51 protein-coding genes and 2 pseudogenes (1 of these 53 running past the window's edge) are annotated in these 56,846 nt (G+C 62.7%); 24 read left to right on the plus strand and 29 right to left on the minus strand.

The window, feature by feature from the left end:
- From CK226_RS03820 to CK226_RS03855, 9 genes and pseudogenes are all read right to left on the minus strand, one after another.
- Positions 1-365: pseudogene (locus tag CK226_RS03820) on the minus strand (transposase); the annotation flags it as partial.
- A 36-nt stretch (positions 366-401) separates the two neighbouring features.
- Positions 402-533, minus strand: a complete 132-nt coding sequence (locus tag CK226_RS35990) for a hypothetical protein (protein ID WP_280951465.1) — start codon at positions 531-533, stop codon at positions 402-404.
- Between the two features lie 70 nt (positions 534-603).
- Positions 604-1,041 (minus strand): ankyrin repeat domain-containing protein, encoded by a 438-nt coding sequence (locus CK226_RS03825; RefSeq protein WP_095791089.1) that lies wholly within the window; start codon positions 1,039-1,041, stop codon positions 604-606.
- Positions 1,038-3,119 (minus strand): RHS repeat-associated core domain-containing protein, encoded by a 2,082-nt coding sequence (locus CK226_RS03830; protein WP_095791090.1) that lies wholly within the window; start codon positions 3,117-3,119, stop codon positions 1,038-1,040. Before CK226_RS03830 ends, CK226_RS03825 begins: the two co-directional genes overlap by 4 nt.
- Positions 3,120-3,191: 72 nt before the next feature.
- Positions 3,192-3,659 (minus strand): Imm26 family immunity protein, encoded by a 468-nt coding sequence (locus CK226_RS03835; protein ID WP_095791091.1) that lies wholly within the window; start codon positions 3,657-3,659, stop codon positions 3,192-3,194.
- A gap of 80 nt (positions 3,660-3,739) precedes the next feature.
- Positions 3,740-4,339 carry a transposase gene (locus CK226_RS03840; protein ID WP_245437649.1) on the minus strand — a complete coding sequence of 200 codons (600 nt, stop codon included), beginning with the start codon at positions 4,337-4,339 and terminating at the stop codon, positions 3,740-3,742.
- A gap of 133 nt (positions 4,340-4,472) precedes the next feature.
- Positions 4,473-5,015 carry a hypothetical protein gene (locus CK226_RS34305; RefSeq protein ID WP_179300964.1) on the minus strand — a complete coding sequence of 181 codons (543 nt, stop codon included), beginning with the start codon at positions 5,013-5,015 and terminating at the stop codon, positions 4,473-4,475.
- Positions 5,016-5,020: 5 nt separating this feature from the next.
- Positions 5,021-11,248: an RHS repeat-associated core domain-containing protein gene (locus tag CK226_RS03850; protein WP_095791093.1), complete on the minus strand. Its 6,228-nt coding sequence runs from the start codon at positions 11,246-11,248 to the stop codon at positions 5,021-5,023.
- Positions 11,249-11,593: 345 nt separating this feature from the next.
- A complete protein-coding gene (locus tag CK226_RS03855; protein ID WP_095791094.1) occupies positions 11,594-12,232 on the minus strand; it encodes a MarR family winged helix-turn-helix transcriptional regulator in 639 nt (212 codons plus the stop codon).
- Positions 12,233-12,350: 118 nt separating this feature from the next.
- Between CK226_RS03855 and CK226_RS03860 the strand changes: the two genes are divergently transcribed.
- Together CK226_RS03860 and CK226_RS03865 are read left to right on the plus strand one after the other, a co-directional pair.
- Positions 12,351-13,880: an MDR family MFS transporter gene (locus CK226_RS03860; protein ID WP_095791095.1), complete on the plus strand. Its 1,530-nt coding sequence runs from the start codon at positions 12,351-12,353 to the stop codon at positions 13,878-13,880.
- Between the two features lie 171 nt (positions 13,881-14,051).
- Positions 14,052-15,071: an NADP-dependent oxidoreductase gene (locus CK226_RS03865; protein ID WP_095791096.1), complete on the plus strand. Its 1,020-nt coding sequence runs from the start codon at positions 14,052-14,054 to the stop codon at positions 15,069-15,071.
- 184 nt (positions 15,072-15,255) lie between these two features.
- Here CK226_RS03865 and CK226_RS03870 read toward each other — a convergent pair whose 3' ends face one another.
- Positions 15,256-16,578 (minus strand): MFS transporter, encoded by a 1,323-nt coding sequence (locus CK226_RS03870; RefSeq protein WP_095790588.1) that lies wholly within the window; start codon positions 16,576-16,578, stop codon positions 15,256-15,258.
- A gap of 215 nt (positions 16,579-16,793) precedes the next feature.
- On the opposite strand from CK226_RS03870, the gene cyoA reads away from it, so the two are divergent.
- The 9 genes from cyoA to CK226_RS03915 all read left to right on the plus strand — a co-directional run bounded on the left by cyoA (position 16,794) and on the right by CK226_RS03915 (position 25,972).
- Positions 16,794-17,975 carry a ubiquinol oxidase subunit II gene (cyoA, locus tag CK226_RS03875; RefSeq protein ID WP_095791097.1) on the plus strand — a complete coding sequence of 394 codons (1,182 nt, stop codon included), beginning with the start codon at positions 16,794-16,796 and terminating at the stop codon, positions 17,973-17,975.
- A 10-nt stretch (positions 17,976-17,985) separates the two neighbouring features.
- Positions 17,986-19,983 carry a cytochrome o ubiquinol oxidase subunit I gene (gene cyoB, locus CK226_RS03880; RefSeq protein WP_095791098.1) on the plus strand — a complete coding sequence of 666 codons (1,998 nt, stop codon included), beginning with the start codon at positions 17,986-17,988 and terminating at the stop codon, positions 19,981-19,983.
- Positions 19,984-19,992: 9 nt separating this feature from the next.
- Positions 19,993-20,619, plus strand: a complete 627-nt coding sequence (cyoC, locus tag CK226_RS03885) for a cytochrome o ubiquinol oxidase subunit III (protein ID WP_095791099.1) — start codon at positions 19,993-19,995, stop codon at positions 20,617-20,619.
- Positions 20,616-20,993 carry a cytochrome o ubiquinol oxidase subunit IV gene (gene cyoD / locus CK226_RS03890; protein WP_095791100.1) on the plus strand — a complete coding sequence of 126 codons (378 nt, stop codon included), beginning with the start codon at positions 20,616-20,618 and terminating at the stop codon, positions 20,991-20,993. Before cyoC ends, cyoD begins: the two co-directional genes overlap by 4 nt.
- Positions 20,990-21,805, plus strand: coding sequence for an SURF1 family protein (locus CK226_RS03895; RefSeq protein WP_245437651.1), 816 nt, complete (start codon positions 20,990-20,992; stop codon positions 21,803-21,805). The genes cyoD and CK226_RS03895 overlap by 4 nt, the downstream gene beginning before the upstream one ends.
- Positions 21,802-23,154 (plus strand): ATP-binding protein, encoded by a 1,353-nt coding sequence (locus CK226_RS03900; RefSeq protein WP_095791101.1) that lies wholly within the window; start codon positions 21,802-21,804, stop codon positions 23,152-23,154. Before CK226_RS03895 ends, CK226_RS03900 begins: the two co-directional genes overlap by 4 nt.
- Positions 23,144-23,680 (plus strand): response regulator transcription factor, encoded by a 537-nt coding sequence (locus CK226_RS03905; protein ID WP_179296128.1) that lies wholly within the window; start codon positions 23,144-23,146, stop codon positions 23,678-23,680. The genes CK226_RS03900 and CK226_RS03905 overlap by 11 nt, the downstream gene beginning before the upstream one ends.
- Positions 23,681-23,998: 318 nt before the next feature.
- Complete coding sequence (locus tag CK226_RS03910; protein WP_027047187.1) at positions 23,999-24,607, plus strand: isochorismatase family cysteine hydrolase; 609 nt, start codon at positions 23,999-24,001, stop codon at positions 24,605-24,607.
- Between the two features lie 102 nt (positions 24,608-24,709).
- Entirely contained in the window at positions 24,710-25,972 is a 1,263-nt protein-coding gene (locus tag CK226_RS03915; protein ID WP_095771369.1) for a DUF763 domain-containing protein, read from the plus strand.
- Between the two features lie 35 nt (positions 25,973-26,007).
- On the opposite strand, the pseudogene CK226_RS03920 reads toward CK226_RS03915, so the two are convergent.
- From CK226_RS03920 to CK226_RS03940, 5 genes and pseudogenes are all read right to left on the minus strand, one after another.
- Positions 26,008-26,452: pseudogene (locus CK226_RS03920) on the minus strand (PPC domain-containing DNA-binding protein).
- A gap of 56 nt (positions 26,453-26,508) precedes the next feature.
- On the minus strand, positions 26,509-26,826 hold the full coding sequence (locus tag CK226_RS03925; RefSeq protein ID WP_095771368.1) for a plasmid stabilization protein: 318 nt from the start codon (positions 26,824-26,826) through the stop codon (positions 26,509-26,511).
- 102 nt (positions 26,827-26,928) lie between these two features.
- Complete coding sequence (locus CK226_RS03930) at positions 26,929-28,641, minus strand: HAD family hydrolase (RefSeq protein ID WP_095791102.1); 1,713 nt, start codon at positions 28,639-28,641, stop codon at positions 26,929-26,931.
- A 10-nt stretch (positions 28,642-28,651) separates the two neighbouring features.
- On the minus strand, positions 28,652-29,617 hold the full coding sequence (locus CK226_RS03935) for an SDR family oxidoreductase (RefSeq protein ID WP_095771469.1): 966 nt from the start codon (positions 29,615-29,617) through the stop codon (positions 28,652-28,654).
- A gap of 81 nt (positions 29,618-29,698) precedes the next feature.
- Positions 29,699-29,899, minus strand: coding sequence for a KTSC domain-containing protein (locus tag CK226_RS03940; RefSeq protein WP_095771366.1), 201 nt, complete (start codon positions 29,897-29,899; stop codon positions 29,699-29,701).
- A 138-nt stretch (positions 29,900-30,037) separates the two neighbouring features.
- Here CK226_RS03940 and CK226_RS03945 point away from each other — a divergent pair, with 138 nt between their 5' ends.
- Positions 30,038-30,652: an alpha-ketoglutarate-dependent dioxygenase AlkB gene (locus tag CK226_RS03945; protein ID WP_095791103.1), complete on the plus strand. Its 615-nt coding sequence runs from the start codon at positions 30,038-30,040 to the stop codon at positions 30,650-30,652.
- A gap of 22 nt (positions 30,653-30,674) precedes the next feature.
- On the opposite strand, the gene CK226_RS03950 is transcribed toward CK226_RS03945, so the two are convergent.
- Complete coding sequence (locus tag CK226_RS03950) at positions 30,675-31,460, minus strand: SDR family oxidoreductase (protein ID WP_095791104.1); 786 nt, start codon at positions 31,458-31,460, stop codon at positions 30,675-30,677.
- Between the two features lie 101 nt (positions 31,461-31,561).
- On the opposite strand from CK226_RS03950, the gene uxuA reads away from it, so the two are divergent.
- Positions 31,562-32,746 (plus strand): mannonate dehydratase, encoded by a 1,185-nt coding sequence (gene uxuA, locus CK226_RS03955; RefSeq protein WP_095791105.1) that lies wholly within the window; start codon positions 31,562-31,564, stop codon positions 32,744-32,746.
- A gap of 13 nt (positions 32,747-32,759) precedes the next feature.
- Here uxuA and CK226_RS03960 read toward each other — a convergent pair whose 3' ends face one another.
- Together CK226_RS03960 and CK226_RS03965 are read right to left on the minus strand one after the other, a co-directional pair.
- The gene (locus CK226_RS03960; RefSeq protein ID WP_095791106.1) at positions 32,760-33,620 is read right to left on the minus strand and encodes a sigma-70 family RNA polymerase sigma factor; all 861 of its coding nucleotides are present in this window, start codon (positions 33,618-33,620) and stop codon (positions 32,760-32,762) included.
- Positions 33,620-34,096, minus strand: coding sequence for a carboxymuconolactone decarboxylase family protein (locus CK226_RS03965; RefSeq protein WP_095771468.1), 477 nt, complete (start codon positions 34,094-34,096; stop codon positions 33,620-33,622). Before CK226_RS03965 ends, CK226_RS03960 begins: the two co-directional genes overlap by 1 nt.
- A gap of 273 nt (positions 34,097-34,369) precedes the next feature.
- Between CK226_RS03965 and CK226_RS03970 the strand changes: the two genes are divergently transcribed.
- On the plus strand, positions 34,370-35,809 hold the full coding sequence (locus CK226_RS03970) for an FAD-binding oxidoreductase (RefSeq protein WP_095771361.1): 1,440 nt from the start codon (positions 34,370-34,372) through the stop codon (positions 35,807-35,809).
- Positions 35,810-35,933: 124 nt separating this feature from the next.
- Here CK226_RS03970 and CK226_RS03975 read toward each other — a convergent pair whose 3' ends face one another.
- On the minus strand, positions 35,934-36,137 hold the full coding sequence (locus CK226_RS03975) for a hypothetical protein (protein WP_245318050.1): 204 nt from the start codon (positions 36,135-36,137) through the stop codon (positions 35,934-35,936).
- Between the two features lie 522 nt (positions 36,138-36,659).
- On the opposite strand from CK226_RS03975, the gene CK226_RS03980 reads away from it, so the two are divergent.
- From CK226_RS03980 to CK226_RS03990, 3 genes are all read left to right on the plus strand, one after another.
- Positions 36,660-37,679 (plus strand): isopenicillin N synthase family oxygenase, encoded by a 1,020-nt coding sequence (locus tag CK226_RS03980; RefSeq protein ID WP_095791107.1) that lies wholly within the window; start codon positions 36,660-36,662, stop codon positions 37,677-37,679.
- A 298-nt stretch (positions 37,680-37,977) separates the two neighbouring features.
- Positions 37,978-38,667, plus strand: a complete 690-nt coding sequence (locus tag CK226_RS03985) for an SDR family NAD(P)-dependent oxidoreductase (protein WP_095791108.1) — start codon at positions 37,978-37,980, stop codon at positions 38,665-38,667.
- Positions 38,668-39,057: 390 nt separating this feature from the next.
- Positions 39,058-39,309, plus strand: coding sequence for a DUF768 domain-containing protein (locus CK226_RS03990; RefSeq protein WP_095791109.1), 252 nt, complete (start codon positions 39,058-39,060; stop codon positions 39,307-39,309).
- 59 nt (positions 39,310-39,368) lie between these two features.
- Here CK226_RS03990 and CK226_RS03995 read toward each other — a convergent pair whose 3' ends face one another.
- Genes CK226_RS03995 through CK226_RS04005 form a run of 3 tightly spaced genes read right to left on the minus strand, consistent with a single transcriptional unit; the run spans position 39,369 to position 43,081 of the window.
- The gene (locus CK226_RS03995; RefSeq protein ID WP_095791110.1) at positions 39,369-40,505 is read right to left on the minus strand and encodes a P1 family peptidase; all 1,137 of its coding nucleotides are present in this window, start codon (positions 40,503-40,505) and stop codon (positions 39,369-39,371) included.
- 2 nt (positions 40,506-40,507) lie between these two features.
- A complete protein-coding gene (xseA, locus tag CK226_RS04000) occupies positions 40,508-42,073 on the minus strand; it encodes an exodeoxyribonuclease VII large subunit (RefSeq protein WP_095791111.1) in 1,566 nt (521 codons plus the stop codon).
- A gap of 51 nt (positions 42,074-42,124) precedes the next feature.
- A complete protein-coding gene (locus CK226_RS04005; RefSeq protein ID WP_095771355.1) occupies positions 42,125-43,081 on the minus strand; it encodes a LysR substrate-binding domain-containing protein in 957 nt (318 codons plus the stop codon).
- 177 nt (positions 43,082-43,258) lie between these two features.
- On the opposite strand from CK226_RS04005, the gene CK226_RS04010 reads away from it, so the two are divergent.
- A complete protein-coding gene (locus tag CK226_RS04010; RefSeq protein ID WP_095771354.1) occupies positions 43,259-43,549 on the plus strand; it encodes a DUF1127 domain-containing protein in 291 nt (96 codons plus the stop codon).
- Between the two features lie 171 nt (positions 43,550-43,720).
- Here CK226_RS04010 and CK226_RS04015 read toward each other — a convergent pair whose 3' ends face one another.
- The 4 genes from CK226_RS04015 to CK226_RS04030 form a co-directional block, all read right to left on the minus strand.
- Positions 43,721-44,719, minus strand: a complete 999-nt coding sequence (locus tag CK226_RS04015; protein ID WP_095791112.1) for a DUF937 domain-containing protein — start codon at positions 44,717-44,719, stop codon at positions 43,721-43,723.
- A 77-nt stretch (positions 44,720-44,796) separates the two neighbouring features.
- Entirely contained in the window at positions 44,797-46,170 is a 1,374-nt protein-coding gene (locus tag CK226_RS04020; RefSeq protein ID WP_095771352.1) for a glutamate--cysteine ligase, read from the minus strand.
- Between the two features lie 143 nt (positions 46,171-46,313).
- Entirely contained in the window at positions 46,314-47,048 is a 735-nt protein-coding gene (locus CK226_RS04025; protein ID WP_095786855.1) for a 16S rRNA (uracil(1498)-N(3))-methyltransferase, read from the minus strand.
- Positions 47,049-47,079: 31 nt separating this feature from the next.
- A complete protein-coding gene (locus CK226_RS04030; protein ID WP_095791113.1) occupies positions 47,080-47,727 on the minus strand; it encodes a hypothetical protein in 648 nt (215 codons plus the stop codon).
- Between the two features lie 87 nt (positions 47,728-47,814).
- Between CK226_RS04030 and CK226_RS04035 the strand changes: the two genes are divergently transcribed.
- Both CK226_RS04035 and CK226_RS04040 read left to right on the plus strand, forming a co-directional pair.
- Positions 47,815-48,522: a type 1 glutamine amidotransferase gene (locus tag CK226_RS04035; protein ID WP_095791114.1), complete on the plus strand. Its 708-nt coding sequence runs from the start codon at positions 47,815-47,817 to the stop codon at positions 48,520-48,522.
- Between the two features lie 281 nt (positions 48,523-48,803).
- On the plus strand, positions 48,804-48,944 hold the full coding sequence (locus CK226_RS04040) for a hypothetical protein (RefSeq protein WP_162034344.1): 141 nt from the start codon (positions 48,804-48,806) through the stop codon (positions 48,942-48,944).
- Between the two features lie 44 nt (positions 48,945-48,988).
- Here CK226_RS04040 and CK226_RS04045 read toward each other — a convergent pair whose 3' ends face one another.
- The 3 genes from CK226_RS04045 to CK226_RS04055 are packed head-to-tail and all read right to left on the minus strand — an operon-like array spanning position 48,989 to position 51,758.
- Positions 48,989-49,756 carry a metallophosphoesterase family protein gene (locus tag CK226_RS04045; protein ID WP_095791115.1) on the minus strand — a complete coding sequence of 256 codons (768 nt, stop codon included), beginning with the start codon at positions 49,754-49,756 and terminating at the stop codon, positions 48,989-48,991.
- Between the two features lie 37 nt (positions 49,757-49,793).
- Positions 49,794-50,930: an alpha-hydroxy acid oxidase gene (locus CK226_RS04050; protein WP_095791116.1), complete on the minus strand. Its 1,137-nt coding sequence runs from the start codon at positions 50,928-50,930 to the stop codon at positions 49,794-49,796.
- A gap of 24 nt (positions 50,931-50,954) precedes the next feature.
- Positions 50,955-51,758: an FCD domain-containing protein gene (locus CK226_RS04055; RefSeq protein ID WP_010914418.1), complete on the minus strand. Its 804-nt coding sequence runs from the start codon at positions 51,756-51,758 to the stop codon at positions 50,955-50,957.
- Positions 51,759-51,966: 208 nt separating this feature from the next.
- Here CK226_RS04055 and CK226_RS04060 point away from each other — a divergent pair, with 208 nt between their 5' ends.
- From CK226_RS04060 to glcE, 4 genes are all read left to right on the plus strand, one after another.
- On the plus strand, positions 51,967-53,289 hold the full coding sequence (locus CK226_RS04060) for a DUF3422 family protein (RefSeq protein WP_095771345.1): 1,323 nt from the start codon (positions 51,967-51,969) through the stop codon (positions 53,287-53,289).
- A gap of 281 nt (positions 53,290-53,570) precedes the next feature.
- Positions 53,571-55,067 carry an FAD-linked oxidase C-terminal domain-containing protein gene (locus tag CK226_RS04065; RefSeq protein WP_095791422.1) on the plus strand — a complete coding sequence of 499 codons (1,497 nt, stop codon included), beginning with the start codon at positions 53,571-53,573 and terminating at the stop codon, positions 55,065-55,067.
- Positions 55,068-55,071: 4 nt separating this feature from the next.
- Complete coding sequence (locus CK226_RS04070; protein WP_095791117.1) at positions 55,072-55,656, plus strand: hypothetical protein; 585 nt, start codon at positions 55,072-55,074, stop codon at positions 55,654-55,656.
- A protein-coding gene (gene glcE / locus CK226_RS04075) for a glycolate oxidase subunit GlcE (RefSeq protein ID WP_095786848.1) crosses the window boundary here: on the plus strand, positions 55,653-56,846 show its 5' portion. The gene runs 12 nt beyond the window's last position; 1,194 of the gene's 1,206 nt are visible here — the first part of the coding sequence; its start codon is at positions 55,653-55,655; its stop codon lies beyond the right edge, outside the window. The genes CK226_RS04070 and glcE overlap by 4 nt, the downstream gene beginning before the upstream one ends.

Raw genomic sequence — 56,846 nt, forward strand, 5'->3', positions numbered from 1 at the left:
GCCACGGCATCCGTCTCGACCAGATCGTACGGCCCGCTCGATGATGGCGGACGGTGCCTCATTGGCTGCAGATCGGCAGCGCCATCGGGCTCACCTGTCAGATGCGCCCGAGCGCTTGACCAGGGCCAATCGGCCGCCTGTTTCACCAGCCCTGAGCGCACCGGGTTCAGTCCGACATACCGTACCGCCGACAACAGGTGGTCCTCGTCCATCGCGATGGCACCGATGCGGCCTTGCCAGAAATGTCCGGTTTTCTTCTGCCGCGCATGGATGATGCCCGCATAGGCGCGGTGCACCTTGGCGAGCGCGCGCCGCAGGCCATCGGCGTCGGTCGGCGTCAGGACCATGTGCACATGGTTCGGCATCAGGCACCATGCCCAGATGCCGACATTGGCGGCGCGTCAATGCTTGACCAGCAGGGTCTTGTAGAGCGCGTAATCCCCGGGGGTGAAAAACACTTTGGCGCGCCCGTTGCCACGTTGCGTGACGTGGTGCGCCAGATCGGGAACGACGATACGGGCAAGGCGAGCCATATACTCAAACCAAGAGTGACGGACTTCCATAGCAGGCATGGCAGGCAATTAGTGCACTGTCACCGTAATTCTAATTTTTTTCAGAGTCTTTGGATATAATACTCTGCCAGAAAGCAGATTCTGTGTGTTTGTAGTTTTTAAGATATGAAATCTGTACCGGATCAGCTAAAAATCGCCCTCCATAAGAGATTATTTTTTGAGCGCACTCGACGCAATTGGCAATTGCTGCAAAGTAAAGCGGGCTTGCTCCTCCGTATGTCGTATTGGGATTGCCATTATACTTCAAAATTAACTCGACCATAGAAATGTCTTTTCCGTTAACTGCTGCCAACAACGGAGTAACTCCGTCAGTCGTCGTACAATTCGCATCGTAGCCACTTTTTAGCGCGGCTTCGGCTTTATCTGTATTTTTAGAGATTATCGCGTCAAATAAATCGCCTCCTCTATCGCAGTATCCACTAATTATAGCTGTGATAGAGATCACAGAAAATATCTTGATAATCCTCATTGTGAATATCCAATTCTTGAAAGGGCTTGATCTGCTCCCATGCTGCCTCTAGAAATGTTTATTGTGCGACTCGGAACCGATAGACTTTCCGCAAGATTATCGTTGAGAGCTGCCGGTGTGCCTACGGGAAATCCACTATTGATGTTTATCCCAGCAGATTTTAAAGCGGACGAAAGTTGATCAGCGCAATTATTTGTCAGCATAGGCGCAGTTTGATCACATTTCTTCACATAATAATCTGCAATCTTCTCATCTTGATCTTTCGTTGTTTTTATTGTGGTTACGACCTGATCTCTAACAGGTATCTGCTGGCCCATAAAATCCTTCGCCGAAGATCCGAACGGCGTTCCGGTTCCTGGGGAATAAACACCTTTTCCGTCGACCAAGACCGAGACGTGACCAAAAACATTCTTGCTGTCCACTCGCTGTTTTCCGTAAACAATATGAACATCCGCAACTTTTTGGCCGACTTCATTCTTTTTCTTATCTTTGACATTTTCTAGGCCTTTTGCAGCCTTGTCTCCTGCTGCTTGCAGATCTTTCGACTTCGTGCTGCTGTCTGCCGCCTTGGAGCCCCCTTCAGCCCCCAGGGGCTCCTTGCCTTCGTTCGGATCGATGGCATGTCCGTTCTGATCACTCTTATTGACCGGATCGTTCTGAGCATAGGCGTATCGGTTAGTACCGACGTCCGGCAATGTCGGATCCCAATCATCCGGCGAAATGAACCGCCCCAGCACCGGATCCATATACCGCGCATTGAGATACAGCAGCCCGGTCTCTGGATCGAAGCGTTCGCCGATGTAGCTCTTCTGCGTCTGGAAGCCGGTGTTGAGGCGCTCGCCGTAGGTGGCGTAGTTGGTTTGCTCGACGATGGCGCCCGAGGCATCGGTGACCATGCGCACCGAGGCCAGGTGGTCGCGGTGCAGGAAGTATTTGACGCCGTTGACGACCTTGATGTCGGGATGGGGGTAGCGGGTGTAGATTTCCGCGCCCGGTGTCGCCGGGTCGATCTCGACGGACGCGTCGGGATAGAGCGTCGTCGCATAGCTCGATGTTTTCTTTGCCCGTGCTCCGTCAGGACCATAGGCAAGGTTGACGGTGTTGGAGGCGAGGCTGACCGTCTTCAGCCGGTTGGCCTCGTCCCAGCTCAGCGTGCGGCTGCCGTCCGATGTGAGATTGCCATTGGCGTCATAGGCCATCGCATTGGCACCAACACTGACGGGTGCATGCGGGCGAGGGGATGTGGCCGCGGGATAGACATAGCTGCCGGCCACACGGCTGCGTGAGATCAGATTGTCGTTGGCGGCATAGACGAAGCTTTCGCTCAAGCTGGTGTTGCCCAGATTGGTGCTTGAGGTCAGCCTATCGGCATTGTCATGGCCATAGGTCCAGCTCCCGGAGGCAGTGAGCCCCGTGGTGCCGGTGATGCGGCCGAGAGCGTCACGCGCATATTGCTCATCGAGGAGAACGGTTGCGCCCTTCGAGGTGGTGACGCGCGTCACCCAGCGGCGCGTCGGCGAATAGGTGAAGCTTGTCTTCACGCCATTGGCGTAGGTGATCTCCTTCGTCTGGCCATCGGCTTCGTAGACGGTCGAGGTGATGTAGCCGGGAGCCGAGTAGAGCCTGTTGCCGGCGGTGTATTGCAGCGGGTCGTCCCAAGTGCCGAACCACAGGTCCGACGGCGCCTGATAATTCTTCAAGATCGTTTGGCCGGACCTGTCATGGATATCGACCGTGATGTGCGTCAGGCCGGCAAGGGTCGTGTCATGCCGGCCAAGCTTGCCAAGCCCGTCATAATTGTAGCTGTGCGTCGCTGCCGCATTGGTCGAGGTGGTGAGCTGGCCGATATTGTACCAATAGCTTGGAGCCGCCTGGTCATAGGTGTTCTGGGTCAGCACAACCGGGCTGCCGCCAGGTGCCGTTGCCGTCTTCAGCGTCAGCCGGTCCATCTGGTCGTAGCTGAGATTGGTGACCGTGCCCCTGGCGTCGGTCTGTTTGATCAGCCGGTTGGCGGCATCGTAGGTGTAGGTCCAGGTGCCGAGATCAGGATCGGTCGCCGACAGCCGGTTGCCGAGCATGTCTTAAGTGTAGGTCCAGGTCGAGCCGCTGGTGTCGGTAAGGCCGATCAAATAGTTGCGCTGGCTGCCTAATCAAATGGGATCTAGCTGCTTGGTCATAAGCAATTCGACTGCCCCATACCCATGTAAACCATCAGGCTCCAAGTCGACGGCGACTGACGCTACGCGATCTTGACGCTCCAGCTTCGATGGATCTGAATCGGAATATTTCCGAATTAAAATTTGACCAGATAAGATATCTCTGTGCATAAATTCTGGAATAGGCCATTCATCTGCAATCCATTTATTCATTTTTCCAATAGTTGGCCAGCTTCCATTGATCAACCCTAGATCGCCACACCTTATGCATCTAATCGCGTCCTCGGGCATTAGTTTATAAAGCTCATCTTCGTTTGGCAGGTGTAACCGTTTTGGCCCAAAGAGATATATCAGAATGATTTTTCCCTTCGGAGCCATACGAGCCACCAAACCTACCCCATAGCCGCTCGATCGCAACGGAATGGCAAATACGGTCCCTTCCTCATAGGGTAATTTTTTCATCTCTATTCTACTCTATCCCTAAGAAGGATTTTGCTGAATCCATATAGCTTGAGAAATTTGGGAATTACGGTGACAACGCACTAATTTTGCCCCACCGGCCCTCGCATCCCTGGTTTCACAGCTCTTCCAGTTTGCGCGGCAATCCGGCTAAGAAGCGCCTCGCCGCCCACCGGCCGGCCGATGCTCTCGGCCTTGCGTAGGGCGTCGAAGGCCACGGCATCCGTCTCGACCAGATCGTACGGCCCGCTCGATGATGGCGGACGGTGCCTCATTGGCTGCAGATCGGCAGCGCCATCGGGCTCACCTGTCAGATGCGCCCGAGCGCTTGACCAGGGCCAACCGGCCGCCTGTTTCACCAGCCCTGGGCGCACCGGGTTCAGTCCGACATACCGTACCGCCGACAACAGGTGGTCCTCGTCCATCGCGATGGCACCGATGCGGCCTTGCCAGAAATGTCCGGTTTTCTTCTGCCGCGCATGGATGGTGCCGGCATAAGCGCGGTGCACCTTGGCGAGCGCGCGCCACAGGCCGTCCGGGTCGGCCGGCGTCAGGAGCAGGTGAACATGGTTCGGCATCAGGCGCCATGCCCAAATGCCGACATTGGCGGCGCGGCAATGCTCGACCAGCAGGGCCTTGTAGAGCGATAGTCCCCGGGTGTGAAAAACACTTTGGCGCGCCAATTGCCGCGTTGCGTCACGTGGTGCGGTAGGGCGGGAATGACGATGCGGGCGAGGCGAGCCACGCGGTCAATCTACACGCAAAGCGGAGCGGTCAAAGAAAAAGTGCACTGTCGCCGTAATTCCATTCTAAATATCAAACTCTAGTGAAACGCAACCCCGTCAATCTTTCTGAGTCATATATATTCTTAAAATTATCAGAAACAATTATGTGAAATCTTGTTCCGAAATTATCATTCAGTCGAAACACGTCGAAGCTCGTTTTGAATCCATTAATTACTTTTAAATCATGGATTCTATATATATCCCCATCGTCAAACGTTTCATAGGATGATCTTGCAAAATCGAAGCCACCAATTTCTTCCATTGGAACATATATCTCAAGGTCATACTTATCGGTTCGCGCTGTATATGAAGTGTGCTTACCTCGCGAAATAACATGACCAAAAAGATCGAATATTTCGCGTTTTGCAAACAAAACCCCTAGCTGGGAAGTCGGCACAAAGTCCCCTACGGGGAGCGCTCGCTCATCGTCGAAACGAAAGCTCAGCTTTCTTTGGTCGATCTTGCGTGCACCTTCCATCTCCAAAAAATCTTGCGATCCATAGTCGTTTCCGTCATCAACAAGAATGCTGTAATTTCTTGAGTCCTGTTCAGCCCTCCAATACATTTTAGTCATTCACCTCAGAATTTTGTTCTACCAGAATCAACATCTTTCGCCCACGCATCCGCAGCGCTTCTCTCACTCCGCGCCCCGCTCGAAATCTCACTATCAACTTTAGACATTTCTTTTTCTAGTTTGCCGAGAATAGCCTCCGCCTGCTTTTTTGTTCGAGCCAGACCTAGCTCCTGCGCCACCATCCTAGAATACAAATTCGTATGCTTCCCAACATGATTGGCCAACCCGATGCCATTTTCAACAGAATTCAGGCCAATTCCAAATCTAGCAAGTTGAGCGCGTGCTGCGGCAGCCATTCTATCCGTTAATTCGACAATGTGGTGTGCCTTCTGCCCCATTGTTTGTTTTCCTGCGGCGATTAGGGTTTTGGAAAACACCCCAGTTCGAGTGCCAGCGTTGGAGAGCTGCGAGACTACGCCTGGTGCAACTTTGGAGATTACCCCGGCTCCAACTGTAGCGGGAGCAACGATACCCACTTCAGCAGCGGCAGTCTCGGTCGTAAATAGTGTTAGCCCAGGGAACCTAGTGAAGGCCGCAGCGGCGACTTCGGGTGCTGCGACCGCCGCAGTTCCACCCAATACGATCCCTCCCATGAGCATAGTGGCGTTATTGCCCTGACTAAGCCAGCCCCCGTCTTCAAATGACACGGGGTCATCGGGACCTGGTGCGAAGTCGCCCATTACGGTATACGCATGCCCGTTTGGATCGCTCTTGTTAATCGGGTCATTCTGGGCATACGCATAACGGTTGGTGCCAACGTCAGCGAGTGTCGGATCCCAATCATCCGGCGAGATGAACCGCCCCAACACCGGATCCATATACCGCGCATTGAGATACAGCAGCCCGGTCTCGGCATCGAAGCGCCCGCCTATATAGCTCTTCTGGGTCTGGAAGCCGGTGTTGAGGCGCTCGCCGTAGCTGGCGTAGTTGGTTTGCTCGACGATGGCGCCCGAGGCATCAGTGACCATGCGCACCGAGGCCAGGTGGTCGCGATGGAGGAAATATTTGACGCCGTTGACGACCTTGATGTCGGGATGGGGATAGCGGGTGTAGATTTCCGCGCCCGGTGTCGCCGGATCGATCTCGACATCGGCGTCGGGATAGAGGGTCGTGGCGAAGCTCGATGTTTTCTTTGCCCGTGCTCCGTCAGGACCATAGGCAAGGTTGACGGTGTTGGAGGCAAGGCTGACCGTCTTCAGCCGGTTGGCCTCGTCCCAGCTCAGCGTGCGGCTGCCGTCGGAGGTGAGATTGCCGTTGGCGTCATAGGCCATCGCATTGGCGCCAACGCTGACGGGTGCGTGCGGACGAGCTGCGCTCGCCGCGGGGTAGACATAGCTGCCGGCGACACGCGTGCGTGAGAGCATGTTGTCGTTCGCGGCATAGACGAAGCTTTCGCTCAAGCTGGTGTTGCCCAGATTGGTGCTTGAGGTCAGCCTATCGGCATTGTCATGGCCATAGGTCCAGCTGCCGGAGGCGGTGAGCCCCGTGGTGCCAGTGATGCGGCCAAGAGCGTCACGCGCATATTGCTCATCGAGGAGAACGGTTGCGCCCTTGGACGTGGTGACGCGCGTCAGCCAGCGGCGGGTCGGCGAATAAGTGAAGCTTGTCTTCACGCCATTGGCGTAGGTGATCTCCTTTGTCTGGCCATCGGCCTCGTAGATGGTCGAGGTGATGAAGCCGGGGGCCGAATAGAGCTTGTTGCCGGCAGTGTATTGCAGCGGGTTGGTCCAGGTGCCGAACCACAGGTCCGACGGCGCCTGATAATTCTTCAGGATCATTTGGCCGGACCTGTCATGGATATCGACCGTGGTGTGTGTCAGGCCGGCAATCGTCGTGTCATGCCGGCCAAGCTTGCCAAGCCCGTCATAATTGTAGCTGTGCGTCGCTGCCGCATTGGTCGAGGTGGTGAGCTGGCCGATATTGTACCAAGAGCTTGGAGCCGCCTGGTCATAGGTGTTCTGCGTCAGCACAACCGGGCTGCCGCCGGGTGCCGTTGCCGTCTTCAGCGTCAGCCGGTCCATCTGGTCGTAGCTGAGATTGGTGACCGTGCCCCGTGCATCGGTCTGTTTGATCAGCCGGTTGGCGGCATCGTAGGTGTAGGTCCAGGTGCCGAGATCGGGATCCGACGCCGACAGCCGGTTGCCGAGCATGTCGTAGGTGTAGGTCCAGCTCGAGCCGCTGGTGTCGGTAAGGCCGACCAGCCGGCCCAGCACGTCGAAGGTGCGGGTTTGCGCCAGCTGAAGACCGGCGAAGTCGCGAACCACGCCCGCGACATCGCCGCGCGTCGACCATGCCGTCCGGGTTTGGTGGCCGAGCTCGTCGGTCATTGTCGTGCCATGCAGTCGCGGGGTGGTGGTGGGCGCGGTGGTCAGGTCGTTGAGATAGCTGCGCTGGCTGCCATCCGGATTGACGGTCTTCGTCAGCCGGTCGGCCCAGTCGTAGCTGTTGGTGGTCCACTGCGCGGCATCGTCGACAAAGCGGGGGAATGCCGTGCGCAGGACATTGCCGCGCGGATCGAAGTCGGTATCGGCAATGCGCCTTGGCCCGGCCGCCGTCTCGCCGGGCGTCATGACCCGGTAGACCCGGCCAAGCCCGTCATACCAGGAGATGGTAAAATCCTCACCCGCGCCATTGGGCAGGGGCGTGTATTTGATCAGCGCCTGCGCCCCGGGATTGCCCTCGCTGACAAACTGGTTCCTGACATAGGCGCCGGTGACGCTCTGCGAGATCTGATACGGACGGCAGAACGGATCGTAGGTGAAGGTTTTCACCAGGCCGTTGAAGTCGGTCCTGGTCGCCGGCAGGCCGCAGACAGAATTGTAGGTGGCGGTCGAGACAAAGCGCGTATCGGCGGTCTGCCCGCCCGTCGCGAAGTAACGCGGTGCCCGTTCGGTTACGGGGTAGAGGTGATAGGTGGAGTCATAGTCCCATTCGGTCTTGTGGCCGAGACCGTTGGTGGCCGAGATCTTGTTGCCATAGCTGTCATAGGTAAAGAACTGATGCGTCGCCTTCTGCGGCGTGCCGTAGAGATCATTGTAGTCCGCTGTCCAGGTTACGTTACCCCTGGTCGGCGGCGTGTTGTTATCGGTATGCTGGTTGTCATAGAAGCTCGCCTTGTAGCGGATGAATGGGAACGAATTGTCGAGGCCCGCCTGCGCGGTCTCGATGCGCGGCAGCGACACGATGTAGGCGCTGGTGTTGGGCGCAAACCATTTCTGGGTCCAGGTCTCGTCGCCGCTGGCGTCCGTGCGGCCATAGTCCTTGAGGCTGACGACATTGTTATAGGCGTCAAAGCCGCGCTCGACCCTGAGCGTGTACGTGACATTCTCGATGAACGTCGTGTCGGTCGCCGTGTTCTGCACGGTGTAGGGCTTTGCCGCCGTGTTGACCGCATAGGTCTCGGCCACCTGCTTGTGCATGACACCCGCGCCATCCTTCCACACCGTCAGCGACGGCAGGCCATAGCTTGCCAGATCCTGGCGATAGGTGGTCGTCACCGTCGAGGGTGCCGTCTCGCCATTGGCCAGCGGTTTTGTCTCGACGATCGAGGCGAAGCCCAAGAATTTGCGCGCCGCCGGGTCATACTTGCCACCGGAATACTGATAGGTGCTCACCGCCGTCTGGCCTCGGCCGTCGCTCACCGACAGTTTCGTCACCGCATGCACCACCTGCGGCAGGTAGTTGTTCGTCCAGGTCGAGGACGGCGTGTACTCGGCCGCGACCGTGCCGCCGAGTTCGGTGGTGATCGAGCGCAGCAGGTTCGGATTGCCCGTGCCGGCGTTCGAGATGAACATGGTGCCAGAGGAGAAATTCGCGGTACTGGTAAAGTCCGGGAGGCCGTCGCCGTTGAAGTCGCCGACAACCGTGCCCGCCGTCAGAGGCACCGGCAGCGTGAACTCCACTGGCGTCATCGCCGTAGATGACGGACGCAGCGAGAACACCCTGACAGGGCCGGTTCGAGGCTGCCCCGATGTAATCGTGCCGCCAATGGTGATGGCGGACGCTTTGCCGCTATTGTCGAAGTCGCGAAGCACTGCGGTCGTGCCCGGGATTGACGAGACCGTGTAGTTCTTGAAGCCAACCCCGGTCGACAGCCAGACCTGTGTGTTGCCGTTGGTGCCATTGTAGACAACCACGTCCGTTGCACCATCGCCGTTGACATCCGCCAATACGCAACTGCCAACTGCCCCGGAATAAGCTCCATTGGAGCATGCTATGGGAAACGAGGTCGCGCCCGGCTGCCATTTGCCGTTCGAAAGCACCCCCTTCGTCGACGTTCCGTTGGGACCCCAGAAGAGCGGCTGTCGTTTGCCATTACCCAGGAAATCGCCAACGCCCTTCACTTGGTACGTGGAGTTGCTGGGGGTCAAGGTATCGACTCCGGTCCCGTTTGCATCGGCAACGATCGGTCTGCCAGTTGACGTGAGGGCGCTGCAAACCGCTTCGTAGCCCGCCGGTCCTGTGGAACCGCAAGCCGCCTTGGTCAGCGCCAGTTGCGGATCGCTCGTAATTATTGATCCATTGATGACGGTCCTGGTGCCGCCGTTATGACCGAATGGCTCTGAATACGTGGTCTTGGCTGCAAAATCGGTGGTGTTCTTATTTGCAAGGAAGCGACCCGTCTCCACGACGGATTGGTGATCGTCAGGAAGGACTACAATGTGCGACTCCAGCGTTGCTGCAGCCGTGCTCGCTAACCCTCCATTGGAGGCGAATTTGTAGATCCTCTCCGTGGTTGTTTCTGTAGTGGTTGTCTCCCCGCTGCTTCCGCCACTGTGTTGGGTGGTTGTGGCTGAGGATTCTCCAAATATCTCGTCTCGACCGTCGAAATCTAGATCTCCCGCTGACCGTGATGAAAACCCGCCGCCGCCGGCAGGGAATGAAACGCTCACCGTGCCATAAATCCCATCGGTGTTCTGATAGGTCATCTGGGCCATGACCTTCGCGGTGCCGCCGGTGATGGTGCCGTCGGCGGCGACGGTCGCATCGCTGCCGTAGCGCGTGACAGCGGTGAGCCGCGAGGCGTTGGAGAATGGCGCCTGGTCGTAGGTGAGCTTGTAGGCGGTGCGCAGCACGTTGTTGACCCAGACACTGATCGACTTGATGCGTCGGGTCGTCTCGGAGATGTCGCGCCCATTGCCCGTCAGGATCGTATCGGGCCGCGTTTCGTAATGAAAACCGATCACCGTTCTATTGTAGGTGATCATGTTGGGATAACAGACCGGGCTCGCCGGGCATGAGTAGCTGTAGCTGACGGTGTTGTTGTTGGTGTCGGTGACCGAGGTCAGCAGCCAGCGATAGTTCGTGGCAAGGTCAGAGGCCGCCATGCCCGCGACCGCCGCCACCGACTGGAAGGTCGAGACCGTACCATCCCTGTCGGTCACCTTCCATTCATTGGCTGCCGAACTATACGCCATGCGGCGATAGGTTTCATTCTCGGTCGTATGGTTGCCGCCGTTCGAGCAGGACGGCGAGACCATGCCGGCCGTGCAAACAAACATCGGCTGGCCATCGAGCAGAAAGATATCGGTCGCTAGGAACTCGGGCATGCCATAGCCCGGACTCGCCCGCTCGATGACGTCGAAGCCATCGAGACCCCAGGCATAGCCCAGCCAGCCCTGATAGAGGCCGCCGAGCTTGGTCTTGCGCGAGGAATTGTAGTTGAGCGCGATCTGCGGCTCGATGCCGTGGAAGGCGGGAGCGTCGATGGCGATCGAATAGCCGAGATTGCCGTTGCCGGCCGCCTTGGGCAGATCCACCTTCGGCGTGCCGATCGCTTCGGGATCGCCGCTGTCGGTCGTCGTGGTCGCGGCAGCCATTGCCTGCGCCGACGGCTCCTCCGGGGCGGCCTCGGTATCGCTGGTCTTGGCCGTCTCGGTGTCGGCCGCCTTGGTGCCATCTGTACTGCTGCTGCCGTCGCCGGCATTGGCATCGGCCGGTTTGGCGCCGACCTTGGCCGCCGCATCCGGGCTGCCGGTCCCTGATGAACCATCTCCGGTGGACTGCGCTGACGAAGAACTCGACGGGCTGCCCGCGGCCTGGCCGCCGGTTCCCAGTGCCGCCCCGCCATTGCCGTAACCGGCGGCAGAATTTCCGGCAGTCGCGGAAGAGCTTTGGTTCTCCTGCGCGAGTGCTGCCATTCCTGCACTTCGGCTAATATAAGAGAAAGCAGAAATATCCGCGCCAACGACACTCGCGACAAGCACTGCCGCACCAACAAGCAACCGTTTCATGAGTCCCCCGAGCCAAGTTGCTTATCGTTACGCACCTTTCATTTGGTGGATACGACACGCTCTCGTCGCCAGGCCAATATCCACAGACTTATTTTCGGGGGAGAAAAAAGAACACTGCGCAAGCTCAGTGAACGGATCGAGCATCTTTCGAATGATGCATAGCCGGCATAGAAAGGCGGCGGAGAATTTCATGGTGGCGAGCGCTGCACTTGGCATCCGCCAAGGATGGGCACGGACAACTCTTCGCCAGCTCTATCGCCTTCGGCGGCAATGATCCATGCGCGCGCCTGTCGTGCGCTTCATCGGTTCGTGCCAACTCCGGCTGGCTGTCGAACCCGGCAGGCCCTACACCGGTTCCGTCTCGTCCATCATCTGCTTGACGGCGTCGGCGGCCCTGCTCATCCCTGCTTCATCGATCGCCCAGCCGGCGAAGCGTTCCAGCAGGGTGGCGAACGTCACCAGCTCCTGCTCGTCCCATTGCGCCAGTGCCTCGGCGAAAATCCGCCATTTGGTCTGGCGCACCGCCGTCACCAGGCGCTCGCCCCTGGCGGTGAGCCTGAGGCAAATGCGGCGGGCATCGAGTTGCGATGCGACGCGCAAGGCGTAGCCGCGCTCGACGATATCGGCCGAGATGCGGCTGGCGCGGGACGGGTCGATCCCCAGGCGCTCGGCGATGTTGCCGACCGTCACCTCGTCCGGCGGCGTGTCGCCGACGGCCGGATTGTGCGCGATGGCGATGATCACATCGAGATGGCTCACCTCCAGCGAAGGGTCGATGCGGGCCAGGATCAAGCGACCGAAGTCCCGGCGCTGGATGGAGCGGCGTACCTTGTTCAGCACCGCATCGATTGCGGCGACGGCGTCGGCCGCCGCTTCGGACAGGCCGTTGCTGCGCGCCAGATCGGCGAGATTCTGATCGCCATGCGTCTGGCATACGCCGGAAAATCGGTCGGCCTTGCCCGGCCCGGTATCGTTGCTGCTCATGTCACAGCGCGCTAGCAAAAATATATGCCGATGTCAATTACATGCTTATAGCATATATTTGATATTGACATATATCTGCTGCGGGCACATAAACCGGTCCCGAACGTCGGAGACACCCATGAGCATCGACTCGACCCTCCCGGACGCGCCGCCCGCAGAGGCCGTGGCCAGGCCCGACATGACGACGTTGGTCGTCTATTGCGGCGCGCTGATCGCCATGTTCATGGCCACCATCGACATGCAGATCGTCGTTACCGCCTTGCCCACCATTGCCGGCGAACTCGGCAACCTGCATCTGTTCGGCTGGGTCGGCGCCGCCTATCTGCTATCCACCGCCGCCGTGGCGCCCTTCTATGGCAAGCTCGGCGACATGTATGGCCGCAAGAACGTGGTGTTGACGGCGATCGCCTTGTTCCTGCTGGGTTCGCTGGTCTGCGGCATGGCCTGGTCCATGGAGAGCCTGATCGCGGCGCGCGTCCTGCAAGGCATCGGCGGCGGCGGCCTGATGGTCTCGGCCTTCGCCATGATCGGCGAACTGTTCGGGCCGCGCGACCGCGCCAAATACCAAGGCTACAGTTCGGCGGTGTTCGCCCTGTCGTCGGTCCTCGGTCCCTTGGCCGGCGGCTATATCACCAGCCTGTTCGGGTGGCGCTGGGTGTTCCTGGTCAATCTGCCGATCGGCATCGTCGTGCTGGCGATCCTGGCATTCGCCATGCGCAGCCGGTTCAACGAGAAGAGGCACAGCATCGACTATCTGGGCGGCTTGCTGCTGGCCATCGGCACCACGGCAATCGTCTATTGGGGCTATCATGTGCTCGACCCCGCCGGGCCGGACCTGCTCACCTTCGTGCTGCCGGTCGTCGCGCTGGCGGCAATCGCCTCGTTCATCCTGGTCGAGCGGCGGGCCGAGGAGCCGATCGTGCCCTTGCGGCTGTTCGGCAATTCGACCGTGCGCATCGTCTCGGGTGTGTCGGTGGTCGCCGGATCGGTGACGCTCGGCATGTTCTTCTATTTCGCGCTCTACATGCAGACGTTGACCGGGCTCAGTCCGGCCGAAGTCGGCTTCCTGTTCCTGCCGGCTTCCCTGACCTCGATGGTCATCTCGATCGTGGCCGGGCGGGTGATTGCCGCGACCGGCCGCTACAAATGGATGCCAGTGGTGGCGATGGCTATTGGCGGGCTGTTGATGATAGGTTTTGTCTTCATCAATTCGCACACGCCGATCTGGGTGCTGGCGGTGATGATGGGCCTGTTCGGCATCAGCATGGGCCTGCAGTTCCAGGTGCTGATCGTGGCGATCCAGGCCGCGGCACCGCTGCAGGATATCGGCGCGGTGACGTCGCTGATCACCCAGGCGCGCACGATAGGGGCATCGCTGGGACTGGCGCTGAACGGCGCGGTGATGACCTGGGCTCTGAACCGGCAGACCTCGCAGCTTCCCGCCGATGCCGCCGCTCTGCTGCCGGATGGCTTGACCGGGCTGATCCCGCATCTGGCGTCAAGCCTGCCGGCCGCGGCCCGCGACGTGGTGCTCGCCCATTATTCGAGTGGTTTCAACGTGATGTTCATCTGGGTGGCGGCGCTCTATTTCGTCGCCATGGCGCTGACGCTTCTGCTCGAGGATATCCAGATCCCGAAACGGGCTTGAGCCCGAGCATCCCCCGGCGGCCACTCTCCAGCCATGCGGTGTCGCAGCTGGTGAATCCGACGAGGACGTTTGCACCGGACGACAGTATAAGGGGGTCGACGCCGCACGAGAATCCCGGCCCAATAGCCGCACCTGTTCTTGGCGTGGAATGTTGTTCAAAGGGAGCAGCCAATGTCGACTGAGACGAACATTCGCATCGTGCTTGCGGCGCGACCGCAAGGCCGGCCGAAGCCGAGCGATTTTCGCATCGAGTCCGTTGGGATCACCCAGCCGGGCGAGGGCGAACTGTTGCTGCAGATCCTCTATCTGTCGCTTGATCCCTATATGCGCGGCCGCATGAACGCCACCAAATCCTATGCCAAGCCGGTCGAGATCGACGGCGTGATGGAGGGCGGCACCGTTGCGCGCGTCGTCAGATCCCGCCATGCCGGTTTCGCCGAAGGCGATATCGTGCTGTCGCACTCGGGATGGCAGGGCTTCGCCCTGTCCGACGGTGTCGGGCTGCGCAAGCTCGATCCCGCGGCGGCTCCAGTCACCACCGCACTCGGCGTGCTTGGCATGCCGGGCTTTACCGCCTATGCCGGCCTGCTCACCATCGGGCAGCCAAAGGCCGGCGAGACAGTGGTCGTGGCGGCGGCGAGCGGGGCGGTCGGCTCGGCTGTCGGCCAGATCGCACGCATCAAGGGCGCGCGCGCCGTTGGCATCGCCGGCGGCGCCGACAAATGCGCCTTCGTGCGGCGGGAGCTCGGTTTCGACGCGGTCGTCGACCACCGGGCCGACAATTTCGCCGAGCAGTTAAAGGCTGCCTGTCCCGATGGCATCGACGTCTATTTCGAGAATGTCGGCGGTCCTGTCTGGGATGCGGTGTTTCCGCTGCTCAACGAGTTCGCGCGTGTGCCTGTCTGCGGGCTGATCGCTCAATACAACACCATCGCGGCTTCCGCCGCCGACCGGCTGCCGACGCTGATGCAACAAGTGCTCCACCGCAGCCTGTCGATCAGGGGCTTCATCCAGCGCGAATTTGTCGACCAGCGCCCCGTCTTCTATCGCGATATGGCCGGGTGGATCGCGTCCGGCCAGGTCCGCTACAGGGAAGATATAGTGGATGGCCTGGAGAACGCGCCGCAGGCTTTCCTGGGCCTTCTCGAAGGCAGGAACTTCGGCAAACTCATCGTGCGGGTAGCGCAATAACTGCATCTCGCAAAGCGAAGCGGCGTCCCGCTGGCCGATTGGCCGGCAGGGTGCTCGATTCCATTTTGTGGTCCTTCCGCGCAAAATACGCATGCCGTATTGGGCAGGCGAGCATGGCAATGGCCTGCCGGGCCGGTTCGACCTTGCAATCGACCGCACCATCCGTAATCGCGAACTGGGCGGATCAGTCGGGCTGACGGTCCGCGGCCGGACGGCGCCTGTCGATCCACAGGGCAAGCAACGTGCAGGCAGCGCCCGACAGCAGATAGGCGCCGGCGGCGATGAGGCCGAAATTGCCGGCCAGCAGCAGGGCTGCGAGCGGCGCGAAGCCGGCGCCGAACATCCACGCCAGATCCGAAGTGATCGCCGAGCCGGTATAGCGATATTGCCGCGAAAAGCTCGAGGCGACGACGCCCGACGATTGCCCGAAGCTCAACCCCAGCAGGATGAAGCCCAGCACCATGAACAGCGCCTCGCCGACTGCGCCGCCGTCCAGGAGCTGCGGGGCAAAGCCGCTGAAGGTCGCGATGGCGATCGCCGAACCGCCGAGCAGCGCACGGCGTCCGACGCGATCGGCCAGTGGCCCCGATGCGACGATGGCCGCAATGCCGAACAGCGCGCTCACCGCCTCGATCATCAGGAAGCGTGCCGGCCCCTCATTGGTGAACAGGAACACCCAGGAAAGCGGAAACACCGTGACCATGTGGAACAGGGCGAAACTCGCCAGCGGCGCGAAGGCGCCGATGACGACGTTGTGGCCCTCGGCCCTGATCGTATCCCTGATGCGCGTCGGCTGCAGGTCACCGCTCTCGTACAATTTCGAGAATTCAGGCGTGACGACAATGCGCAGCCTGGCGAACAGGGCCACGACGTTGATGGCGAAGGCGACGAAGAAGGGATAGCGCCAGCCCCAGGAGAAGAAGTCGTCGGCCGACAGGTTGGCGACGAAGAAGGCGAAGAGGGAGCTTGCCACGATAAGGCCGATCGGCGCGCCCAACTGCGGGATCATGGCATAGAAGCCGCGCCGGTTCTGCGGCGCGTTCAGCGCCAGCAGCGAGGGCAGTCCGTCCCATGTTCCGCCGAGCGCCAGCCCCTGGCCGATGCGGGCAAGCGCCAAAAGCCACACCGCGACCGCTCCGATGTCGCCATAGGCCGGCAGAAACGCGATGGCGACGGTCGACGTGCCGAGCAGGAACAGCGCGATCGTCAGTTTCGCGCCGCGGCCATAGGCGCGGTCGATGGCCATGAACAGCACGGAGCCGAACGGACGCGCGACGAAGGCCAAAGCGAAGATGCAGAAGGAATAGAGCGTGCCGACGAGCGGATCGTGAGTCGGGAACACCAGCTTGGGAAACACGATGACGGAGGCGATCGCATAGACGAAGAAGTCGAAGAATTCCGACGTCCTGCCGACGATCACGCCGACCGCGATATCGCCCGCGCTGACCTGGCCATGATGCGAGCCGATCAGTTCGCTGTTCGTTTCGGCAGTCGAAGTCTGAGCCATCTTATCCGTCGCCACCGCGTGGAATGAAGTGTCCGGAACCCAATTCCGGGGATTCCCCAAGGGTTCCATTGTGCACTGCACACTGCGCCAAAGCCATGCCTGCTGGGCATTGGACAAATTGTCCAATGTCACCACGGCGCCGCGAGCAGTAGCCCTTGGATCGATACCGCACTGCAACATGAACGGTTGTGGCGGTCCTTCGAGGGCAGCGTTTGATGAAACGATTTGGAGCCTTGCTTCTGTTCCCCCTGGCCGGGCTGTTGAGCGGCTGCGATCTGGTCGTGCTTGCGCCCGCCGGCGATGTCGCGGCCCAGCAGCGCGACCTGCTCGTGGTCTCGATCCTGCTGATGCTGGTCATCATCATCCCGGTCATGGCGCTGACTGTCTTTTTCGCCTGGCGCTATCGGCAATCCAACACCGCGGCGACCTATGCGCCCGACTGGGATCATTCGACGAAGCTGGAGCTGGTGATCTGGGCGGCGCCCCTGCTCATCATCATCTGTCTTGGCGCGTTGACCTGGCTCGGCACGCATCTGCTCGATCCCTACCGCCGGATCGACCGCATCGAGCCCGGCCAGCCGGTCACTGAAGCGCACAAGCCGCTCCGGGTCGAGGTCGTGGCGCTCGACTGGAAATGGCTTTTCATCTATCCGGATTACGGCATCGCCTCCGTCAACGAGCTGGCGGCGCCGGTCAACCAGCCGATCGACTTCCGCATCACCTCGTCAGCGGTGATGAATTCCTTCTACATTCCAGCCCTTGCCGGGCAGATCTATGCGATGCCGGCGATGGAGACGAAGCTGCACGCCGTCATCAACCGGCCGGGCACCTATAGCGGCTTCTCGGCCAATTACAGCGGCGCCGGCTTTTCGGGGATGCGCTTTGCCTTCCACGGCCTGTCCGACCAGGCTTTCGACCAGTGGGTGGCGCAGGCCAGGGCCGCGTCGGCGGCGCTCAGCCGCGACAACTATCTCGAACTTGAAAAGCCGAGCGAGAACGAGCCGGTCCGCCATTATGCCTCCGTCGATCCCGACCTTTATGGAGCCATCCTCAATCTGTGCGTCGAGCGCGGCAAGATGTGCATGAACGAGATGATGTCGATCGACGCCAAGGGCGGCCTCGGTCTTGCCGGTGTGCGCAACACGCTGCCGCTGCAATACGACAAGCTCGCCCGGCGTGGTGCGGTGTTCGGCAACGATCCGTCCTATGTCGCCAGCATCTGCACGGCGGAGGAGGCGGCTGCCGCGGCGCGCGCGACCAGCGATGCGACGCCGGCGGATTGGCCGGCCAGGAACCTTTCCCCGCTGCGCGGGGCAGGGCTGCTGAGGCCCGAGACCGAGAGCCGTCGCGCCGAGGCGGATACGCCGCCGCTCGGCCTGCTGCGGCGCGAATTGTGAGAGACAGCCGATGCCCGATACGCTGACCAGATTCATTTTCGGCCGTCTCACCTGGGACTCGCTGCCGCTGCATGAGCCGATCGTCGTCGCCACCTTCGTCGCGGTGGCGCTCGGCGGCATCGCCCTTTTCGGCGTCATCACCTATTTCAAGCTGTGGGGTTACCTGTGGCGCGAGTGGTTCACCAGCGTCGACCACAAGAAGATCGGCATCATGTACATGGTGCTCGGCCTGGTCATGCTGCTGCGCGGCTTCTCCGACGCCATCATGATGCGCCTGCAGCAGGCCATCGCCTTCAACGGCTCCGAGGGCTACCTCAATTCGCATCACTACGACCAGATCTTCACCGCCCACGGCGTGATCATGATCTTCTTCGTGGCGATGCCCTTCGTCACCGGCCTGATGAATTTCGTCGTGCCGCTGCAGATCGGCGCGCGCGACGTGTCCTTCCCCTTCCTCAACAATTTCAGCTTCTGGATGACGGTCGGCGGCGCCATCCTGGTCATGGCCTCGCTGTTCGTCGGCGAATTCGCCCGCACCGGCTGGCTCGCCTATCCGCCGCTCTCCGGCATCGGCTACAGTCCGGATGTCGGCGTCGATTATTACATCTGGGCGCTGCAGGTGGCGGGCGTCGGCACCACCCTGTCGGGCATCAACCTGATCTGCACGATCATCAAGATGCGCGCGCCCGGCTTGACCATGATGCGCATGCCTGTCTTCACCTGGACGTCGCTGTGCACCAACGTGCTGATCGTGGCGTCCTTCCCAGTGCTGACGGCGGTGCTCTCGCTCCTGGCGCTCGACCGCTATGTCGGCACCAACTTCTTCACCAACGACTTCGGCGGCAACCCGATGATGTACGTGAACCTCATCTGGATATGGGGTCACCCGGAAGTCTACATCCTCATCCTGCCGCTGTTCGGCGTCTTTTCCGAGGTCACTTCCACCTTCTCCGGCAAGCGCCTGTTCGGCTACACCTCGATGGTCTACGCCACGGTGGTCATCACCATCCTTTCGTATCTGGTCTGGCTGCACCACTTCTTCACCATGGGCTCCGGCGCCAGCGTCAATTCCTTCTTCGGCATCACCACGATGATCATCTCGATCCCGACGGGAGCGAAGATATTCAACTGGCTGTTCACAATGTATCGCGGCCGCATCCGCTTCGAACTGCCGATGATGTGGACGATGGCCTTCATGCTCACCTTCGTCGTCGGCGGCATGACCGGCGTGCTGCTTGCCGTGCCGCCTGCGGACTTCGTGCTGCACAACAGCCTGTTCCTGATCGCGCATTTCCACAACGTCATCATCGGCGGTGTGCTGTTCGGCCTGTTCGCCGGCATCGCCTACTGGTGGCCCAAGGCCTTCGGCTTCAAGCTAGATCCGTTCTGGGGCAAGGTGTCCTTCTGGTGCTGGGTGGTCGGCTTCTGGTTCGCCTTCATGCCGCTCTACATACTCGGCCTGATGGGTGTGACGCGCCGCATGCGTGTCTTCGACGATCCCTCGCTGCAGATATGGTTCGTCATCGCCGCCTTCGGCGCGGTGCTGATCGCCGCCGGCATCGCCGCGTTCCTGATCCAGATCTTCGTCTCCATCCGCAAGCGCGAGGCTCTGACCGATCCGACCGGCGATCCCTGGGACGGCCGCACGCTCGAATGGTCGACGTCCTCGCCACCGCCCGCCTACAACTTCGCGTTCACGCCGGTCGTGCGCGACAATGACGCCTGGTGGGACATGAAGAAGGCTGGCTATGTCAGACCGCTCTCCGGCTTCAAGCCGATCCATATGCCGAGCAATACCGGCACCGGCGTCATCCTGGCCGCCTTCAGCGTGGCGCTCGGCTTCGGCCTGATCTGGTACATCTGGTGGCTGGCGGCGCTGAGCTTCGTCTGCCTGATCGCCACCGCGATCGGCCACACCTTCAACTATCACCGCGATTTCCACATTCCGGCTGCCGAGGTCACGCAGACGGAGGAGGCGAGGACGACGCTCCTCGCCGCCCAGGGCTAGGGTTTGATCATGGATTCGAGTGCGACCACGGCCGGCACCGGACCGGTCTTCCACCTGGAAGAAGAGCATGCGCACGCCGAAGGCAGCAGCACCATGCTCGGCTTCTGGCTCTATCTGATGAGCGACTGCCTGATCTTCGCCATGCTGTTCGCGGCCTACGGCGTGCTCGGCGGCAATTACGCGGCGGGGCCAGCGCCAAAGGACCTGTTCGATCTCGATCTGGTCGCGGTCAACACCACCATACTGCTGTTGTCCTCGATCACCTATGGCTTTGCCATGCTGACCATGGACAAGGGCCGCGTCGCGGCGACGCAAGCGTGGCTTGCCGTGACCGGCCTGTTCGGCCTGGCCTTCCTGTCGATCGAGCTCTACGAATTCGCACACATGATCCATGAAGGCGCCACGCCGCAGCGCAGCGCCTTCCTGTCGTCCTTCTTCACGCTGGTCGGAACGCACGGGCTGCACGTCACCTTCGGCACCGTCTGGCTGGTGACGCTGATGACGCAGGTCTCCCGGTTCGGCCTCACCGAGGCCAACCGCCGCCGGCTGATGTGCCTCTCGATGTTCTGGCATTTCCTCGACGTCGTCTGGATCGGCGTCTTCACCTTCGTCTATCTGATGGGGATGTTGCGATGAGCGCTCATGATCACGCCGCCGACCACGGCCACGCCCATGGCGGAGCCGCGCACGGATCGTTCAAGGGCTATCTGATCGGCTTCGTCCTGTCGGTGATCCTGACCGCCATTCCGTTCTGGCTGGTCATGAGCGGCGCCATCGACAACAAGCAGGCCACGGCCATCGCCGTCATGGCCTTCGCGGTGGTGCAGATCGTCGTCCACATGGTCTTCTTCCTGCATATGAATACCGCCTCGGAGGGCGGATGGTCGATGCTGGCGCTGATCTTCACGCTGATCCTGGTCGTCATCGTGCTGACCGGCTCGCTCTGGGTCATGTACCACCTCAACGCCAACATGATGCCCGGGCTTCACGACATGCGCGAGATGCCATGAGCCCGGCGCCGGGCGCGGGGAGGACCACTGTCGAAGTAAGGATCGGGCAGGCCGGCATCAGCTTGCCCGCCGCGCCAGGAAAGGATGCCGGCAGGTCATCCGCGTCGCGGCTTTTTCTCGCATTGCTTGGGCTCCTCGGCGTGACGGTGTTCGTTGGGCTTGGCATATGGCAGTTGGAAAGGCGGGTCTGGAAGCTCGACCTGATCGCACGCGTCGACCAGCGCATCCATGCGCCGGTTGTCGATGCGCCAGGCCCGGCGACATGGGGCGGCATGACCGCCACGGGTTACGAGTACAGCCATGTGCGGTTGGCCGGACGCTTTTTGGGCGGCAAGAACACGCTCGTGCAGGCGGTGACGGAGCTTGGCGGCGGCTATTGGGTGCTGACGCCGATGCGGACCGACCGTGGCTTCGTCGTGCTGGTCAACCGCGGCTTCATTCCCCAGGAGCGCAAGGCCGAGTTCGAACAAGAAAGCGGCGGGCTCGGCTCGCCGACCGTCATCGACGGCCTGTTGCGCATGAGCGAGCCGGGCGGCGGCTTCCTGCGCAGCAATGATCCGGCGGGCAATCGCTGGTATTCGCGCGACGTCGCCGCCATCGCAGCCACGCGCGGCCTGACGAACGACATCGCCCCTTATTTCGTCGATGCGGAAGCATCCGCGGGCTGGCCGCGCGGCGGCCTGACGGTCGTGACTTTCCGCAACAGCCACCTCGTCTATGCTTTGACCTGGTTCACGCTCGCTGCGATGCTTGCCGCGGCCCTGGCCGCGCCGATGATTGGCGCCCGCCGGCGGCGAGGACCGGCACGATGAGCGTCCCGACGCAAACGCTTGGCAACGACAAATCCTTCGCGGCCGCATCACTTGCGGGCAAGAACGGCGCGGTCCCCGATCCCGACGCGGCGAACAGGAAGAACCTGCTCCTGCTCATCCAGCTGCGCTGGCTGGCGGTGGCGGGTCAGGTGCTCACCATTCTGGTGACGCAATACTGGTTCGACATCCCGCTGCCGCTGGGGGAGATGGCCGGGGTGGTGCTTTTCCTGGTCGGGCTGAACATCTTCAGCCAGCTCGCTTCGCGCGGCCAGCGGCCGATCAGCAACGCCCAGCTGTTCGTCGCGCTCATCTTCGACATGGCGGCGCTGACGACCCAGCTTTACCTCAGCGGCGGTGCCTCGAACCCGTTCGTGTCGCTCTACCTGCTGCAGATCACGCTTGGCGCCGCGCTTTTGACACCCTGGTCCACCTGGAGCCTGGTGGCCGCCGCTTCCGCCTGCTTCGTCTTCCTCACGTTCCAGTTCCAGCCGATCGCCATCCCGCATCACGGCGGCAGCGACCTGCTGGCCCTGCATATCAGGGGCATGTTCATCTGCTTCGTGCTGGCGGCCGGCCTGATCGTCATCTTTATGACGCGCATCAACCGCAATCTGCGCGAGCGCGACGCCTATCTCGCCGATCTGCGCCAGCACTCGGCCGAGGAGGATCATATCGTTCGCATGGGCCTGCTGGCCTCCGGTGCTGCGCATGAACTGGGCACGCCGCTGTCGACCATCTCCGTCATCCTCTCCGACTGGCGCCAGATCCGCAGCGTCACGCGCAACCGCGAACTGGCCGGGGACGTGGCCGAAATGCAGGCGCAGATCGAACGCTGCAAAAGCATCGTCTCGGGCATCTTGATGTCGTCGGGGCAGGCGCGGGGAGAGGGCACGATCCGCACCAGCATCCGCCATTTCCTCGACGATCTCGTCCAGGAATGGCGTGTCAGCCGCCAGCCGCTCAATCTGGAGTACAAGAACGATTTCGAACCTGACGAGCAGATCGTCTCCGACACGGCACTGAAGCAGGTCATCTTCAATGTGTTCGACAATGCTCTGGAGGCATCGCAGGATTGGGTCGGCGTCGCCGCCGAGCGGCAGGGCGAGAAACTGGTGATTTCGGTGCGTGACCGCGGGCCGGGCTTCGACCAGGGTATTCTGGCCGCACTCGGTCAGCCCTATATGTCGAGCAAGGGACGGCCGGGCGGTGGCCTTGGCCTTTTCCTCGTCGTCAACGTGGTTCGAAAGCTGGGGGGCGACTTTTCCGCTCGCAACATGGAGCAGGGCGCCTGTGTTACGCTTTCGCTGCCGCTCGCGGCGCTGACCGATGGAGATGATCATGAGGCCTGATCGATCCCTGTTTATCGTCGAGGACGACGCCACCTTCGCGAAGACGCTGAAGCGCTCCTTCGAAAAGCGTGACTACGACGTCGTGGTCTGCCACGGCAGGGATGAGCTGCTCGGCGCCCTCGAAACAGCGGTTCCGGCCTACGCCGTCGTCGATCTCAAGCTTGGCGCCGGCGGCTCCGGGCTGGAATGCGTCAAGCTGCTCAGCGCCCGTGACACGTCGATGAGGATCGTCGTGCTGACCGGCTTCGCCAGCATCGCCACGGCTGTCGAGGCGATCAAGCTTGGCGCATGTCATTACCTGGCCAAGCCCGCCAACACCGACGACATCGAAGCCGCCTTCGGCAGGGCCGAGGGCGATGTTTCCGTCTCGTTGAGCAGCCGTCCCACCTCGATCAAGAACCTCGAATGGGAGCGTATCCACGAAACGCTCGTCGAGACCGGCTTCAACATCTCCGAAACCGCGCGCCGGCTCGGCCTGCATCGGCGCACTTTGGCCCGCAAGCTCGAGAAACGCGTGGTGAGGTAGGCTCAACGATCGTTCTTCAGTGTCGTGGTGCGGCAGGACTATTCCGCGGCAAACCCAGATAAGCCGCTGGCCTGATCCATAATTGCAGTGGGGCTGTAACGAGGCCGGATCGTCGAACGCGCCGACATGCATCGCTCCTTGGTTGGGCGATGCGTCGTAGGTCGGGCTGAGCGGCGATCCACCGGCTGAACGCGGTTGACCAATCGCGTTGGTTGCCGCCGGCCCACCCAGGAACGAGTCCTCGCTTATGGCGTTCCCATGTCCTGGACGACAATGGGAGAAGTCCATGAGAAGACACCGCCAGCCGGATATTCTTTGATGTCGGTGCCGGGCTTGGCATATGGGCCGTTGGGTCACGGGTGCATGCATGTCTGCGTGGATATGCAGCGGCTGTTTGCGGAACCGTCGCCGTGGGCGACGCCCTGGATCACGCGCGTCCTCCCCCAGATTGAGAGGCTCGTTGAAAGACGGGCAGAACAGACGGTCTTCACGCGCTTCCTGCCCGCGCAGAGGGCGGGGCAGGGTGTCGGGGCATGGAAGCGCTACTATGAGCGCTGGTCTTCGATGGCGATCGACAATATCGGTCCGGAAATGGTCGAGCTGTTGCCGTCATTGGCGGCTTGCTGCCCGCCGGCGGCGGTCATCGACAAGCATATCTATTCGCCCTGGTTTGAAGGCCGTCTGCGAGCCTTTCTGATGGAACACGAGATCGATACGCTGGTCATCACCGGCGGTGAAACCGACGTGTGCGTTCTGGCCACGGTGCTCGGCGCGATCGATTTCGGCTATCGCGTGGTTCTCGTCACGGACGCGCTATGCAGTTCTTCCGATGCAACCCACGACGCCCTGCTCACCGTCTATCACCAACGTTTCGCGCAGCAGGTCGAAACGGTCGAGATGGAGACGGTTCTCTCGAACTGGACTTGAATGTCACCAGGCGTCGAGGCGGCACAAGCATCAGGTGCTTCTTCGCGCGGGCTCGGATACCTATCTGTCGAGACAAGACAGACATCGGAACAGGCAACGGAATTGGCGCAACGATCGGGCAGTGCTGATCTTCCACTTCACGGCGGTCGCGTGCCGAAATGGCTCGGCGACCGCATGACGCGGCTTGGCGCCGTGATGTGCGAGGCGATCATCCATCACTATGGCCGCAACGAGCTGCTGCGGCGTCTGGCGCATCCCTTCTGGTTCCAGTCCTTCGGCGCTGTCATGGGCATGGACTGGCACTCGTCCGGCATCACGACCAGCGTCGTCGGCGCCTTGAAACGCGGTCTGACGCCGCTGTCGGGCGAACTCGGCATTCATGTCTGCGGCGGCCGTGGCGCCCATTCGCGCAAAACTCCGCATGAGCTGGCCGCCATCGGCGAGCGCATCGGCTTCGACGGACAGCGCCTGGCAACCGTCAGCCGGCTTGTCGCCAAGGTCGACAGTGCCGCCGTCCAGGATGGGTTCGACCTCTATCTGCACGGCTTCATCGTCACCGACGACGGCGACTGGGTGGTGGTGCAGCAAGGCATGAACGGCGACAGCAAGGTGGCGCGCCGCTACCATTGGCTGTCCGAAGGTTTGAAGAGTTTCGTCGATCAGCCGCACGCCGCCATCGAGGGCGCCAACCAGGGCGAGATCGTCAACCTGACCGACCGCCGTGCCGAGGCCTCGCGCCAGGGACAGCTGGACCTGCTCCAGGACCTCGGCCCAGACCGCATCCTGCGCGAATTCGCTGCCCTGGATGCCGGTACAGCGGCGGCTCCGGAACAGCCGATGCTGCCGCATCTGATCATGCCGGCTCACCATGATGTGCGCGAAAGCGATATCGTCATGCGCCGCCTGCATGGCAACATGGCCGCTGCCGCCGAACGTGGCCCGGCGGATTTTTCCGAGCTTCTCCTGGTTCCTGGCGTGGGCGCGCGCACAGTGCGCGCGTTGGCGCTGGTCGCCGAAGTGGTGCATGGCGCGCCGTGCCGGTTTTCGGATCCGGGCCGGTTCTCACTCGCCCATGGCGGCAAGGACAGGCACCCGTTCCCGGTTCCGCTCAAGGTTTATGACGAGACGATCGGCGTGCTGAAGTCCGCGGTGCAGAAAGCCAGGCTTGGCCGCGACGAGGAAATCGGCGCGCTGCGGCGGCTCGACGATCAGTCGCGGCAGGTCGAACGATATGTCACCGGCCCCAGCCTGAAGGAAATCGTTGCCGGCGAATTCGACCAGTCGCACCTGCTTGGCGGCCGCAGCGTCTTTGGCTGGGAGCCGCCGCCGGACAAGGCACCGGCGGAGTTGGACAAGAAGGCATGACGGGTGCAGGCTGAACTCCGCAGTCGGGCTCGAAATCAACCGTCCAGGTCGATCAACGCAACGCCCAATTCCGGACGCCTGCTACGGCGCAGATGGCCGGGCGCCTCCACCAAAGTTCACTTCCAGCGTCGGTCGAACCATGGCCTCGAGCAGGTGTCCGCCCCAGGTCGTGCCGTCGCTCAATCCCAACACCGTATGAACGTGGAGACTGGGCTTGCCGTCATCGCCCAGCGCCACATCGCCAATGGCGCTCAGAACTTCGCATTGTTCGTCGATCGGGATTTTGCGGTAGGTCTTCGCATTGGGGTCGAACCAGCCCACGATCGCTCTTTCAAAGGCGCCGATCGCTGTCAGCGAAGCACTGTCGACTGCTTGATCGATCGCGAAGGCGGTCAGCGTGCCGAACGCTTCTTCGCCGGGGTCGAGCACCACGACAAATGTTCGCTGTCCGCCGGCCTCGTTGACGAGCCGCGATTTCATGCCTGTGCCCTCATCATGTTGGTCTTTCAGGACGGACCAAAGGGTGTTTGTCGACGTCAATGGGCATGGTGCTCGGCATTCCGCTTGCGCGTTGCCGCGGCCTTCCTCGCCGATTCCGACCGACTTGCAGCCGGGCGTGCGGCTGACGCCTTGCCGCCGCTCTTGCCGCCCTTGTGTGCTGCCGGGTGGCCGGTGTGCTTGCCGCGCCCGGAGCCGCCTTCCTTCTTGCCGCCGCCATCATCCTTGTTGACCGTGGCCCAGGCGCGGCGTTCGGCCTCCTTCTCGGAGATGCCGCGCTTCTCATAGCCTTCCGCAATGTGGTCGGCTTTGCGCTCCTGCTTGTCGGTGTATTTCGATTTGTCGCCTCGTGGCATGGTCGTATCTCCTGTTGAACAGGGTCTGAACGTGAAGCCGCCGGGTGAGTTCCAACTGACCCCGGAAAAGGTCATGAACAGACAAAGCAGACGCGTTGCGCGCTAGTCTTCCGGTGCCGTGGCGGGAGCCGTGTAGCGGCGGCGCACTGCATCAAGCACACGCTTGCGGCTCTCCTTGGCGGAGAGCTTTTTATCGTTCTCCGCCTCGGCGGTTTCGCGCGCCAGATCCTTGTCCCTGATCTGGTTGCGGAACCATTTGGAATAGTCGCCGGCACGCAGGTGGAACTGCCAGGTCCTATCGTCGATGCCCTCGGCGATCTGAGCGAAAATCATCAGATTATGGGCCCTGAGGTTCATCGCATCGTCGGGGCCGTGGAAATAGAAACTGCCCGCCTCGTCGAGTTGCCCCTCGGCATATTTGCGGCTGTGCCGCTTGAGGGATTGACGCGGCTCGATGACCTTGACCGTCGCGATCTTCTTGCGTTTCTGCGGTCGCCAGAACAGCACGCGCTCGCCCTTGGGCGAGGCCATGTCCTTTGGCGGGTCGATGCCGGTCTCGCTGCAGTAGGCCTTGACGACATCCTTCGCCTTGGGGCCAAGGGCAATGATGGCGGTCACCAGGCGCAGCGCGTCGGTCGAGATCGCTTCGGGATGCACTGTGATCAGCACCGTGCCGGGCAATTCCAGGGACAGGATCGCGCGCGTGTCATCACGCCGCTTGGGCAGAAGATGGTGCGCTTCGTCGATGATAAGCCAGTGCGGCCTGGCCGTTCGACGTCGAAAACTGCCGAGGCCGGGCAGTAGGTCGGCAAAGAAATCTGGGCGTTCATTGACGCGCAGCGCCAATCCATTGATGACGACATTGCTGTCGGCTTTCTCGATGAGGTCCAGCACTTGCGCCTTGGTCGGCGCGCTCGAGCCGTCGCCCAGACGCACGGCGTCTTCGAGGCCGTCATAATCGCCTTCGGGGTCGAAGATGCAGAATTGAAACCCGCTCTCGACGAAGCGTTCCGTCAGCGCGGTGGCCAGGGTGGACTTGCCGATGCCGGAGCTGCCGGCGATGAGGATCGTGTCGGTTGGCGACAGGTAGATCTCGTCGCCGCCGGCGGAACCCAGCACGATGCCGTCATGCCGCCTCGGCAGGATGTCGTGATCGCGCTTGATCAGCCTGTCGACCAGTTCCTCCACGCCCTTCCCGCGTGCGCCACGCGTGACCAGATCCGCTGTGGTCTTGACCGCGGGAATTGCATTGTCGACGGCGATGCTGCAGCCGCAAGCCTTCAGGAAGGCATGGTCGTTCTCGGCGTCGCCGACACCGACCACATTGTGTGGCGACAGCCGGAGATCCTGCAGCGCCGCGGCCAGCCCGGTGGCCTTGTTGATGCCGCTCGGCAGGATCATCACCGCGCCCTTGTTGAAGATGATTTCCAGTTCGAGCCCCATCTTCTTGATGGTTTCGAGCACGGTCGTCTGATGCGGCTCCCAGGTCGCGACGATCGACCGGCCCACGGAAAGCGGCTTGACGCCCTGCTTCTTCAGTCTGGAGACGAATTCGGTTTCCGGCGAAGGTGAGATCACCCGCTCTTCCTCACTGGCCGGCGTGTAGATCAGCGCTCCGTTCTCGGCGACCACCTTGTCGAACAGGCCGATCTCGGGAAAGACGCGCTTGAGGTCGGGCAGCTCGCGCCCGGTCACAAGAATGAGCTTGCGGCCGCTTTTCTTGAACCGCTCCAGCGCGGCAAGAGTCGTCTTCGAGACGATCCCGTCATGCGCCAGCGTGCCGTCGTAATCCGTCGCCAATGCGATGAAATACATTGCACGGGCCTCAATAGCCGCCGACCACGGGCAATATCTCGCCGGTGATGTAGCTCGAGCAATGTGGCGAGGCGAGGAACACATAGGCCGGTGCGAGTTCCTCCGGCTGCGCCGGCCGCTTCATCGGTGTGTCCGCGCCGAACTTCGAAACGTCGCCGGCCTCCTTGTCCGAAGGGTTGAGCGGGGTCCATACCGGACCCGGTGCAACCGCGTTCACTCGTATGCCCTTGCCGAGCAGATTGCCGGAAAGGGCGCGGGTGAAGGCATGGATGCCGCCCTTGGTCATGGAGTAGTCGACCAGCGCCTTCGACCCGTCGATGCCGGTGACCGAACCGGTGTTGATGATGGCCGAGCCCGGCTTCATATGCGGGACGGCTTCCTGTGCCATATGGAAATAGCCGTAGAGGTTGGTCTTCAGCGTCGTGTCGAAATGCTCTTCGGTCAGTTCTGCGAACTCGCTCGAATGAATCTGGAATGCCGCATTGTTGACCAGCACGTCGATGCGGCCGAATGCCTTGACCGTTTGCGCCACCGCGTTGCGGCATTCGTCGCGTTCGCTGACGTCGGCCTTCACCAGGATACAGCGCCGTCCCTCCGCCTCGACGGCGGACTTTGTCGCCTTGGCATCCCTGTCCTCGGCCAGATAGACGATCGCAATGTCGGCGCCCTCGCGGGCGAACAGAACCGACACCGAACGGCCGATGCCGGAATCGCCGCCGGTGATGAGAGCGACCTTGTCTTCGAGCTTTTTCGATCCGAGGTAGAAGGGCGCATCGTAGAGCGGCGCCGGTTCGATCGCCCATTCATCCCCCGGCTTGGGATGATGTTGCTCGGGAAAGGGTGGCTCGGGATATTTTCGGGCGCCGGCCTGCATGGCGTGTTGGCCCTTGCCGTTGCCTTTCGATTTGTCCCTGGCATCGATGCCACGCTGGATGCGACGCTGCTTGGCGGCTTCGCTGGCTGTCCTGCTCTGCATGGCTCTCTCCTCGGCTTCGAGGAGGAACAACGCGCGTCGGACGAAAAGGTTTGCGCAAAAAAGACGATCATGCCGCCCGCGTCATGCCACACGGCGGTAGCTGTAGTGATCCCTGATGAATTCATTGAAGAAGCGGCCTTTCGAGGCAGCTTTCCTGAAAGCGGCATAGGTTGCCGGGGCAACCTCCGCATAGTCGTAGCGATGGCCGCTCGGCACGAACCAGACGGAGAGGATTCTGGTCGCGGGATCGTATTGTGTGCTTCGGATCGCGGTCGACGGCATGTTGGCTACCTGACTGCTCAGCTAGATAAATCCGCCAGGCGTGGTTCCGGTTCCCAGTCGTCATTCATCGCATCATCCATCAACCACCGAGGCGCCGCTCGTATTGCCCTGCTGCTCCGCCCTCACCATCTAGGCGGGATGTCACGCCTCAAATCGAAAGCAACCGGCCGGGCCTTGGCATTCCAGCCTGACCTCTTTGGTGACGCCGAGGATTTGCCGGAGGGCTTTGCCTATCAGCCCGGATTCATCACGCAGCAGGAAGAGACAGAGCTTGCCCGGCATCTCGAGGGACTGCCGTTCCAGGCGTTCGATTTCCATGGCCATCTGGCAAACCGGCGTGTCGTCGGGTTTGGTCTGCGCTACGATTATGACCGGCGCGAAGTGGTCGAGGCGCTGCCGATCCCAGACTTCCTGCTGCCTGTGCGCGACAAGGTCGCGGCCCTTGCGCGCCGGCCTGTCGAGGCTTTCGCGCAGGTGCTGATCAATGAATACCGGCCTGGCGCCGGTATCGGCTGGCATCGCGACAAGCCGCATTTCGAGGATGTCGCCGGCATCTCGCTGCTGGCGCCCTGCAGTTTCCGGCTGCGGCGAAAGAGCGGTGACGGGTGGGAGCGCCGGACCATCGTCGTCGAGCCAAGATCGGCCTATCTCATGACGGGACCTTCGCGCACGGAGTGGGAGCACAGCATCCCGCCGCTTGCCGAGCATCGCTACTCGATCACCTTGCGGACACTGCGGTCTCGAAACCCCTGAGGCCAAGCCGATCGCCGAGGCTCTACTTGACGCCAATGCCGGCGGTCAGGCCGCCGTCGATCCTGTAATCGGCGCCGGTGCAGAAGCCGGCTTTTGACGAGCACAGGAAAGCGATGAGCTCCGCCACTTCCTCCGGCTCGCCGATGCGGCCAAGCGGATGGGCAGCGCCGAAGCGCTTGTAAGCTTCCTCGACATCGGCGTCGCTGCCGTGGTCGCCACGCGCGGCCTTTTCCAGGATCGGCGTGCGGATCGAGCCCGGGCTAACCGAATTCACCCTTATGCCTGCTTCCGCGTAATCGAGTGCGAGCGAGCGCGTCAACGTGTGGATGGCGCCCTTGGTCGTGGCATAGGCGGCAACGTTCTGCTGACAGGCGAAGCCTTGCACCGAGGCGACGTTGACGATAGCGCCGCCGCCGCGCTTGATCATTTCCGGAATGCCGAAATGGGCGGTCAGGTAGATCGAGCCGACATTGACCGTCATTGCCCGGTTCCAGGTTTCCCAATCGGTCGTCGTCGCGGTCCCGTAGGGATGGATCGCAGCGGAATTGACGATAATGTCGATGCCGCCGAATTTCACGACGCCGGCGACTACCGCGTCGCGAACCTGATCGGAAACGGACACGTCGACCGTTTGCACCAGCGCATCCGCTCCGGCCTTGGCAAGGCTTTCCTGCATGGCGGCATTGGCGGCTCTGTCGATGCCGCAGGCGACGATCGCCGCACCTCCCTGCGCCAGCCGCCTTGCGGTGGCGAGCGCGATGCCGGTCGTCCCCGTCACCAATGCCACCTTGCCGTCGAAATCCTTCATCGCAGGAGCTCCTTCATGCGCAACAAAAACCCGGTTCTGAGTTTGACACTCATCGTAGTCAAACAATAGGTTGCCGGTCTCTCGCAAAAAGGACAGTTGCAATGGAACAGTGCTGGCGCTGGTATGGTCCGGATGATCCGGTGACACTCGATCATGTCAGGCAGGCCGGTGCCACCGGCGTGGTTTCGGCGCTTCACCACATCTACGATGGCAGGGCCTGGCCCGAAGCCGATGTGCTCGAGCGCAAACGGATCATCGAGGCCGCCGGCCTCACATGGTCGGTGGTCGAGAGCATCCCGGTCCACAATTCCTTCAAGATCGGCGCGCCGGAACGCGAGCGCTACGCCGGCTACTATCGCGACAGCATCCGCACGCTCGCCAAGGCAGGCATCAAAACGATCTGCTACAATTTCATGCCGGTGGTGGACTGGACGCGCACCGACCTCATGTATCGCCTGCCGACTACCGGCTATGCCTTGCGTTTCGACGCCATCGATTTTGCCGCCTATGACCTTTTCGTGCTGCAGCGCAAGAACGGCGTCGCCAGCTATACTCCGGCGCGGATTGCCGAAGCCGAGAAGCGGCTGAAGGCGTTGACGCCAGAGCAGGTCGATCAGATCGAGCGCAACCTCATCGCCGGCCTGCCGGCAACCGAGCGCAAGTATGACCGCGACAGTTTCCGCGAGGCTTTGACGGAGTATGATGGGATTGGGCCTAAGGAGTTGCGCGACAACCTCGCCTGGTTCCTGCGCGAGATCATTCCGGTCGCCGAAGAGGAGGGGGTGCGCATGTGCATCCATCCCGACGACCCGCCCTTTTCGCTCTATGGCCTGCCGCGCGTCGTTTCGACCGCGCAGGATGCTCGCTTCATCCTCAGCGCCGTCGACAGCCCGGCCAATGGGCTGACCTTCTGCACCGGCTCCTACGGCACGCGCGCCGACAACGACATCGTCGCCATGGTCAAGGAATTCGCCGACCGCATCCATTTCGTCCATCTGCGCAACATCACGATCGAGGAGGACGGCTCGTTCTATGAAGCCGAGCATCTCGAGGGCGGCACCGACATGGCGCATGTCATCCTCGCTCTGATGCAGGAGGAGGCACGTCGTCGCAAGGAGGGCCGTGCCGACTGGCGCATCCCGATGCGGCCGGACCATGGCCACCTGCTCGCCGACGACATCGGCAAGAAGAAGATCAATCCCGGCTACTCGCTGATCGGCCGGCTGAAAGGCCTCGCCGAGTTGCGTGGCATCATGCGTGCGGTCGAGCAGCTCGGGCTGGCGTGACCAGCCAGGCACCTCAATGCAGGTGCCTGAGCTTGTCGGGATTGCGCACGACGTAGATCGCCGCGATCTTCCCATCCTCGATGTCGAGTGCGGTGGTCTGGAATTCGCCATCGGCTTCCAGGGTGACGAACCCCGGCAATCCGTTGATGAAACCGACGCGGACAAGCTTCGAGCCATGCGTGCGCAACCAGGCGGCGACCTGTTCATACTGTCTCATGACGGCATCCAAGCCCAGGGCCGGCTGCGTGGCCGCCGGGCGCTTGCCGCCACCGTCGGCATGGGCGATGACATCGGTCGCCAGCATGGCGCCAAGCGCCTTCATGTCGCCGCTGCGCGAGGCCGTGAAGAAGGCCTCGGCCAGCGCCAGGCCGCGTTGCCTTTCTACCGTGAAACGGGGCCGCGCCTCGCGGACATGGCCACGCGCCCGGGCCGCGAGCTGGCGGCAGGCCGCCGGGTCGCGCTCGATGGCGGCCGCGACCTCGTCGAACCCGAGCCCAAACACATCGTGCAGCAGGAAGGCGGCACGCTCGAGCGGAGACAGGCGCTCCAGCACCAGCATCAGCGGCAAGGTTACGTCCTCCACCTCGTCCTCTTCCACAACGGGGTCGGGAAGCCAGGGGCCGACATAGGTCTCGCGTTTGTGCCGCGCGGATTTGAGCTGGTCGAGACACAGCCGCGTCACCGTGCGGCGCAGGAATGCCTCGGGTTCGCGGACGGCACTGCGGTCGGCCTTCATCCAGCGGATGAAGGCCTCCTGCACGGCATCCTCGGCGTCCGACACCGAGCCCAGCATGCGGTAGGCGACACGCATGAGCTTTGGACGCAGCGGGCCGAAGCCCGCCGCGGCGTCGTCGTCGGGCGCTGAGCTAGTCATCAGACCGCGGCCACCCGGGCGGCCTTCACGGCAGCCGGGTCGGCATACAGGCCGAAACCGACGGCGATGCGGTTCCAGGCGTTGATGATGTTGATCGTCAAGGTAAGCTTGATCTGCTCCTCCTCCGTGAAATGCGCCTTCAACGCATCATAGGCGCTTGCATGGCTGGTACCTTCCGAGAGCCGGGTCAAGGCCTCGGTCCAGCCGAGTGCGGCGCGTTCGCGGTCGCTGTAGCAGGGCGCTTCACGCCAGGCGGGCAAAAGGTAGATGCGCTGCTCGGTTTCCCCGTTCTCGCGCGCTTCTGTGGCGTGAAGATTGATGCAGTTGGCGCAGCCATTGATCTGCGAGGCACGCAGCTTCACCAGTTCGGTGAGGCTGTGCTCGAGACTGGCGGCGGCGGAGAGCTCGATCGAGGATCGCTGCCAGTTCTTCATCAGCGAAGGGGCGGCGGCAAAGAGGTCGATTTTTGCGGTCATGGTGGGCTTCCTTCTGTTGGTGCCGACCGCATGACGAGGCAGCATCTGCCAGTGTGACATGCCTGCCAGGATTTTTTGTCCGCTATGCATCGTTCCCCTCAGTTGCTCCGGAATGCTTCGCGGCGTCGGCCAAGCGACCTTCGACTGGTCACCGCCCTTGATGCGCGCCAAGCGGCGGCTCACCGTCTGGCGTAACTTGCGCGATGTCTAACATAAGAGCAGAATTGAAGGCGTTTGAAGGAGATCGGCTCATAAGCAAATCGGGAGGAAACCATGAACACCATGAGCCTCACCACGCTTGATCGCGGCAAGACGACAATCGACGCCGCAACCATCGAAACGCTTTCGGCACAATTGCGCGGCACACTGCTTCAGCAGGGGGACGCAGCCTACGACGAGGCCCGCACCATCTGGAATGCCATGGTCGACCGGCGCCCCGGGGTGATCGTGTGTTGCGTGGGCGCCTCCGACGTCATCCGTGCCGTAAATTTCGCCAGGGAAAACAGGCTTCTCGTCTCCGTGCGCGGCGGCGGCCACAACATTGCCGGCAGCGCCGTCTGCGATGGCGGCCTGATGATCGATCTGTCGCCGATGAAGTCGGTGCGGGTCGATCCCGCCGCACGGCGGGCATGGGTTGGACCCGGCGCCACGCTCGCCGATGTCGACCGCGAAACGCAGGCCTTTGGGCTGGCGGTGCCGACCGGCATCAATTCGACCACCGGCATATCAGGCCTGACCCTGGGCGGTGGCTTTGGCTGGATCACCCGCAAATTCGGCCTGACAATCGACAATCTTGTCTCCGCCGATGTGGTCACCGCCGACGGCATGTTGCTGCGCGCCAGCCAGACGGAAAATCCGGACCTGTTCTGGGCATTACGTGGCGGCGGCGGCAATTTCGGCATTGTCACGGCATTCGAGTTTCAGCTCCACCAGATGGGTCCGCAGGTTCTGTCTGGGCTTGTCGTGCATCCTTTCGCCGACGCCGAGAAGGTGCTGGAGGAGTATCGCAACGCGCTCGAAACAGCGCCCGACGAACTGACCTGCTGGGTGGTCATGCGCCAAGCGCCGCCACTGCCCTTCCTGCCGGCCGAGTGGCATGGCAAGGATGTTCTGGTGCTGGCCATGTGCTATTGCGGTGATCTCCAGGCGGGAGAAAAGGCGACGAAGAAGCTTCGCGCCATCGGTTCGCCGATAGCCGATGTCGTCGGCCCCAACCCGTTCGCCGGCTGGCAGCAGGCATTCGACCCATTGCTCGCCCCCGGCGCCCGCAACTACTGGAAGAGCCATGACTTCACCGAGCTCTCCGACAGGGCAGCTGAGGTCGTCACCGAAGCGATACGTGAGCTTCCTGGCCCGGAATGCGAGATATTCATCGGCCATGTCGGCGGTGCGGCGGGCCGTGTGGCGCAGAACGCGACGGCGTTTCCGCAACGCAGCTCGCACTTCGTCATGAATGTCCATGCCCGCTGGCGCGAACCGGCGATGGACAGGGCTTGCATCGGCTGGGCGCGCGGCCTCTATGAGGCGGCCAAGCCCTATGCCGCCGGCACAGCCTATGTGAACTTCATGCCTGAGGACGAGGTCGACCGGGTGGAAGCGGCCTATGGCGGCAATTACCAGCGGCTTCTGGAGATCAAGCAGCTCTATGACCCGCTGAACCTGTTCCGCATGAACCAGAATTTGTGGCCGAAACAAAGCCGGCGGGCCGCCTGAGCCGCCCGCATGGCAGTGACGAAAGCCCGCGCCTCCGCTACAGGCGCGGGCTTTCGCATGGCCATGGGTCTGGCTCTTCCGCGGCTCAGTTCAGATGGGCTGCCACAGCGTCAGGCGCTGGTCCTCACGAAACCGTCTCCGTTTCGTGCGCGGGCAGCGCCGCCGCCAGCCGGTTCGCCCACTCCTCGATGCCGGCCCGGTTCGCCAGCAAATCCTGCCGGATCTCGACGAGGACGGCGGGGATGCCCCGATCGTCGCCATGGACAGGCACGGCGTAGTCGGCGTCGCGGCTGATCACATAGGGCACGTTGGCCGGCCCGAGCCGCATCTCGCGATCTCCTCTTGAGCGATCGGCCCCTCAGGGAACGGGACCAAAGCGATTAACGCCGGTCTGGACAATCGCCCTCGAGACAATAGCTCTCAATTCGACAGGAACGGGTAGCTGAAAGGTGGTTGCCAATAGTGTTTGATATTACGGCGGACTGTTGCCGCGATGTGGCCCAATCAAATCGCCGAATGACAGGCACGATTTCGCCCTTCTGCCTTGTACTTGCGGGCTGAAAGGACGGTGCTATCGAAGCAGCCGCCGAGCGAGGCGGAGCGGCCCCGCTTCGCCTGAATTCCTTCGGACCGCGCTCATCATCCGCTTGTCCCTGCGAATGGAAAAATTGTTCGTCACGGCAGCGCCTAAGGGCCGATCGTTCCTTTCCCGGCCATCCGAAGTCGATAAGACTAGCGCGCAATGATGGCGGTTAGGGTCGCGCAAAAAGTGCCTGCATGTTTAATCGGCTGGGTTTTTCGGACGGAATTTTCAAACAACATCCGGAAAGCACTGGGAAAGGAGCTTGATATGCCCAGAATAGTGCCTGTGCTCGATCTGAGCCGTCTTGAACAAGGCGCGTCGGAACGCCGGACATTTCTGGCGGATCTTCGTTCCGCGTCGCGCGACATCGGCTTTTTCTATCTGGCCGGGCATGGCATCTCCTGGGCGGAGATCAGCGAGGTGCTCACCGCGTCGCGCCAGTTCTTTGCCTTGCCGAAGGCCGACAAGCTGGCGATCGAGATGGTCAAGTCCTCGCAGTTTCGCGGCTACACCCGCGCCGGCGGCGAACTGACCAAGGGCAGGGAGGACTGGCGCGAGCAACTCGACATCGGCGTCGAACGCCAGGCAATCGCGCAAGGGCCGGGAATTCCCGCCTGGACGCGGCTGCAGGGACCGAACCAGTGGCCCGCGGCGCTGCCGGATCTCAAACCGGCTCTGCTTGCCTGGCAGAGCAAGGTGACGGCCGTGGCGATCCGGCTGCTGAAAGCCTTCGCGCAATCGCTCGATCAGCCCGAGGATGCCTTCGATCCGATCTACAGCAGCGAGCCCAACCATCGCATGAAGATCGTGCGCTACCCCGGCCGTGATGCAACCGATGGCGACCAGGGTGTCGGCGCGCACAAGGATGGTGGCTTCCTGACACTGCTGCTCCAGGATGACAATAAGGGGCTGCAGGTCGATTATGACGGCAGCTGGGTGGATGTGGACCCCATCCCCGGCACGCTCGTCGTCAACATCGGCGAATTGCTCGAACTGGCCTCCAACGGCTATTTGCGCGCGACCGTGCATCGCGTGGTGACGCCGCCCGCCGGCGTCGAGCGCATTTCGGTGCCGTTCTTCTTCAGTGCCAGGCTCGATGCGACGATCCCGCTGCTTGGCCTTTCCGAGGAACTGGCGGCACAGGCGCGCGGGCCGGCCAGCGATCCGGACAATCCGCTGTTTCGCGATGTCGGAACCAATGTGCTGAAAAGCCGGCTACGCTCGCATCCCGACGTCGCTCGGCGCCATTATGCGGATCTGCTCGAAGGGGAAAGCCGGATTGGCTGACCTTCCTCCGCAAGAAAGGACAGGATTTTCGCCATTCTGCCCGATCTTTGGAAAACAATTCGTCGTATCTGTCCGCGAATCGGTTCAAAAGAGCAAAATCCGTTCGGTGTTTTCCTCCCATTTCGCCGAGCGGTGTTCCCCTCTGAAGGTTATGACCTTCTTTTTGGCCGGGCCGGTTTCGCGCCCGGCCTTTTTCTAGCCACGTTGCGCGTTGCCGTCGCCGCGCTGATCCGGCAAGTTCACCACAGCTCATTCGCCAGCCATCGACCGCGGTCCCGTGGAAAGAAGGAGAGGTTTCATGACATCCAATGTCGCAATTATCGCCGGTGCGGGTTCCGGCTTGAGCGCCTCGCTGGCGCGCCTCCTCGCGAAGGAAGGGTTCAGCGTCGTTCTGGCCGCCCGCAACATTGAGAAGCTTGGTGCCTTGCAGGCCGAGACCGGCGCGCAGGCCGTGGCAACGGATGTTTCCGATGCCGCGTCGGTGGAGCACCTGTTCGATGTCGTCGACAAGGCCGGTCCGCTCTCGCTGGTGATTTTCAACGCCAGCGGACGCGCCCGCGGACCAATAGCCGAACTCGATCCCGAGGCCGTCTGTCAGGCTTTGCTGGTTGGCGCCTATGGCGGGTTCCTGGTTGGCCAGCAGGCGGCTCGCCGGCTTGTCGCGCGAGGATCGGGCTCGATCCTTTTCACCGGCGCGACGGCCAGCGTGAAGGGGTTCGCCGGCTCCGCCGGTTTTGCCATGCCAAAATTCGGCTTGCGCGGGCTGGCGCAGTCCATGGCCCGTGAACTGGCGCCGAAGAACGTCCACGTCGCGCATTTCATCATCGATGGCGCCATTGCTTCGGCCGCGTCCGGACAGGAGTCCGGGCCGCAGGATCGCCGGCTGTCCCCGGACGCGATCGCCGAGGCCTATCTCTCCATTCATCGCCAGCAGCGCAGCGCATGGACCTGGGAGATGGAGCTCAGGCCCTGGGTTGAGACCTTCTGAAGGGGCTGGCGAGGTGCGACGTTCCGGGAGTCGACATTGCATGGGGATATCACTATATAGCGGCGGCTTCGACCGGCGCGCCAAAGCGCAGCCCTCCGGAGCGACTGTAAAAATGTGTTACGCATTGCGCCATCATTTGTGACGAAAAATCGGCTGGAAAACCGGAAAAGCAAATAGAAACAGTGGCGCGAAGCTGGATTGATCCAGCTCACGGAAGCAACCCTCCAGAATCAGAAATGTGCTTGAATCCTCGATTTCCTTTGGCTCTGTGGACCCTGCACGGCATTGACTTGCCGGCTGGCCGCGACTCGGCTGGAATGGGAGGATGCATCCTTTGCGGGATGCCGACGTTTATGATTACCAACGGCTTTGCCGCCAGGGAACAGCAGTATGAGTGAACACGCGATCGAGTTCTTGCGGGGATGGATCGGCGAAAAGGTCCATTGCCAGTCCCAGGCCAGGATCGACAAGCAGGCTGAGACCTTGGCCAGGGAATGTGCCGCCAAGGCTGCGGAAATCGGTATTCCCCTGGAAGATATCCAGGAAGAAGTCGGCGACATCCAGGAACTCATTGCCTCCCGGCTCGAGGAGGCCGCCGAGGCCGACGAGGACCAGCATGCGGTCAGCAAGGCCGCGGAATAGATTTTACCCGGAACTCTCTGTTATCTGAATGCGCGGGCCCTTCGGCCCGCGTTGTCGTCTCAGCCGAACGTTTCTTTCAGCCCGAATTTCTCTTTGACCCACGCCTTCGGCAGCGCCGGCACGAAATTGCCGTCGCGCCCGGTCATGTCGTCATTGGCGGCCAGGGCGTTAAGGATCGATTCCTCCACCGTCTGGATCACCGCATCGAAGAATGGATCGATGTCTGTATCGGGAATGAAATCGGCCTTGGCGATCCGGCCCGACGGCGCAAGTGCGGCGGCAGGATTGGCTGTCGAGAAGGCGAGAAAGATGTCGCCCGAACTGTGATAGCCAAAGCCGCCGGTCATCGCGACGCCCAGCGGCACCCGGCGTGCCAGCCGCTTCATCTGGTGCGGCAGGAACGGCGCATCGGTGGCGACAACGGCGATGATCGAACCCTTTTCGGCGCGCGGCGTGCCTTCGCGGATCGCGGGCTCCGCGAGTTCGGATCCGGCGCGCAGGCCACGAACGGTGAAATTGCGCCGCTTGCCGAAATTCGACTGCACGAAGGCGCCGACCGTGTAGGAATTTCCCTGCCACCCTATGATGCGCGACGCCGTGCCCGAGCCGGCCTTGAAGCCGAAAGTGATCATGCCGGTGCCGCCGCCGACGCTGCCTTCCTCGACCGGGCCGCCGGTTGCGCCATCGAGTGCCTGGGCAACGTGCTCTGATGTCAAATGGTGGCCATTGATGTCGTTGAGAAACCCGTCATAGGTCTCCGCCGCCACCGGCAGGCCCCAGGCGCTGTCGACCGCGATAGGCAGTACGCGTTGCATCCAGCGCAGCGTGCCATCACGCGAAACACCGCAGGAATGCGTGTTGGTGATGGTGATAGGGAAGTTGAAAGCGCCGGTTTCCTCGATGATGTGCGAGCCGGTCAGCTCACCATTGCCGTTCTGGCTGAAGATGCCGGCGAAGACCGGTGTAGCCAGGTCGGCGCGCGGTCTGGGCAGGATCGCCGTGACACCGGTGCGCACCGGCCCCTTGCCGACGATGAGCGGCCCGTCGCCTGAAATCAGCGTCGCATAGCCGACCGCGACACCGGGCACGTCGGTGATTGCGTTGAACGGCCCGGGCGTTCCGTCGAAACCGATGCCGAAGCTGCGTGCGCGCGGCTTGCCGCTCGGCGTGGCCAGATGGTGCGGATTGTCGGTCATGGTCAGAACAGCGACCCCTGATTGCCGGGTTCTTTCGCCTTGGCCGCCGGCCTGGCTGCCGGCTTTGGCCGCGCTGCGCCGCTGGTTGCCACCGCGTCCGCCGTCCCGTCGGCGAACTCCAGCGAAAGCGCCATCCCCGATGCCACGTCAGCCGCCTGCTTGATGACGGCGCCGTCGGCATCCTTCACCAGCGCGAAGCCGCGCGCGAGCACGGCCTTGTGCGAAAGCGTGGTCAAGAGGCGTTCGGCCTGGCTCAACTGGCCGCGCAGGCGCTCAAGCCGCAGCGAGATGACCCGATCCTGCCGCCTGGCGAGCGCCGCCAGCGTGTCGGCCTGCAGTTTTTGCCGGCGCGCGATCGGCGCCGGCGACAGCCGCGTCGCGGTGCGCGCGAAGCGCGCGCGACGTTCGCGCACAATGGCAAAGAACGCCGCCTGCGCGCGGGCGAGGTCACGCCCGGTCAGCGTGCGCGCCTCGTTGATGCGTCGCGACAGCGTGGCCGGAGTCAGCCTCTGGGCCTGGAGACGCGCCCGCTTGCGATCGACGCTGACGGACAGGCCGCGGCCGAGCCTGGATGTCGCCTCGTCAAGGCGTCGGCGCGGCAACGCCAGCAATTGATCGGGCGAGGGCAGGGCGCGCGCCGCCGCGCGCGCGGCCTGCCGCTTGCGTTCGAAATTGCGCAGCACCGCTGCCTTGAGCCGCGCGCCGAGGCTGGTCAGCGTCGCTTCGAGGTCGGCCTTCACCGGCACGGCGATTTCGGCCGCGCCCGTCGGTGTCGGCGCCCGCACATCGGCGACGAGGTCGATCAATGTCCAGTCGGTTTCGTGGCCGACTGCCGAAATCACCGGAATGCCTGAGGCCGCAACGGCGCGGGCCAGCGCCTCGTCGTTGAAGCCCCAGAGGTCCTCGAGGCTGCCGCCGCCGCGCGCCACGATCAAGAGATCGGGGCGCTGGATCGAACCGTCCCAGGTCAGCGCGTTGAAGCCGGTGACGGCATTGGTCACTTCCGCACTCGCGGTATCGCCCTGCACGCGCACCGGCCAGACCAGCACATGCAGCGGAAAGCGGTCCTTGATGCGGTGGATGATGTCGCGGATGACGGAGCCGGTCGGCGAGGTGACGACGCCGATGACGCGCGGCATGAAGGGCAGCCGGCGTTTGCGGCCGGCATCGAAAAGCCCCTCTGCCTGCAGCCGGCGCTTGCGCTCCTCCAGCAGCGCCATCAGCGCGCCCGCGCCGGCAGGCTCCAGATTGTCGATGACGATCTGGTAGTTGGACTTGCCGGGATAGGTGGTGAGCTTGCCGGTGGCGATCACTTCCATCCCTTCCTCGGGGCGGAATTTCAGCCGGCTCATCGTGCCTTTCCACACCACGGCGTCGAGCCGGGCACGGTCGTCCTTCAGCGCGAAATAGGCATGGCCGGAGGAATGCGGGCCGCGATAGCCCGAGATTTCGCCGCGCACCCGCACATTGCCGAAGACGTCCTCGACCGTGCGCTTCAGCGCGCCGGAGATCTCGCTCACCGTGTATTCAGTGGCGTTGGTGCGTGATTCGGATGCTGCTTCGCTCATCGGCTGATTGGGGGCTGGTTGGCGCCCCGCGTCAAGGCGCCACGATCCGTCCTACCAGCCCGGCAGGATCTGGTTCGCCTTGGTACGCCTGATCTTGGCGTAGGCAAGTGCTGCGAAATCGAATGTCCCGGCCTCTTCGACGAGCGGCACCGAGATGTTGTCCAGGCTCTCCGAGATGTGGCGGGCGAGCGCATCGACGATCTCCGGCCGCGAGGTCTGGCCGCGCATGATGCCGATGCGGCAGTCGGGCAGGGTTCCGAAGCCGTCGGCTTCGCCCAGCACCCGCATGCCGGGCCTGAGTGCGCATTCCGGCAGCACCGAGATCGCCAGGCCCGACAGAACGGCGGCGGTGATGACGGTCGCCGAGAAGCTGGTGAACAGGATGCGATAGTCGCGGTTCTGCTGGTCCAGCACATCGACGGCGGCGCGCCGCCAGATGCAATTCGGCCGGCCAAAGGCCATCGGCAGCGTCTCCTGTTCATGCGTCGCATGATTGGCCGAGGTGACCCACAGCAGCGGTTCGCGCCGCACCACTTCCGACTGGCCGCGCACGTCATTGTGCGTCACCAGCGCGAGGTCGAGATTGCCGCGCTTGATATGCTCGACCAGCCCCGGTGTCGGCTCGCAGATGACCGTCAGCTCGACGCGTGGGTTGGAGCGGGTGAAGCGCGCCATGATCTCGGGCAGGAAGCGGTCGGCATAGTCGTCCGGCGTGCCGATGCGGATCGTGCCTTCGAGCCGCTGGTCGTCGAAGGCGGCGAGCGTTTCGCGGTTGAGGTAGAGCAGCCGTCTTGCATAGGAGAGCAGCTTGTCGCCTTCCTCCGTCAGCCTGTTGGAGCGCCCCTCCTTCTCGAACAGCGGCTTGCCGATCCGCTCCTCCAGCCGGCGCATCTGCATCGACACCGCCGACTGGGTCCGGTGCACCTCTTCTGCCGCCCGCGTGAAGCTGCCGGTATCGGCGATCGAAATGAAGGTTTGCAACTGATCGAGATCGAGCGGCGCTTTCATCGGCGTGATCCATCACTGGTGTTGATGGTAAAGATTAAAAACATTCGTTGGATTAATCAATCGGCCGATGGCAAATTGCTGACATCCACATGAAGGCATGTGAATCGAAGCCGGAACGGCCGCTGTCACCAGCGCCGGCTGCTTGGCTTTGTGTGTTCGAGACTGAAGGAGACCGACATGACCACGATCGATTTCGCCACCGAGACCTCGCGCATCACCTCGCGTCCGGCCGTTGCGACGCGCGTGGCCAATACCGTCTTCAATATCTACCGCGCCTGGAAAAACCGTCGCGCCTTCTACCGCCTTGGCGAGATGTCGGACGCCGAACTCGCCGATATCGGCCTGACGCGCGCCGACCTGCATGTCGCCATCGACGTGCCGTTCGGTCGTGACCCGACGGCGATCCTGCGCGAAATCGCCAGTGATCGCGTCGAAACGATCGAGGACATCGACCGCAAGGTGGCCTGATCGGCTGATTTCGGTCCTGCTGAACCTTTTCAGGGCTCAGCGCGACCAAGGATTATGCAGGCTCCCCACTCCCTGCCGGTTCCCCGCCGGCCTGCCTGCACGTTGCCCGGTCCTCCCAAGGACCGGGCTTTTCTTTTCTGGCTTGCTCGGAAAGGGCTCTTGGTTTGGCGCCTAGCGCCGGTCCATGTCCCGCTTGAACTGGTCGAAGATCGTTTCCACGCCCTTCTGGTAGTCGTCACGCTGCTGGGCGCCGGTCTCGAACATCTTGCCGAACAGATCGTCGAACGGGTTTCGTGGCCGGCCGCTCGGATTGGTCTGCGGCGGCGGCGCCTGGCGCTGCTGCGGTGCCTGCGGCTGCGGCGCCGGCTGTCCGCCGCCAAATCCGCCCCCGCCACCTTGCCGCAGCATCTCCTCGAAGATCTTTCCCAGCGGATTGTCGCCGTAGGGGCTTTGCGTCTGCTGCGGCTGCGCCCGGCCCTGCGGCTGCGGCGTGCCGCCACCAAACATATCCTGCAGCACCTTCCCGAACGGATTGTCGCCATAGGGATTGGGTGCCGGCTGCGGCTGGCTTTGCCCGCCGAACATGTCCTGCAAGACCTTGCCGAGCGGGTTGTCCATCGGGTTCTGGGGCTGCGGTGCCTGGCGTTGTTGTGGCGCCGGAGCCTGCATGCCGCCCTGCCGCATCATCTGCTCGATGATCTCGCCGAGAGGGTTGCTGCCGCCGCCAAAACCGCCGGCGGCCTGCATCTGGTTTGTCGTCTGCTTGAACAGTCCACCCATCACCATCGAGGCGATCGCCGGCAGCATCTGCTGCAGGATCTGCTGGCTGACGCCACTCGCTTGCGCCGCCTGGCTGGCGACGGCGCGCGACAGGTCCTTCGAGCCGAACAGGTGTCCGAGAATGCCGTTGCCTTCGTCGACGCCCTGCGGCGAGAAGGCCCGGGTCGCGTCCTCGAAATATTTGGCGTGCTGGCCGCTTGCCATCGCCGTCATGAAGGCGCCAAGCCCGTAAGGATCGGCGGTGTTGCGTTGCAACCCCTGCGAAAAGGCCGGCAGCAGGGCGGCGACTGCTGCCTGTGTCTGCTGCATTGAAAGCCCATATTGCTGGGCAAGGGCCTGCATGCCGTTGCCGTTCTGGGCCTGCGCCAGCATGTCGAACAAGGTGGGCATCGGCGTCTCCTCCTGAATTCCTCGGAAGGGAGCCTAATTCGTTTCAACGGTCGATTGAAGCGGCATTTGCCGCTGGCTTAATAGGCGTATTCCATGAACACCGGCTCGATCGAGCCACCCCAGCGCGTGTGGTAGGCCGAAAGCATCTCCTCGGCGCTGGTCGTGCCGCGCGCGACCACCTCGTCCAAAGTGTTGAGGAACGAGGTCTCGTCATAGCCGTCGCGGTTCTTCTTGCCGCGGTTCTTCAGCCCGGTGCGCGAAATGGCCAGCACATCGCGCGCGATCTCGCGCAGCGTGGCGTTGCGGAAGGGCGCGGCAATGCCGAGTTCGGGCACGGCGTTGCGCATCGCCAGCACTTCCTTGTATGTCCAGCTCGAGGTCAATGCCTCGGCTGCGTCGAGTGCCGCCTCGTCGTAGAGCAGCCCGACCCAGAAGGCCGGCAGCGCGCAGATGCGCCGCCACGGGCCGCCATCGGCGCCGCGCATTTCGAGGAAACGCTTCAGCCGCACATCGGGGAACAGTGTCGACAGGTGGTTCGCCCAGTCGCCCATCGTCGGCAGGCCGTCTGGCACTTCGTTGCGCGCGGCGCCGGCCATGAACTGGCGGAAGGTGATGTGCGTCATGTCGTGATAGTGGCCGTCGCGGATGACGAAATACATCGGCACGTCGAGCGCCCATTCGACATAGTCGGCGAAGCCGAAATCGGGCGAGAAGCAGAATTCGAGCAGGCCCGAGCGCTGGTTGTCGGTGTCGCGCCAGATGTCGCCGCGCCAGCTCTGCAAACCGTTCGGCCGGCTTTCGGTGAAGGGCGAGTTGGCGAACAGCGCCGTCGACAGCGGCTGCAGCTTCAGCGACACCTGCATCTTGCGGCGCATGTCGGCTTCGCTCTCGAAGTCGAGATTTACCTGGATCGTGCAGGTGCGGTACATCATGTCGAGGCCCTTGGTGCCGACCTTGGGCATGTAACGCGTCATGATCTCATAGCGCGACTTCGGCATTTTCGGCGTTTCGGCCAGCGACCATTTCGGGCTGCCGCCGAGCCCGAGGAAGCGGATGCCCATCGGCTCGGCGATCTCGCGCACCTGCGCCAGATGCGCATTGCCCTCGCGACAGGTCTGATGGATGGTTTCCAGCGGCGCGCCGGAAAGCTCGAACTGGCCGCCGGGCTCGAGCGAGATCGCGCCCTGGCCGGTCGGTTCGACCAGGCCGATGATGCGGCCGTCGTCGATGATCGGATCCCAGCCAAGCTTTGACTGCATGCCTTCGAGGATGGCGCGGATGCCGCGCTCGCCGCCATAGGGCACAGGCGCGTTGCCATCGACATAGAAGGGGAACTTCTCGTGCTCGGTGCCGATGCGCCACTTGTCGCGCGGCTTGTTGCCCTCGGCCAGGTGGTCGACGAGTTCGTCGACGCCTTCGATCGGCCGGAAATCGGTTGTGTCGCGCGCCATCGCTGTGCCCTCAGAGACGGTCGGGTGACCGCCGGCGGTAAATGGACGAAATGTCAGTAGCCGATCAAGCGAAAAATCCTGAGCCACAGGTCAAGAGGAATTGAAGGCCACGAACCGGGCGGCCTCTTGCAAGACATCGCGTCCTACCAGTCTCCGACAGTTGCCTGCATCACCGCAAGTGCGGCCACCGCCGCCGTGTCGGCGCGCAGGATGCGGGGGCCGAGCGGAATGGCGGTCACGAAGGGCAGGGCGCGCAGCATCTTGCGCTCGTCATCGGAAAAGCCGCCCTCCGGCCCGACCAGCAGCGCGAGCTTCTTCTCCTTTACGGCCTGCAAGGCAGGCAGCGGATTGTTGGTCGAGGCGTCCTCGTCGCAGAAGACCAGCCGCCTTTCCTTGTCCCAGCCGGTCAGCAGGCGTTCGAATTTTTCCGCCTCTCGCACTTCTGGAACCGCCAGGATGCCGCATTGCTCGGCGGCCTCGACGACATTGGCCCGCAGCCGATCGATGGACGGCTTGGCCACTTGCGTGTGCTGCGTGATGACAGGCTGCAGGACGCCGGCGCCCATCTCGACCGCTTTCTGCACGAGATAGTCGAGCCGGCCCTGCTTCAGCGGCGCGAAACAATAGATGAGATCGGGGAGGGGTGGCTGTGGCCGTTGCAGCGCCAAGACCTTGAGTTTGACTGCCTTCTTCGACTTCGCCGCGATGGCTGCCGACCATTCGCCGTCGCGGCCATTGAACAGCAGGATTTCGGCACCTTCGCCAAGCCGCAGCACATGCATGAGATAATGGCTCTGCTGTTGGTCGGCATCGAACTCGGCATCCGGCCCGAGGTCGTCAGGCACGAACAGACGTTGCATCTTGTAATTGGCGCGCATCGCCGAGGAATGAGCGAGCCGGTGGCTGGCGTCAACCCTCGGCCGACGGATGCCACACCGGACGAAAGCCATGCCTCAGGACGGCAAGCGTTGTCCCGGGGGTCAGCAGCATAAGCGCCTTGTCTTCCAGCTGGCCAAGACCGGCGGGTGGGCCATATCCGGCGAAGGACCAACGCAACGCCTTGCCGTGACGCACGGCATAGGCGTTACCGCCGGTGCCCACCACCGCGCCGTCGGGCAGGCTGGACACCTCATGCATCGCCACAGCAGGGCGTCTGCCACCCGACGCCAGCCGCTCCTTGTGCAGCCTTTTGTCGACCTGTGGCGCGCGGGGCTCGGCAATGCCGAAGGCTTCGCCGAAGCGGCCGACAAAATCCCTGGCCCGTTCGCGCTGGCAAAAGAAGCAGGGCCGATGACCGGCGGCCAGCGCCGTCACCTCGTCGAGGAAGAACAACTCGGTCCAGCTGACCTTGCCTCCCGGCCTGTTACGGCCCATCGGCTCGCGCCGGACATTGCGGAATTGGCATATGCAGATGATCCAGGCCTGAAGGGCCCAGCGCTTCCTCAGCAGCGTCTTGGTCGCGGGATCGTGGATGATGCCGCGATTGCCGGTGAACAGCCCGCGCTCGGGCACGGCGTGGATGGCGCCGAACGGATCGACCCGGTTCTGCAGTGGCATAGTTCTCTCCCAGAATACGATCTTGGCTGCAATGCGGGCGGCATGATATCGCTCGTGACATCCTTTTCATGTCAGCAGGGTTTTGCGATGCGGGTGCTGGTGGTCCAGAACTACGACAATACCGGCCTCGGCCAGGTCGGTGCCGCCCTTGCGGAAGCCGGCGCCGATCTCGACGTGCGCCTTCCTTACAAGGGTGATCCCCTTCCCGAAGATGCGAACGGGCACGATGCGATGGTGGTGCTCGGCGGCGGCCAGAATGCGCTGGCCGATGATGAGTATCCCTATTTCCCCGCACTGCTCGAACTCACCCGCGATTTTGCCGGCAAGGACCGTGCCGTGCTCGGCATCTGCCTTGGCAGCCAATTGGTCGCCCGTGCCTTCGGCGGCGAGAACCGCATCGGCGGCGCCAACGAGTTCGGCTGGCGCGGCGTGTCGCTGACGCCGGACGCCAAGGCCGATCCGGTGCTGGGCGCCCTGCCGGAAAAGTTCCCGATCTTCCAGTGGCACGACGACACGTTCGAACTGCCGCAAGACGCCGTGCGGCTGGCCGGCAACGAAGTCGCCGAAAACCAGGCGTTCCGTGTCGGCCGCGCCATCTATGGCTTCCAGTTCCATTTCGAGGCCGACCGGCCGATGGTGAAGGACTGGAGTACCTCCTTCGCGTCGACCATCGCTTCGCGGCATCCCGATTGGGCCGACAAGCTCGATGGCGAAATGGCCCTTAACGGACCCGACGCCGATGCCGCCGGCATGGCGATTGCCCGCGCCTGGGTAGCCACGATCTACACGATCTAAGAGTCTGCCCCTGGCGCTCCGCGTGACATAATTGGCACGCAGCCGTGAAACCGGCTGGGGAAAACCCCTTTCATCCTTGGCTTGTGTCCGACCGCCATCCTAGAAGGCGCGCGCTCTGCATCGGCTGTGCAACCGGGATGAACCTTTTGTGTGACCCGTGCGACACACCTCCGATACAGAACGCGCCTAGAAGCGCGAAATCGTCGAAACTTTGAAGCGAATTCTCCGTTTCAACGCATTGGTAACCGCCTGGTGCACAGATGCAGGAAGCTCAACAAGAGATGACGTCCGTGAAAGCAGCGCTTCTGTCCTTTGCCATGTTGTCCGCCATCGTGCTGTGCGGTCTCGGCATCTATTCCGCCGATGCCGCCAACAACCACAACGCCGTCGACGGCTACGGCGTCACCGCCTCGCTTCGCTAAAAAAGCCGGCCCTCTCGCGACGCATCCCTGCGACGTAGCTGGGCTCAAGCTCCCTTTATAGCCATTTCCAGGATGCGTTTGTCGATCCCGTCGACGACGAGGGCGGTCAGCATGCCTGATTGCCAGGCAAGCGTGTCGACATTGACGCGGTTGGCCATCACTTCGGCCTCGGGGACGGGTGTGTGGCCGTGCACCACGATTTTTGAGAACAGGCCGGTGTGATCGTGGAAAACGTCGCGGATCCAGATCAGGTCCTGCGGGTTCTGCTTGTCCAGCGGAATGCCTGGCCTGATGCCGGCATGGCAGAAGTAGAAGTCGCCGAACGTTAACGAAAACGGCAGCGAGCGCAGGAAATCGACATGGCCCGGCGGCATCGCCTCGAGCAGGGCCTGATGTCCGCGTCTCATTGTCTCCATCTTGCCGAACCAACTGGCGTCGTTGGTGAGCGATACACCATAGGACAACGCCGTCTGGACGCCGCCATAGCGCATGAAAAGCCCTTCCGGGTCGGGGGTCCTGAGGAAATCGAGAAAGCCGATGTCGTGGTTGCCCGCCAGCATCAGATGGCGCGGATCGCGTTCGCGCGCCGCGATCAGGAAATCGATGACGCCCTTGGAGTCCGGTCCGCGGTCGACATAGTCGCCGAGATGGATCACCCGCCAGTCGCGAACCGGTTTCCACTCCAGCTCGCTCTCGATGCGCTGGTGCATGGCTGCCAGCAGGTCGAGCCGGCCATGCACGTCGCCGATTGCATAAAGTCGCACACCCTCCGGCCCATGCGCGTCGAGAAAATGGATGCCGGGTTCCGCCAACGCGTCGTGGTCTCCGTGGTCAGGCTGTCACCCGACCCTAGCGCCGGAGCTGGTCCTTGCCCATGTCGGTGACCAGACGTTTTCCGCACAGAGCCAGCGTGATGTCCATCTCCTTGCGGATGATTTCCAACGCTTTGGTAACCCCTTCCTTGCCGAGCGCGCCCAGGCCGTAAAGGAATGGGCGGCCGATATAGGTGCCCTTGGCGCCGAGACAGAGCGCTTTCAGCACATCCTGGCCGGAGCGGATGCCGCCGTCCATATGCACTTCTATTCTGTCGCCGACCGCGTCCGCGATTTCTTCCAGCGCCATGATCGAGGACGATGCGCCGTCGAGCTGGCGCCCGCCATGGTTGGAAACCACGATCGCGTCGGCGCCGGTCTTGGCCGCCATCAGCGCGTCCTCCTTGTCGAGGAGACCTTTGAGGATCAGCTTGCCGCCCCAGCGTTCCTTGATCCAGGCGACATCCTTCCACGACAGCTGCGGGTCGAACTGCTCGTTTGTCCAGGACGACAGCGAAGAGACGTCGCCGACACCCTTGGCATGGCCGACGATGTTGCGGAACGTGCGGCGCTTGGTGCCGGCGATACCCAGGCACCAGCGCGGCTTGCTGGCCAGGTCGATGATGTTGGCCAGCGTCATCTTGGGCGGCGCCGAAAGCCCGTTGCGCACGTCCTTGTGGCGTTGGCCGAGGATCTGCAGGTCGAGCGTCAGCACCAGCGCCGAGCATTTCGCCGCCTTGGCGCGGTCGATCAAATCGAGCACGAAATCCTTGTCGCGCAGCACATAGAGCTGGAACCAGAACGGTTTCGTCGTCGCCGAGGCGACATCCTCGATCGAGCAGATGCTCATCGTCGACAGGGTGAAAGGCACGCCGAATTCCTCGGCCGCCTGCGCCGCCAGCATCTCGCCATCGGCGTGCTGCATGCCGGTCAGGCCGGTGGGCGCCAGCGCCACCGGCATTGACACTTTCTGGCCGATCATGGTCGATTCCAGCGAGCGGTTGCTCATGTCGACCATCACGCGCTGGCGGAACTTGATCTTCTGGAAGTCTTCCTCGTTGGCCCGATAGGTGCTCTCGGTCCAGGCGCCGGAATCGGCATAGTCGAAGAACATCTTGGGCACGCGCCGGCGGGCGAGATCCTTGAGGTCCGCGATAGTGAGAATGTCGCTCATGATGGTCCCCGCTTGATCGTACTACTAGGAGCGTCTGCGCGCCGGTTCGGTATCGCCGGCTTCCGAACGCTGCCGCAGCCGCAGCCGTGACACGCGTTGCCAGTCGCCACTGCGCTCGGCTTCGGCCATCGACCGCTCGACATAGGTCATGTGGTCCATTGCCGCGTGCCGGGCAGCGTTGGGATCGCCGGCCTTGACCGCGGCGTGGATTGCCTTGTGCTGCGCCAGCAGCGCCTCGCGCGCGCCAGGCACGGTGAAGACCAGCAGCCGGTTCTGGAACACGCCTTCCGACAAAAGCCGGTAGCAGGAGCGCAGCGTGTGCAGAAGCAGGATGTTGTGCGCGCATTCGCAGATCGCTTGATGGAACTCGACGTCGATCTCGGCCTCGTCGTCGAAATCGCCGGTGCGATGCGCCTCGTCCATGCGCGCCATGATGCGGTCGAGCAGCGCCAGGTCTTCCGGGGTGGCGCGCCGCGCCGCGTATTCGGCGGCTATGCCTTCGATCTCGCGGCGGTATTCCAGATAATCGGTCACCGCCTTGCGATGCATCGAGATCAGGTCGGCCACCGGCTTGGTGAACAGCTGGCCGATGATGTCGGCGACATGCGTGCCGCCGCCTGCCTTGGTCGTCAGCAGCCCGCGCCCTTCCAGCGCCTTCAGCGCGTCGCGCAGGATCGGCCGCGATACGTCGAACTGGCGTGCCAGTTCGCGCTCGCCCGGCAGCCGGTCGCCGGTGCGCAGCACGCCTTCGAGGATGAGGCTTTCGATCTGCTGCACCACCTCGTCGGCGGTGCGCGAATGCTCGATCCTGGAAAAAATATCGCTCAACAGTTGTGCCTGGGAATTGAACCGGTGTCGCGCAGGATAAAGCCTGCGTCGCCAACTGGTCAAATTATTTATCCAATTGGTCGAAACGTGTCGGTTTCGCCGTCCGGCGCAATATCATCTCCGGCTAAACTTGTTGTTTGCGTCGTCAGCCTATTGGCTCTAGAGGACGCGACTGCAAGAGGGTCTAGAGAACCCCGGGGGACAAGCCGTGTCAGACGACCCGTCCAATCTCGAATTCCAGCCGCGCGCCAAGGGCAGCGTCATGGGTTTCCCCGCGCATGAGGGCCGGCCCGGCGCGCTGGGAGAGGTCCATGCCAGGCCCCATCCGCTCATCGAAAAGCCGCGCGTCCTGATGCAACTCGCCTTCATGACCGAGGGTGGCTCCGGCGTCGACCATGCCGTGCTTTCCGAACTGTCGCGGCGTCTTGGCATCGCCGCGCCCGACCGTCAGGCCCGCCATCACGCCATGAAATGGGGCAAGGGCTCGCTGCGCTGGGAACGGCATACGGAGTTCTCGACCTATCTGTGGGAAGGTCCGCTTTCCGAAAGCGGCAGGGCGCAGGAGGACACACCCTTCGGTAACGGCTTTTCGCCGCCGGGCACCGTCATTTCGGGTATCCGGCTCGAGATCCGCAAATGGACGCAGGCGAGCGAGCGGCTGATCGCCGCTTTCGATCCGACCAGCCTGTGCTACTCGCTGGTCGAGCGCGGCAATGCGGCCATCGTCACGGATTTCCGTCAGGATGGCGACGGCATGACCCGCATATTAGTGCTTGACCGCGGCCTGACGCCGGCGCGCACCGGGGCGCTGTCGCAGCGGCTGATCGACATCGAAACCTACCGGACGCTCGCCATGCTCGGCCTGCCGCTGGCGCTGACCTTGTCCGGCCGCGCCCGCCGCATCGAGGACAGGCTCGCCCAGACCACGCTGGAAATGAAGGTTGCCGAGACCCGTGACAGCCAGACTTTGCTCGCCGACCTGACCGAACTTGCCGCCGAACTGGAGGCCGACGCTGCCTCCAGCCTCTACCGCTTCGGCGCCAGCCGCGCCTATGACGGCATCGTCGTCGAGCGGCTGGAAGCGCTCGAGGAAGAGGCCGTGCCAGGCTACGACACCTGGGGCGGGTTCCTGCAGCGCCGGGTCGCACCTGCCATGCGCACCTGCCGGTCGGTCGAGGAGCGGCAGGCCAATTTGTCGCGCAAATTGACCCGCGCCACGACGCTGCTGCGCACCTGGGTCGATGTCGAGGTCGAGAAGCAGAACCGCGATCTGCTCGCCTCGATGAACAACCGCGCGCGGCTGCAGCTGCGCCTGCAGCAGACCGTCGAAGGACTCTCGGTGGCCGCCGTCTCCTATTACGTCGTCGGCCTCATCGGTTATGTCGCCAAGGGCGCCTCGATCTTCGGCCATGCTTTCGCGCCGGAAGTCGTCACCGCTGCCTCGGTGCCGGTCGCCATCCTGCTGGTCTGGTGGGGCGTGCGTCGCGTGCGCCGCATGCATTCCGAGCCGGCCAAGCACCCCGGCGAATAGCGGCAGCCCTACGCTCCAACTTGCGGGGAGGGTCGGCTCATGATCGTAGCGAAGCAAAGATCGTGAGCCGGGGTGGGGGTCTTCATAAGCGCCGCGCTGCCCCCACCCCGCTCACTTCGTTCACGACCCTCCCCACAAGAGGGAGGGTAAGACAGCGGCAGATTGCCGCTGCGGAAGGTTCTCTCTCGTCTCGTGAACGTGGGCTCCGCCACCACGGCATTTGCAACCAGCGCGCTTCACTGGTAAAAGATTTTGACCAGTCAAGCAAAATGAGGCTGCTGATGTCCGGCCTGGCCATGCCGAAACCTGACGACGCCACGATGCGCCGGCGCGACGAGATCGTCGCCGACATGCGCATCATCGTGCCGGGCGAGGGTGTGGTCGACGCGGCCAATGCCATGCGCGCCTTCGAGAGCGATGGCCTGACCGCCTATCGGCAATTGCCGCTGGTCGTCGTTCTGCCCGAGACGGTGGCGCAGGTCTCCCGCCTGCTGAAATACTGCAACGACCGCAACATCCGCGTCGTGCCGCGCGGTTCCGGCACCTCGCTGTCGGGTGGCGCGCTGCCGCTGGAAGACGCGGTGCTTCTGGTGATGAGCCGCTTCAACCGCATCCTTGCGATCGATTTTCCAAATCGCATCGTCGTCGCCCAGCCGGGCGTCACCAATCTCGGCATCACCACCGCCGTCGAGCAGGAGGGCTGTTACTACGCCCCCGATCCATCCTCCCAGATCGCCTGCTCGATCGGCGGCAATGTCGCGGAGAATTCAGGCGGCGTGCACTGCCTGAAATATGGCCTCACCGCCAACAATGTGCTCGGCATCGAGATGGTGCTGATGAATGGCGAGGTGGTGCGGCTCGGCGGCAGCCATCTCGATGCCGAGGGCTATGATCTGCTTGGCGTGATGACCGGTTCCGAAGGCCTGCTCGGCGTCGTCACCGAAGTCACGGTCCGCATATTGAAGAAGCCGGAGACGGCGCGCGCGCTGCTGATCGGCTTTCCGACCAGCGAGCAGGGCGGCCAGTGCGTCGCCGACATTATCGGCGCCGGCATCATTCCCGGCGGCATGGAAATGATGGACCGGCCGGCGATCCACGCGGCGGAGGATTTCGTCCACGCTGGCTATCCCCTCGATGTCGAGGCGTTGCTGATCGTCGAGCTCGACGGGCCGGGCGTCGAGGTCGATCACCTCATCACCGCTGTCGAGGCGATCGCCATAAGCAACGGCTCAACCACCTGTCGCATCTCGCAATCCGAGCAGGAGCGGCTGAGCTTCTGGGCCGGCCGCAAGGCGGCCTTCCCGGCGGTCGGTCGCATCTCACCCGACTATTACTGCATGGACGGCACAATCCCCCGCAAGGAACTGCCGCGCGTGCTCGCCGGCATGCGCGAGCTGTCGGAAAAATACGGTCTCGGCGTCGCCAATGTCTTTCACGCCGGCGACGGCAATCTGCATCCGCTGATCCTCTACGATGCCAATGTTCCCGGCGAACTCGACAAGGCCGAAAGTTTTGGCGCCGACATATTGCGCCTCTGCGTCAAGGTCGGGGGCGTGCTGACGGGGGAACATGGGGTCGGGGTCGAGAAGCGCGACCTGATGCCGGAAATGTTCAACCAGGTCGATCTCGACCAGCAGATGCGCGTCAAATGCGCCTTCGACCCCAATCACCTGCTCAACCCGGGAAAGGTGTTCCCGCAACTGCGCCGGTGTGCGGAGCTGGGAAGGATGCATGTGCATCGCGGGCAAGTGGCGTTTCCGGATATTCCGAGGTTTTGAGAGGATGCTGTTCCGGGACCAGACCCTTGCGGCCATTGTGTCGGGCGAAGCGACGCTCGCCTTTCGCCGCTGGCGGCGGCCGACGGTCAGGGCTGGCGGGCGGGTGAGAACGGCGTCGGGCGTCGTGCTGATCGGCGATATCACGGTCGTGGAGATGTCCGCACTGACGGAAAAGGACGCGAGCGCGGCTGGCTTTCCGACACTCGCGGCGCTGCGGGAGATGCTTGGGCCTGATGACGGCACCCCGGTCTATCGCATCGAACTCACCGGTCTTGAGCCCGACGAGCGGGTTGCCTTGCGCGGCGAGGCCTCGCTGTCAGATGCGGATTGGCACGTCCTGACCCTGCGCTTTGCCCGCTGGGACAATGCGGCGCCTGGCTATTTCCCGTCGATCCTGCGGGTAATCGGCGCCCATCCGGAAGTGCGGGCGGCGGACCTGGCGGCCAAGGCCGGCGTCGAGACGCCGAAATTCAAGCAGGATGTCCGCAAGCTCAAGGAACTCGGGCTCACCGAGAGCCTCGAGATCGGTTACCGGCTGTCGCCAAGGGGCGAAGCCGTGCTCGAGAAGCTCAGGGAGCACAGGCTTTGACGACTTTCACCCCGAAAACGTCAGGCGAAGTCCTGTCCACCATTGCCTGGGCGGTGGCAGAAGGGACGCCGCTCGAAATTATCGGCCATGGCTCCAAGCGCGGCATCGGCCGTCCGTTGCAGACCGAGCACACGCTCGACCTGTCGAAACTCACCGGCGTCACTCTTTATGAACCCGCCGAACTGGTGCTGTCGGCCAAGGCCGGCACGCCTTTGGCCGAGATCGAAAAGCTGCTGGCGGACAACGGCCAGCAGCTCGCCTTCGAGCCGATGGACTACGGCCCGCTGCTCGCCGGCGAACCGGGCAAGGGCACGATCGGCGGCGTGCTTGCCGCCAACCTCTCCGGTCCGCGCCGGCTAAAGGCGGGCGGGGCGCGCGATCATATCCTCGGCATCAACGTCGTGTCCGGCCGGGGCGAAGCTTTCAAGTCCGGCGGACGCGTGGTCAAGAATGTCACCGGCTATGACATGTCGAAGCTGATGGCCAACAGCTGGGGCACGCTGGCCGTTTTCACCGACGTCACCTTCAAGGTGCTTCCTGCCGCCGAGACCGAGGTGACGCTCGCGGTCCGTGGCCTGCTTGACGACGCCGCGGCGAGCGCCATGGCGCTGGCACTCGGCTCCAGCGCGGAAGTGTCGAGTGCCGCCCATCTGCCGGAGCGGATCGCCGCGCGCGTAGCCGGCGGCGCGCTCGGCAGCGACGCTGCCACGCTGCTGCGCGTCGAAGGTTTTGGCCCGTCCGTCGCCTATCGCATCGCCGCGCTGAAGATGCTGCTCGGCAAGGCCGGACCGCTGGAGGAGATTGCCGGCGAGGCTTCGCGGCTGATCTGGCGCGACGTGCGCGATATCAGGCCTTTCGCCGACAGCAGCGAAAAACCGGTCTGGCGCGTGTCGATGACACCTTCCCAGGGCCACCAGATGGTGCTGACCTTGCGCATGCAGGCGGCCGTCAGCGCCTTCTATGACTGGCAGGGCGGGCTGGTGTGGTTGCGTATGGAGGAGGGCGATCCGGAAGCCGCTCTGCTGCGCGGGCTGTTGCGAAAACATGGCGGCGGCCATGCGACGCTGGTGCGCGCCGTCCCCGCCCATCGCGCCGCGCTGCCGGTGTTCGAGCCGCAGCCGCCGGCGCTGGCAGCGCTCAGCCAGCGGCTGAAGCAGGAATTCGACCCGAAGAACATCCTCAATCCCGGC

Source organism: Mesorhizobium sp. WSM4311 (assembly GCF_002295115.1).
Classification (GTDB): Bacteria; Pseudomonadota; Alphaproteobacteria; order Rhizobiales; family Rhizobiaceae; genus Mesorhizobium.

Excerpts from the sequence above, each read along its gene's own strand:
- CK226_RS35990 (WP_280951465.1), bottom strand. The coding sequence starts at position 533 with ATGGCTCGCCTTGCCCGTATCGTCGTTCCCGATCTGGCGCACCACGTC.
- CK226_RS03825 (WP_095791089.1), bottom strand. The coding sequence starts at position 1,041 with ATGAGGATTATCAAGATATTTTCTGTGATCTCTATCACAGCTATAATT.
- CK226_RS03830 (WP_095791090.1), bottom strand. The coding sequence starts at position 3,119 with ATGCTCGGCAACCGGCTGTCGGCGACCGATCCTGATCTCGGCACCTGG.
- CK226_RS03835 (WP_095791091.1), bottom strand. The coding sequence starts at position 3,659 with ATGAAAAAATTACCCTATGAGGAAGGGACCGTATTTGCCATTCCGTTG.
- CK226_RS34305 (WP_179300964.1), bottom strand. The coding sequence starts at position 5,015 with ATGACTAAAATGTATTGGAGGGCTGAACAGGACTCAAGAAATTACAGC.
- CK226_RS03850 (WP_095791093.1), bottom strand. The coding sequence starts at position 11,248 with ATGAAACGGTTGCTTGTTGGTGCGGCAGTGCTTGTCGCGAGTGTCGTT.
- CK226_RS03855 (WP_095791094.1), bottom strand. The coding sequence starts at position 12,232 with ATGAGCAGCAACGATACCGGGCCGGGCAAGGCCGACCGATTTTCCGGC.
- CK226_RS03860 (WP_095791095.1), top strand. The coding sequence starts at position 12,351 with ATGAGCATCGACTCGACCCTCCCGGACGCGCCGCCCGCAGAGGCCGTG.
- CK226_RS03865 (WP_095791096.1), top strand. The coding sequence starts at position 14,052 with ATGTCGACTGAGACGAACATTCGCATCGTGCTTGCGGCGCGACCGCAA.
- CK226_RS03870 (WP_095790588.1), bottom strand. The coding sequence starts at position 16,578 with ATGGCTCAGACTTCGACTGCCGAAACGAACAGCGAACTGATCGGCTCG.
- cyoA (WP_095791097.1), top strand. The coding sequence starts at position 16,794 with ATGAAACGATTTGGAGCCTTGCTTCTGTTCCCCCTGGCCGGGCTGTTG.
- cyoB (WP_095791098.1), top strand. The coding sequence starts at position 17,986 with ATGCCCGATACGCTGACCAGATTCATTTTCGGCCGTCTCACCTGGGAC.
- cyoC (WP_095791099.1), top strand. The coding sequence starts at position 19,993 with ATGGATTCGAGTGCGACCACGGCCGGCACCGGACCGGTCTTCCACCTG.
- cyoD (WP_095791100.1), top strand. The coding sequence starts at position 20,616 with ATGAGCGCTCATGATCACGCCGCCGACCACGGCCACGCCCATGGCGGA.
- CK226_RS03895 (WP_245437651.1), top strand. The coding sequence starts at position 20,990 with ATGAGCCCGGCGCCGGGCGCGGGGAGGACCACTGTCGAAGTAAGGATC.
- CK226_RS03900 (WP_095791101.1), top strand. The coding sequence starts at position 21,802 with ATGAGCGTCCCGACGCAAACGCTTGGCAACGACAAATCCTTCGCGGCC.
- CK226_RS03905 (WP_179296128.1), top strand. The coding sequence starts at position 23,144 with ATGAGGCCTGATCGATCCCTGTTTATCGTCGAGGACGACGCCACCTTC.
- CK226_RS03910 (WP_027047187.1), top strand. The coding sequence starts at position 23,999 with ATGTCGGTGCCGGGCTTGGCATATGGGCCGTTGGGTCACGGGTGCATG.
- CK226_RS03925 (WP_095771368.1), bottom strand. The coding sequence starts at position 26,826 with ATGCCACGAGGCGACAAATCGAAATACACCGACAAGCAGGAGCGCAAA.
- CK226_RS03930 (WP_095791102.1), bottom strand. The coding sequence starts at position 28,641 with ATGTATTTCATCGCATTGGCGACGGATTACGACGGCACGCTGGCGCAT.
- CK226_RS03935 (WP_095771469.1), bottom strand. The coding sequence starts at position 29,617 with ATGCAGAGCAGGACAGCCAGCGAAGCCGCCAAGCAGCGTCGCATCCAG.
- CK226_RS03940 (WP_095771366.1), bottom strand. The coding sequence starts at position 29,899 with ATGCCGTCGACCGCGATCCGAAGCACACAATACGATCCCGCGACCAGA.
- CK226_RS03945 (WP_095791103.1), top strand. The coding sequence starts at position 30,038 with ATGTCACGCCTCAAATCGAAAGCAACCGGCCGGGCCTTGGCATTCCAG.
- CK226_RS03950 (WP_095791104.1), bottom strand. The coding sequence starts at position 31,460 with ATGAAGGATTTCGACGGCAAGGTGGCATTGGTGACGGGGACGACCGGC.
- uxuA (WP_095791105.1), top strand. The coding sequence starts at position 31,562 with ATGGAACAGTGCTGGCGCTGGTATGGTCCGGATGATCCGGTGACACTC.
- CK226_RS03960 (WP_095791106.1), bottom strand. The coding sequence starts at position 33,620 with ATGACTAGCTCAGCGCCCGACGACGACGCCGCGGCGGGCTTCGGCCCG.
- CK226_RS03965 (WP_095771468.1), bottom strand. The coding sequence starts at position 34,096 with ATGACCGCAAAAATCGACCTCTTTGCCGCCGCCCCTTCGCTGATGAAG.
- CK226_RS03970 (WP_095771361.1), top strand. The coding sequence starts at position 34,370 with ATGAACACCATGAGCCTCACCACGCTTGATCGCGGCAAGACGACAATC.
- CK226_RS03975 (WP_245318050.1), bottom strand. The coding sequence starts at position 36,137 with ATGCGGCTCGGGCCGGCCAACGTGCCCTATGTGATCAGCCGCGACGCC.
- CK226_RS03980 (WP_095791107.1), top strand. The coding sequence starts at position 36,660 with ATGCCCAGAATAGTGCCTGTGCTCGATCTGAGCCGTCTTGAACAAGGC.
- CK226_RS03985 (WP_095791108.1), top strand. The coding sequence starts at position 37,978 with ATGACATCCAATGTCGCAATTATCGCCGGTGCGGGTTCCGGCTTGAGC.
- CK226_RS03990 (WP_095791109.1), top strand. The coding sequence starts at position 39,058 with ATGAGTGAACACGCGATCGAGTTCTTGCGGGGATGGATCGGCGAAAAG.
- CK226_RS03995 (WP_095791110.1), bottom strand. The coding sequence starts at position 40,505 with ATGACCGACAATCCGCACCATCTGGCCACGCCGAGCGGCAAGCCGCGC.
- xseA (WP_095791111.1), bottom strand. The coding sequence starts at position 42,073 with ATGAGCGAAGCAGCATCCGAATCACGCACCAACGCCACTGAATACACG.
- CK226_RS04005 (WP_095771355.1), bottom strand. The coding sequence starts at position 43,081 with ATGAAAGCGCCGCTCGATCTCGATCAGTTGCAAACCTTCATTTCGATC.
- CK226_RS04010 (WP_095771354.1), top strand. The coding sequence starts at position 43,259 with ATGACCACGATCGATTTCGCCACCGAGACCTCGCGCATCACCTCGCGT.
- CK226_RS04015 (WP_095791112.1), bottom strand. The coding sequence starts at position 44,719 with ATGCCCACCTTGTTCGACATGCTGGCGCAGGCCCAGAACGGCAACGGC.
- CK226_RS04020 (WP_095771352.1), bottom strand. The coding sequence starts at position 46,170 with ATGGCGCGCGACACAACCGATTTCCGGCCGATCGAAGGCGTCGACGAA.
- CK226_RS04025 (WP_095786855.1), bottom strand. The coding sequence starts at position 47,048 with ATGCGCGCCAATTACAAGATGCAACGTCTGTTCGTGCCTGACGACCTC.
- CK226_RS04030 (WP_095791113.1), bottom strand. The coding sequence starts at position 47,727 with ATGCCACTGCAGAACCGGGTCGATCCGTTCGGCGCCATCCACGCCGTG.
- CK226_RS04035 (WP_095791114.1), top strand. The coding sequence starts at position 47,815 with ATGCGGGTGCTGGTGGTCCAGAACTACGACAATACCGGCCTCGGCCAG.
- CK226_RS04040 (WP_162034344.1), top strand. The coding sequence starts at position 48,804 with ATGACGTCCGTGAAAGCAGCGCTTCTGTCCTTTGCCATGTTGTCCGCC.
- CK226_RS04050 (WP_095791116.1), bottom strand. The coding sequence starts at position 50,930 with ATGAGCGACATTCTCACTATCGCGGACCTCAAGGATCTCGCCCGCCGG.
- CK226_RS04065 (WP_095791422.1), top strand. The coding sequence starts at position 53,571 with ATGTCCGGCCTGGCCATGCCGAAACCTGACGACGCCACGATGCGCCGG.
- CK226_RS04070 (WP_095791117.1), top strand. The coding sequence starts at position 55,072 with ATGCTGTTCCGGGACCAGACCCTTGCGGCCATTGTGTCGGGCGAAGCG.